The sequence below is a fragment of the Aliiroseovarius sp. F20344 genome, from assembly GCF_023016155.1.
In the GTDB taxonomy this organism is placed as follows: domain Bacteria; phylum Pseudomonadota; class Alphaproteobacteria; order Rhodobacterales; family Rhodobacteraceae; genus Aliiroseovarius.
Genome location: NZ_JALKBG010000008.1, coordinates 858,092 through 912,979, shown reverse-complemented (window position 1 = coordinate 912,979; position 54,888 = coordinate 858,092). Strand labels below are relative to the sequence as shown.

Sequence of the window (54,888 nt, the reverse complement as noted above, 5' to 3'; positions counted from 1 at the left end):
CAGGGCGCGGAACTGGTGGTTCTGGCGCGCGAGGTCTCGTACCCAGAACTTGTTGAAATTCGCGAAGAGTGCCCGGATGTAAAGCTTGAGGCCTTCGTCCACGGTGCCATGTGCATGACCTATTCGGGCCGCTGCCTGTTGTCGAATTTCATGGCGGAACGAGGGGCGAACCAAGGCAACTGCGCGAACTCGTGCCGCTGGAACTATGGTGTGCGCATGCGCTTGAAAGACGGCACCATTGAAGACTTGAACATCACCGAAGAAAACGCAGACCTGTTTGAATTCCTGCTGGAAGAAGGCTGCCGCCCCGGGGAATTCATGCCGATCGAGGAAGACGGACGTGGTTCTTACATCCTGAACTCGCGCGATCTGTGCATCATGCCGAAGCTGGATGAATACCTGAAGATCGGCGTCGACAGCCTGAAGGTCGAAGGGCGCGGAAAGTCAGAATACTACTGCGCCATCGTTGCCCGCGCCTATCGCATGGCCATTGATGACTACTACGAAGACCCCGAAAACTGGGATCCGAAGCCCTATATGCGCGAGCTGGAGGCCGTGGGGAACCGCGGCTACACGCTCGCCTTCCACGAGGGTCGCCTGACCAACTACGCCCATGATTACGAGCACACAGCGTCGCTTGCGCAGTGGGAATATGCGGGCGTGGTGCGTGAGGTGACGGAAGACGCATTCCTGATCGAAGTGAAGAACAAGCTTGAGGCCGGCGAGGTGTTGGAATTCATCTCTCCCATCGCGCGCGAAACCGTTCTGTTGCGTATGTATGACTTTGAAGACGCAGAAACGGGTGATGTGAAAGAGGTTGTCCAAGGCGGCACCAAGACCACCATTCGCGTGCCCTTCGCTCTGTTTGATCACGAAGATCTGGACGAACTGAAAGCCCGCTTCCCCGCCTTCACCGTCATGCGCAAGGAAAAGGCGCTGACCGATGAGCAATGGAAACGCATCCGCTTTGACAAGCTGACACAAGGGCTTGAGGTGTCCGGGAAAGAAAACCCGAAAGCCTATGAAAAGCGCCGGGACGAGCTGGCCGATGCCATCGCGGAAGATGGGCGTGAGACACGCCTGAAAACCAATCGCGTTGGCACCGATGGATGCTGTGGCAAGGGCTGCAATGGTTGTCTGATCTTCTGGCAAGGCGACGAATACGCCCGAGCTCGCGAGGTTCTGTTGAAACGTAAGCAGGGTGAGCAACTCAGCCGCGCCGAGGCGAACGAACTGAAACAAGTTGCCCCGCCAAAGTTGGCCAGTTGAAGCCAACCGGGGCAATCCGCCGCTTGCGGATCGCCCTCTTGGACAAATGAACGAAACAAGTTAAGACCGCCCACTACCGGACTTCATGAAAAGGTCAGCACATGACGAGCTACGAATATCAGGTGATCCCCGCCCCCCGCAAAGGCAAGAAAGCCCGCGGAGTTAAAGGAACTGAGGCACGCTTTGCTCTTGCGATGCAGGAAGTGCTGAACGAAGCCGCCGAGGATGGGTGGGAATACCTGCGCACGGATACGCTGCCCAGTGAAGAACGTTCAGGCCTGACCGGGCGCACCACTGTTTATCAGAACATGCTGGTGTTTCGCCGCGCGATCAAAGACATGTCAGCAGATCAGGAAGCCGATGCTGAGTTTGCAGCGATCGCTGCGCTGGCTGAAGTGGACGAGACTGTTGAGGCCGCGGAAGAGAACTTTGCACCGAGCCTGCCTTCCGCAACCGATGCGAATGAGGCTGCCGACACGGCACCCAGCATTGAACGCCACGATCCGTAAGCCGGTCTTATCCCGATATTTCAAGCGCTAAGGCGTGGATCTCGGCCACGAGGTCAGCGCCTAAAGCTTTGTGAACGGCGCGGTGGCGCGCGATGCGCGACATCTCGGCAAAAAGCGGCGCACGGATGCTGACGCGAAAATGACTTTCGCCTCCTTCTTGATACCCGGCGTGGCCGATATGCTGCTCACTTTCGTCAATAACTTCAAGCTGTTCGGGGGAAAACGCGTCTTGAAGCGCCTGATGAATTCGGCTTTTTCGGTCCATTTCTTCGCACTACCCTCTTCAAACCCGGTGAAAAAGCAGTAAACTCTCGGGTCCGAGTCGAAAAGAGAAGATTACGATGTCCAACGATGATCCCTTTGGTTTTGACATGTCGGTCTCAGCGGCCAAAAAACGCAATCCGCGTGGCAAGCGTGGCATGTCTGGTGCGTTCGAAACCTCGAAACGCGTGTGTGAGCATCCCGGATGCCAGGAAGCGGGCCAATACCGTGCGCCCCGCTCGCCCGATCATTTGGACGAGTTCAAATGGTTCTGCAAAGACCATGTGCGCGAGTATAATCTGAAGTGGAATTTCTTCGACGGTGCGACCGAAGAAGAGATGGACGAGCAGATGGAAAAGGACCGCGTGTGGGAGCGCGAGACCAAACCCATGGGCACCAAGGACGAACAGCGTGCCTGGGCGCGTCTGGGCGTGGATGATCCCCATCAGGTTCTGGGCGCGAACGCCACGCAGAACCCCGGCAAGTCGATCACCGGCACCCGTAAACTGCCCCCCACAGAGCGCCGCGCCATCGATATTCTGGAAGCCAAGGATCACTGGACCAAGGCCGAGATCCGCAAATCCTACAAGAAGCTGATCAAGGTTCTGCACCCGGACATGAACGGTGGCGACCGCAGCCAAGAGGATCAGTTGCAGGAAGTTCGCTGGGCTTGGGATCAGATCAAGGAAAGCCGCAGTTTCAAGTAAAGCTGGCTGTTTTCTATCAGAATTGCAGGGTGCCCTTTTCGGCACCCTGTTTCGTTTTCAGACCAGACACGCAACGTCATTAAGGCCAGCCTTGCCCAGCGTCACCTTTTCCAATCCCTTCCCCTTGCACGACCGCGCATCATGGGGCATCACGGGCGAAACAACGTGCAATAAGCGCGCAATGCGGCGCGTGACAGAAGGATCACCCAAATGGCAGACGGCAATCTGGATATGAACGCGAAACCGACCGAGGACATCTCGGTTCGCGAGGTTTTCGGCATCGACAGCGACATGAAGGTCAAGGGCTTTGCCGACCGCACAAGCCGCGTGCCTGAAATCGACAGCACCTATAAGTTTGATCCGGACACAACGCTGGCAATTCTGGCCGGTTTCTCGCACAACCGCCGCGTGATGATCCAAGGCTATCACGGTACAGGGAAATCGACCCATATCGAACAAGTTGCGGCCCGTCTGAACTGGCCCGCCGTGCGTGTGAACCTAGACAGTCACATCAGCCGGATCGACCTGATTGGTAAGGACGCGATCAAGCTGAAAGACGGCATGCAGGTCACCGAGTTTCAGGAAGGTATCCTGCCTTGGGCTCTGCGCAATCCGACCGCGATTGTGTTCGACGAATACGATGCTGGCCGCGCAGACGTGATGTTCGTTATCCAACGTGTGTTGGAGCATGACGGCAAGCTGACCCTTCTGGACCAAAACGAGGTAATCACCCCCCACCCGTCCTTCCGCCTGTTTGCCACAGCAAACACCGTGGGTCTGGGCGACACGACCGGGCTTTACCACGGCGTACAACAGATCAACCAAGCGCAGATGGACCGCTGGTCGCTGGTCGCCACGCTGAACTATCTGAGCCACGATGCAGAGACCAACATCGTGCTGGCGAAAAACCCGTTTCTGAACACCGAAACCGGCCGCCAGACCGTCAGCCAGATGGTCACCGTTGCGGACCTGACCCGCACGGCCTTTATGAACGGCGATCTGTCGACAGTGATGAGCCCGCGGACCGTGATCAACTGGGCGCAAAACGCATCCATCTTCCGCTCGGTCGGCTATGCGTTCCGTCTGTCCTTCCTGAACAAATGTGACGAGCTAGAGCGCCAGATCGTGGCCGAGTTCTATCAGCGCTGCTTTGATGAGGAACTGCCGGAAAGCGCGGTGAGCATGAGCTTGGGGTGAAGCAAGTCTGTCTCATATCAGGCTACTCTTTGCCCGGCTTAGCCGGGCTGCGCCGACCCGCCCCCATGGGGCGGCGCAATAGCGCCACCCCGCGGGGCATCACAGCCCTCTCCGATCTTTTGCTTCGGGATTGATCATGAAAAAACCCACCGACAACCCTGCTGATCCGTTCAAGAAAGCGCTGGCTGAGGCGACGAAGACGCTTGCCGACGAGCCAGAGCTGTCGGTCAGCTTTACGGTGGATCCCTCGGGCGTCAGCCGCGACGCGATGCGCCTGCCTCAGGTCACGCGGCGCATGACCCGTGACGAGGTGCTGTTGGCGCGGGGCACGGCGGATGCCTATGCTATGAAGCTGCGGTATCACGATGATGCAATGCACGCGAAATACGCCCCTGCGGGCAACATGGCGCGTGACATCTATGAAGCGATGGAAACCGCGCGGTGCGAGGCGCTGGGTGCGCGTGACATGCCGGGCACGGCAGGCAATATCGACGCTAAAATCGGAAGCGAAGCCGACCGGCTGGGCTATGACCAGATCACCGCCGCATCCGACGCCCCCCTGCCCGTTGCGGCCGGGTATTTGATGCGCCATCTGGCGACGGGGCGTGATCTGCCCCCTGCCGCCGACAACGTGATGGGCCTTTGGCGCGACTTCATCGAAGCGCAATGTGGCGAGCATCTGGATGATCTAACCTCGGCCCTGGCAGACCAGCAGGCGTTTTCCCGTTTCGCCCGCCAGATCATCGAAGATCTGGGCTATGGCGATCAACTGGGCGATGACCCCGACGCCGAGGATGACGAGACCGAGGACGAGGCCCAGCCCGAAGACGACGAGGCACAGGACGATCCGAACTCGGAACAATCGCCGGACGAAGACGAGGCCGAAGCCGATCCCGAACGCTCGCAAGACGAGCAGATGGACCCGTCCGAGGCTCAGGTCACCATTGATGACATGGCCGAGGATGAGGTGGGCGAAGAGGCAGAGATGCCCGACGCAGATGCGCCGATCGAGCCACCTGCCCCTCAGCCTGCGTCAGACGCGGACCCGGATTACCTCGTTTATTTGAACGAGCATGATGAAGAGGTCATGGCCGAAGACTTGGCGGAACCTGCTGAGCTGGAGCGCCTGCGTGCTTATCTGGACCAACAGTTGGAGCCCCTGAAAGGTGCCGTCAGCCGTTTGGCCAATAAGTTGCAACGTCGATTGCAGGCCCAGCAGAACCGCTCGTGGCTGTTTGATCTGGAAGAAGGCATTCTGGATGCAGGCCGTCTGGCACGTGTGGTGGCGAACCCCACGACGCCTCTGTCCTTCAAGCAAGAAAAAGACACCGAATTCCGCGACACTGTTGTGACGCTGCTTCTGGACAATTCAGGCTCTATGCGTGGTCGTCCAATCTCGATCGCCGCGATTTGTGCCGATGTGCTCTCGCGCACGCTGGAACGCTGTCAGGTGAAGGTCGAAGTCTTGGGCTTCACTACCCGCGCATGGAAAGGCGGATTGGCCCGCGAAAAATGGCTGTCCGAGGGACGGCCGCAGCAACCCGGCCGCCTGAACGATCTGCGCCACATCATCTATAAGAAAGCCGATGCCCCGATGCGCCGCACGCGGGACAATCTTGGCTTGATGATGAAAGAAGGCCTTCTGAAAGAAAACATCGACGGTGAGGCGCTGGAATGGGCACACCGCCGGATCACAGCGCGGCCCGAGCAGCGCAAAATCCTGATGGTGATTTCCGATGGCGCGCCGGTGGACGATTCAACTTTGTCTGTTAACCCCGCGAATTATCTGGAAAAACACCTGCGCGACGTGATCGATATGGTCGAAAAGCGAAAGCAGGTAGAGCTTCTGGCCATCGGGATCGGCCATGATGTGACCCGCTATTACGACCGCGCTGTGACGATCACCGATGTTGAACAGCTGGCGGGTGCGATGACCGAACAGCTGGCCGCGCTCTTTGACAGCGATCCACGCGCCCGCGCGCGGGTTATGGGGATCAAGAAAGCCATCTGACCCCCTTTTCACCGCGCCCGTTTCACGGCATGTTGCCCGCAACACGCGCCCGCCTTTCGCGGGCGTGTCCTCTTTTTACCACCCGACTTTGGAGATCCTGATGTTCCAGACCTTCACCAACACCGCTGACCCGACCCGTGGCCCCGCCCGTTTGGACCGTCTGCGCAGGGCAATGGGACTGAAGGGGGTGGATGGCTTCATCGTGCCACGCGCTGACGCCCATCAGGGGGAATATGTGGCAGCCTGCGATGCGCGACTGGCTTGGGTGACGGGGTTTACCGGGTCGGCTGGATTCTGCATCGCATTAAAGGACGTCGCCGGGATTTTCGTGGACGGTCGCTATCGCGTACAGGTGCGCGAACAGGCGGATATGGATGCGTTCACCCCGGTTGATTGGCCCGAGGTGCAGCCCGGTGACTGGCTGCGCGATCATCTTGAAGGGCAAAAGGCCCGGATCGGCTTTGATCCGTGGCTTCATACGAAATCCGAGATTGAGAAAATCGAGAAAGCTCTGGAAGGCACCCAGGTTGCTCTGGTGCCCACGGACAATCTGGTCGACCAAATCTGGGAGGACCGCCCTGCCCCACCTAGCGGCAAGGTCATCGAGCAACCGCTTGAATATGCAGGGCAATCCAGTTTGGCAAAGCGTGGAGAGTTGGCGGATGAGCTGTTGGCCAAAGGGCAGAAATCTGCCGTTCTGACTTTATCTGATAGCATAGCTTGGCTTTTGAACATTCGTGGAAACGACATTCCCTGCATCCCGGTTGTGCAGGGGTTTGCGATCTTGAATGACGATGCCTCGGTCCAGTTTTTTGCAACCGAGGGCCGCGCGGTTGAGGTCAAGTTTGATGCCGACATCGATCTCCAGCCCATCGGCGCGTTATCGGCGGCACTGGCCAAACTGGAAGGCCCTGTGCGGGTTGATCGTGCAACGGCACCTTTTGCGATCTGGCAAATCCTGACGGATCGGAAGATCCAAATCGATTGGGCCGATGATCCTGCCATTTTGCCAAAGGCGCAAAAGAACCCCACCGAATTGAAAGGCGCGCGGCAGGCCCATTTGCGCGACGCTGCCGCTGTGGTCGAGTTCCTGGCTTGGTTCAACGCTAGCGACAAGAACGCGCTGACCGAGATTGATCTGGTCACACGGCTTGAGGAAAAACGCCGTGCTTCAAACGCGCTGATGGATATCTCGTTCGAGACCATCGCGGGCGCAGGTCCCAATGGCGCAATCATGCATTACCGCGTGACCAAGGGCACCAACCGGCAGCTTGAAGACGGCAACTTGGTGGTTTTGGACAGCGGTGGCCAGTATCGCGACGGCACAACCGACATCACACGGACTTTGCGCGTGGGGGACGTTGGCGAAGACGAAAAGCGCTGCTTTACCCGTGTTCTGCAGGGCATGATAGCCCTGTCCCGGACATACTTTCCACGCGGACGCACGGGCCGCGATCTTGACCCAATTGCACGCTATCCCCTTTGGGCCGCACATCAGGATTTCAACCATGGAACCGGTCACGGTGTTGGGGCCTATCTGTCCGTGCACGAAGGCCCTGCGCGGTTCAACCACATCTCAGATATCGAGCTTCTGCCCGGCATGATCCTATCAAACGAACCCGGCTATTATCGCAACGGCTCTTTCGGCATTCGCCTTGAGAACCTTGTGGTGGTGCAAGAGGCGGAAACGCCTGCGGGCGGCGATGGTGAACGCGACATGTTGAACTTTGAAACACTCACCTATGTGCCCATCGACACGACTTTGATCGTGACAGATATGCTGTCTGGGGATGAGCGTGATTGGCTGAACGCCTATCACGCCAAGACACTGGAAATGTTGAAAGATCACGTGACTGACGCTGCGTCGCAATGGCTTCAAACAGCCTGTGCGCCTATTTGACACGCGCTTTTCACAGAAGATCTGTTAGTCTGCCGTCAAAATCGCCCCGGGAAGGAAAACCATGTCCGAGAACATCACAATACGCGCCGCAGAAGGCAAATGGACCGTGCGTGCCGGGGGCGCTGTGATCGGTGAAAGCCGCAATGCGCTTGAGCTGCGCGAGGGCAATCTTCCCCCGGTGATCTATTTTCCGCGTGCTGACATCGCGATGGCTTTCTTGGATGACAGCGCGACGGTGACAACCTGCCCTTATAAAGGCGAGGCCAAGCATTTCTCGATCCAGACGAAATCCACTGTGATCGAGGATGCGGCGTGGTCCTATGATGCGCCGATCGAAGACCTTGAGCAGATCAAAGGGTATCTGGCGTTTTATGCTGATAAGGCGACTGTGGCCCGCACCTAAGCGCGGGTCGGATATGCGGTTCTGCCCCCGCAAGTCGGACGCTCAACCCCGGTTGTTGTCGGGGATGAGGTCGGCAACCCGCGCGCCACGCGCACGGCCAGATAGGCAAAGGCTTGCGCCTCAAGCATATCGCCATCCAACCCTGTTTCATCAATATCCTGAACTGGCAGGGAAAGGCGGGCTGAGAGCTCTTGCATCAGTGCTACGTTCTTGCGCCCGCCCCCGGTCACCAAGATCCGTTCTGGGCGACTTGGGCAATGGATCATGGCTTGCGCGACAGCCTCGGCCGCGCACGCGACCAGCGTGCGCACCGCATCTGCGTCCGACAGAGCCACTACAGTGGCGGACAAATTCGGGAACTGATCCCGATCTAAGGATTTGGGCGGCACGCGTTTGAAATAGGGATGCTCCAGAAAGCTCAGTACAAGGCGCTCGTCTGCCTTGCCGCTTAAAGCCAAAGCGCCGCCTTGATCCAATGCTTCCCCGCGTCGGGCCAGCATCAGGTCATTGATCGGGGCATTGGCAGGGCCGGTGTCGAAGGCAAGGCAGGCGTTCGGCGCTTCGGGTGCGGCGATGCCAGGATCAACCCATGTGACATTGCCCACGCCGCCAAGATTTAGGAACGCAAGCGGCCCCTCTGCCCCAATGAAACGCGCGCAAGCGTGGTGGAAAAATGGGGCCAGCGGCGCGCCTTCGCCACCTTCAGCAACATCCTGACTACGAAAATCCCAGACAACCGGCACGTCCAATGCATCGGCAAGCACCTGCCCGTCACCCGTTTGATGGGTGCGGTGGTTTTTGGGATCATGGGCCAGCGTTTGGCCGTGAAATCCCACAAGCGCTGGTGTTTGTTCAGACATCAACTGACGGGCAAGCGCGATATGCGCGGCCTCGCCAACCTGAGCGGCGGCGGCAACTTTGGGTCCGTCTGGCCACTGCCCAAGGGCCGCGCGTAAAATCCCGCGCTGATCATTCGAATAATCAAGATAGCCGTGAGGTCCGAACGAACTGATCTGTTCGCCATCGGTCTGGACAAATGCCGCGTCCACCCCATCCAGTGACGTGCCCGACATCATTCCCAGGGCCCAGATCAGGCCGTTTTCAAGCTCGTGTTTCACACTTGCCCCCAACACGCTCTTTTCCTTTGCGGCCCCCGCGTCTATACGGAAAGCCACAATTCACAGGATGGACTGAAAAACGATGACCTACCACCCGAAATCCGACTTCATGCGTGTGATGATCGAGCGCGGCTTTCTGGCCGATTGCACCGATTATCAATCGCTGGACGAAGCTTTGGTTGCAGGTGTCGTACCCGCCTATATCGGCTTTGACGCCACGGCCAAGTCTTTGCATGTCGGATCGCTGATCCAGATCATGATGCTGCGCTGGTTGCAAAAGACCGGCCATCAGCCAATCACCCTTATGGGCGGCGGCACCACAAAGGTGGGTGACCCGTCCTTTCGTGCGGATGAACGCCCCCTGCTGACGCCTGACCAGATTGACGACAACATCGCGGGCATCAAGAAGGTGTTTGCCAGCTACATTGATTACGACAGCGAAGGTCCGAACAAGGCGCTGATGCTGAACAATGCCGAATGGCTGGACGATCTGAACTACCTCGATTTCCTGCGCGACATCGGGCGTCATTTCTCGGTCAATCGGATGCTGTCATTTGAAAGCGTGAAGTCGCGGCTGGATCGTGAACAGAGCCTGTCTTTCCTTGAGTTCAACTACATGATCCTGCAGGCCTATGATTTCCTTGAGCTGAACCGCCGCTATGGCTGTTTGTTGCAGATGGGTGGCTCGGACCAGTGGGGCAACATCGTAAACGGCATCGACCTGACGCGGCGTGTGCTGGACAGCGAGATCTACGGGCTGACCTCGCCGCTGCTGACCACATCGGATGGCAAGAAGATGGGCAAATCGCTGAATGGGGCGATCTGGCTGAATGCAGATATGCTGTCGCCCTACGAATTCTGGCAATTCTGGCGCAACACCACGGATGCGGATGTTGGGCGTTTCCTGAAGCTCTACACCGAACTGCCGGTCGAGGAATGCGACCGCCTTGGTGCCTTGGAAGGCCAAGCCATCAACGACGCAAAAATCGTCTTGGCGAACGAAGTAACCACGCTGGCACACGGCGCGGACGCTGCTGCCGCGGCCGAAGCCACCGCACGCGAAGTGTTTGAAAAAGGCGGTACCGGGGATGATCTGCCCACCGTCACGCTCAGCGCAGGTGATCTGGGCGATGGCATATCGATCATCCAGCTTTTCGTGAAATCGGGGCTGGTGAAATCGGGCAAGGAAGCCAAACGTTTGATTGCCGAGAACGGCGCCAAGGTAAACGACGCGGCTCTAACCGAGACTGGCATGATGGTTGGCGCGGGCGACCTATCCGAACCGATGAAACTATCGGCCGGGAAAAAGCGTCACGCGCTGGTGGTTTTGGAAGGCTAGGCAGACCTAATATCTTATGAAAAGGCGTCCTGCAGGGCGCCTTTTTTGTTGCTCAAACCGCAAGGTCCGCGATTGCTCAACTCGCACGTCATTGCTACCGTCACGCAACAAACATCTGCGAGGGTCCTATGACGCTGCTCAACCCACAACTTGTCGCCACGTCTGCCCCCCCAGTGATGGAGGCGCGGCGTTGGGTCGAAGGCAAGAGCTTTCCGTCAGATCGCCCGTTGATCAATGTCTCACAGGCAGCCCCGGTAGATCCGCCACCAGACGCAATGCGCGAAGCCATGGCCGAGGTTGTTCTGTCCCGGCCAGAAGCGCATCTGTACGGGCCCGTTTTGGGCTTGCCTGAGCTGCGAGACAAGTTGGCGTTTAACATCAACCGTCATTATGGGGCGCAGGTCTCGGCAAAACACGTGGCCATCACGTCTGGCTGCAATCAGGCCTTTGCGGCAAGCATCGCAACTTTGGCCGCTGCGGGGGATGAAGTGATCGTCCCAACCCCATGGTATTTCAATCATAAAATGTGGCTCGACATGGGTGGGGTTCGCGCGGTTCCGTTGCCCACAGGGGACGATCTTCTGCCCGATCCGGATCACACAAAAGCACTGATCACACCGCGCACACGGGCCATCGTGCTGGTCAGCCCGAACAATCCAACGGGTGTTGAGTATTCCGCAAACTTGATCGCCGCGTTTCGAGACTTGGCGCGCGCACACAATATCGCGCTGATCATCGACGAAACCTATCGCGACTTCCATTCGCAGGACGGCGCGCCACATCAGCTGTTCACGGACCCGGATTGGGATGACACGGTGATCCAGCTTTACAGTTTTTCAAAATCATACCGGCTGACGGGACATCGCGTGGGGGCCGTTGTCGCCTCGCCTGCCCGCCTTGCCGAAGTTGAGAAGTTTCTGGACACGGTCACGATCTGCCCTGCCCAGTTGGGCCAACACGCAGCCCTTTGGGGTCTGCGCAATCTGGATGATTGGTTGGCAGGCGAACGGTTAGAGATTCTGGCGCGTGCGCAAGCCATGCGCGATGGGTTTCAGGCATTGGAAGCCCGCGGCTGGAAACTGAAGGGATGCGGCGCGTATTTCGCTTACGTTCAGCACCCGTTCAGCATGACGTCAGATCAATTGGCCCCTTGGCTGGTCGACGAAGTCTCGGTTCTGGCCTTGCCCGGTACGATGTTCACACCGCATGACGATCCGGCTGGGGCACTGCATATGCGCGTTGCTTTCGCCAACATCGATCGCGCGGGGATCGGTGAGTTCATTGCCCGATTGAAGGCTCTTCAGCCAACCTGACCTGAATTCTCGATGCATCGCGACTTGGCAATTCCGTCAGGCTCACCTACAACCCTTCAGACAACTCTTTGCGCCCCGAAATGGGGGAAGCAACAAAAGGATTTCTAGCATGGCGACTGGCAAGGCTTCTCGTACCTTCGGTTGGATCTTGATGGGTCTTGTGATGGTGGGGCTCGTGGGGTTCGGTTCAACGAATTTCGGCGGCTCTGCGCGGTCAATTGGGACGGTCGGAGACACCGAGATCGACGCGCGCCGCTATTCGCGTGAATTGCAGTCCGAGCTGAATGCGTTTGAAGCACAAACTGGACAGCGTCTGACCATGCAACAAGCCCAAGCCTTCGGCGTGGATCAGCAAGTTCTTTCGCGCGTCCTTGCAGCCGTTGCTTTGGAAGATGAAACCGCACGGCTTGGCATATCGGTTGGTGATGATCAGCTACGCGCGCGCATTGTGGACATCCCCGCCTTTGCGGGCGTAGACGGCAAGTTCAACAAGGAAAGCTATCGCTTTGCGCTTGAACAGTCCGGACTGACCGCAGCAGGCTTTGAACAAACGCTGCGTGCCGAAGTCAGCCGCCAGATTTTGCAGGCCGCCGTGGCAACTGGCATCACTGCAAACGACACCTATGTGGACACGCTTTATGGTTTTGCGCGTGAGGCCCGGAACTTCACTTGGGCTGAACTGCCGGTGTCGCGTTTGGAGGCATCCCTGCCCACCCCGACCGCTGAAGAGCTGACAACCTATTACGACGCGAACCCTGCGGCGTTTACCCTGCCGGAAACCAAGAAGATTACCTATGCTTGGCTGGACCCGCAGTCCTTGGTCAGTGAGATCAAAGTGGACGAGGCGCAGATCAAGGCGCTTTATGACGAGCGGAATGAACAATATAATCAGCCGGAGCGCCGGATGGTGGAACGTCTGGTGCTTGGCACTGAAGACGAAGCGCAAGCCACCGCCGATGCGATTGCCGCTGGCGAAACCAGCTTTGAAGACATGGTTGGCGAGCGCCAGTTGGAGCTTTCCGACATTGATCTTGGGGATGTCAGCAAGGCCGAGCTTGGCGCGGCGGGTGACGCCATCTTTGCGCTGGAAGAACCCGGTATTGTCGGCCCACTTCCAACCGATCTTGGCCCTGCCCTGTTTCGTGTGAACGCCATCCTGTCGGCGCAAAGCACGCCGCTTGAAGATGTGCGTGACAGCCTGAATGCTGAACTGGCCGCAGATGCCGCGCGTCGTCGTGTGGGTGACATGGTTGCTGAACTGGATGACCTTATGGCGGGTGGCGCGACGTTGGAAGAAATCAGCGAAAGCCATAACATGGCGCTGGACAGCATCGATTGGACCTCGGACAGCAGCGACGGGATCGCGGCCTATGAAGCTTTCCGTGACGCGGCCTCGGCAGCCAGCGAAGGTGACTTCCCAGAGATCACTTTGATGTCGGATGGCGGTGTCTTTGCCCTGCGTCTGGATGCGCTGGAGCCTTCGCGCGTACAGGACCAAGATGAGGTTGCAGACGCGGTTCTTGCCGGTTGGCAGGCCGAAAAACGCCTTGAACTGCTGGAAGAACAAGCCCGTGGCATGATCCCCTCGTTGGAAGGTGGAGAAAGCCTTGCATCTTTGGGTCTGACCGAAGTGATCGAAGAGGGACAGGAACGCGACGCCTTCATCGAAGGCACGCCGCCCGCCTTCATGACTGAGCTGTTCGAGATGACCGAGGGCACATGGCAAGTCGTTCCATCGGTGGATGGTGTGCTTTTGGTCCGTCTGGATGCGATTGTTCCTGTTGATCAGGACAGCGAGGAAGCCACCACAATCAAGGCGAATTTTGCGACGCAAACTGCGCAAGAGATCGCGATTGACATCGAGAACGCTTTTTCGCGTGCCGTTCAGACCAAGGCGGGGATCGAACTGAACCGTCCAATGATCAACGCTGTGAACGCTCAGTTCCAGTAATCAGCATTTCTGGGAAGAGATCTTATGGCCCTTACGCCTACGTTTGAAGAGTTCGAAGCCGGTTGGAACGCGGGCAAGAACCAGGTGGTTTACACGCGTCTTGCCGCCGATCTGGACACTCCGGTCAGCCTGATGTTGAAGCTGACGGAAGCTCGTCGTGACAGTTTCATGCTGGAAAGTGTCACCGGAGGCGAAGTGCGCGGTCGCTATTCGATCGTGGGCATGAAGCCGGATCTGATCTGGGACTGCCGGGGCGACGTGAGCCGCATTAACCGCATGGCGCGTTTTGATGCCGAAGCGTTCGAAGACATGCCCGGTGATCCGCTGGATGCCCTGCGCGCTGTCTTGGCTGAAAGTGCGATTGATCTTCCCGATGACCTGCCGCAAGCCTCGGCTGGGCTGTTTGGCTATCTGGGCTATGACATGATCCGTCTGGTCGAACATCTGCCGAATGTGAACCCGGACCCTCTGGGGGTCCCGGATGCGGTGATGATGCGCCCGTCGGTCGTGGCGGTTCTGGATGGAGTGAAAGGCGACGTCACGCTAGTATCGCCCGCTTTTGTCAGCTCTGGCCTTAGCGCCAAAGCGGCCTACGCACAGGCCGCCGAGCGGGTCATGGACGCTCTGCGCGATCTGGACCGTGCGCCCCCGGGCGAAAGCCGTGATTTGGGCGAAGCGCGGGAACTTGGGCCGCTTGTGTCAAACTTTGCCAAGCCCGACTATCTGGCGGCGGTCGAAAAGGCCAAGGAATACATCCGCGCAGGCGACATCTTCCAGGTTGTCCCCAGCCAGCGCTGGACGCAAAGCTTCCCGCTTGCGCCATTTGCGCTCTATCGCAGCTTGCGGCGCACCAACCCGTCGCCCTTCATGTTCTATTTCAATTTCGGTGGTTTTCAGGTTGTCGGCGCCAGCCCCGAAATCCTTGTCCGCGTCTTTGATGGAGAGGTCACGATCCGCCCCATCGCAGGCACCCGCCCGCGCGGCAAAACGCCCGAGGAAGACAAGGCGATGGAGGCCGATCTTCTGGCCGACCAGAAAGAACTGGCAGAACACCTGATGCTTTTGGATCTGGGCCGTAACGACACTGGCAAAGTGTCTAAAATCGGCACCGTACGTCCGACCGAAGAGTTCATCATCGAACGCTATAGCCACGTGATGCATATCGTGTCCAACGTGGTAGGCGAACTCGCTGACGACCAAGACGCGCTGTCTGCCTTTATGGCGGGCATGCCTGCCGGGACGGTCTCGGGCGCGCCGAAAGTGCGCGCGATGGAGATCATTGACGAACTGGAGCCCGAGAAGCGTGGCGTCTATGGCGGCGGTCTGGGCTATTTCAGCGCGGGCGGTGACATGGACATGTGCATCGCGCTGCGAACGGCTGTGGTGAAAGACGAGAAGCTGTATATTCAGGCCGGTGGCGGTGTTGTCTATGACAGCGACGCCGAGGCCGAGTATGAAGAGACGGTGAACAAGTCCAAAGCCATCCGGCGCGCTGCGGAAGATGCGGCGATGTTCACAGGGCGTGGCAACCATTAGGGGTTAGGGGCGTTGCCCCTCGGCCTTCGGCCTCACCCCAGGATATTTTTGCTAAGAAAATGAGGGGCAGCGATGCTTGGCGACATGGTTTTAGGCGTGATCGGAGGCAGCGGGCAACTGGGCTGTGCGATCATTCATGGGCTGGTGGTTGCAAAGGCGCTTCCAGCTGAACAAATCCTTGTATTCAACAGAAGCGGTGATCGGGGGGATCTGCCGGACACGGTGCGACTGGTGGCAGATATCGACCAGATGGTTGCAGCTTGTGACGTCATTATTCTGTCCATCCCACCTGCCAACGCGTCTAAGCTGCGCCTGAATGCAGACAGCAAACCGGTGCTGTCGGTCATGGCCGGGGTGACACTGGAGCAGTTAGTCGAGATCGCAGGTCATGACCGCGTGATACGCGCCATGTCGAGCCCAGCAGCTGCAGGGCGGCTGGCCTATTCTCCTTTCAAGCTTGGCAAGGGCGCACAGGCCGACATGGCCTTGGCTGAAGTATTATTCGGAGCGATCGGCAAAACGGATGTTCTGGCGGATGAGGCTCAGCTGGATGTATTCACTGCGGTCACAGGCCCAGTGCCTGGTTTCGTGGCGCTGTTTGCCGATGCGATGGTCGGGTTTGCCCGAGAGCAGGGCGTAGACGGAACCGTTGCTAAGCGCGCCGTGCGGCAGCTTTTCTTGGCGGCTGGGCAAGAGATGGGGGCCGGCGACGCATCCCCTGCCGATCAGGTGCAGGCCATGATCGACTATGCTGGAACCACCGCAGCAGGACTTGAGGCGATGAAGGCTGCCGGAATCGAGGATGTCGTAGCCGAAGGTCTGGCCGAGGCGGTCGAGAAAGCGCGGCAGATTTCCAAGGGCTTCTAGCCCCCCAACATCCATTTCCCATCCGGCCAGAACGCATGGAACGCAAAGGCGAAGAGGACATCATGCGGGACGTCCCGGCCCTGTGCATCTCGGACACGAATGGTTCCCACATCCCGGCCCTTTGCGATTTGGGCTGTGTCTAGCGCCGAGGCCTGTCCGGCTACCCAACTGATCGTGATGCCAGCCTCTGTGATCTCGCCTTCCTGTGCCAGCCGTTCAACTGGCCATGCGCGCTCGCCAACGCGGACCACGCGAGCCAAAGCGGGCACGCCATGCGGCGGCTGCTCGCCCGTAAAGAAGCCGTAAGGGCGTTCTCGGCTGTCATAGCCCGCATAGGGATTGCGGCCATAGGATCGGTTTGCGCGGGGTTGCTCCATCACAAGCCCGTCCGGGTTTCGACGGACGAACTCCGCCCAGCTTTCCATCCATGCCGGCAGCTGTTTCAGCTGGGTGCCGGTATGCGTGCCAACAATCCCCTGCCCCAAAGCCTGTTGCCACCAGCTTTCGGTCTGGTGGTCATACATCACCATGTCCGAGTTCCGCAGCTTGCCCGTCACCCCGAAACTCAGCTCGGCCCCGCCCACGCGGCGATCAAACACCATGCCAGAGTTGCATAAGGGGCAGAAGGTCACTGCGACAGGCACACCGCCGACCGTGTCATTCACAATTTCATGCCATGTTAGATAGCGCAGCGGATAGGCGCGCGGGGTGGCGCCTGCGATCTCGACCGTTAGAACGGGTTCGCGCGGACCTATGCGGGTCTCGCTGCTGACCTTGCGAAACGCCGGATCGCTGAGCGCGGGGATGCCGTCGCGACCGGGACCGCCTGACAGGATCTCGTTCCAACCGCCAATATCGGATTTTGAGAAATCAGTTTTCGGGAACTCATGCTCCCAAGCATTGGGATTTGCCCGTAGATCTTGCGCCCATAGGCCTAGGGTGATCGCAAGCAAGGTCATCAGAATGCGCATGGGGCCGCTCCTTTTTCTGTCCAGTATAGCCTGACAGAGTTAGAAGCGGCCCCATAGCCCCCCTCACGAGGGTTTGAGCGATTGTGCGCAGGCCTATTCGACCACGCGCATCGAAGTCATAACGTCCGGTTTTCCCAGAACAGAACCGTTCGGGCCTTCACCCAGCTTGATGGCCTGAACCACGTCAAAGCCATTCGTCACCTGACCAACAACGGTGTATTTCCCGTTCAGGAAATCGCCCGGGGCGAACATGATGAAGAACTGGCTGTTGGCCGAGTTTGGGCTTTGCGAACGTGCCATGCCGACGGTGCCAGCCACATAGGGCTCTTCACTGAATTCGGCCGGAAGGTCGGGATAGGACGATCCGCCCTGCCCCGCGCGGCCGCCGTTTCCGTCAGCCTTACCAAACTCAACATCGCCGGTCTGTGCCATGAAACCATCAATGACACGGTGGAACACCACGTTGTCATAGGTGCCTTCTTTGGCCAGCGTCACGATCCGTTCGACATGTTTCGGGGCCAGATCAGGGCGCAAGGTGATCTCGATCACGCCATTGGCTTCGCCAGCGACGGTGATTTCAACTTTCGGCGCATCCCCGACAACGGCTGGTGCCAGCTCGGGCGGGGAAGCGGGCCATAGCGTATAAATCGCATAGCCCACAACCAAGGCCACCCCGGCCAGAAACGCCATAATGAATGTGCGTTTGTCGCGGGGTGTGTAATTGCCGTCAGACATCTGCGGCCACCTTGACCGATACCATCAGATCAGGCTCTGCTGGCGGCTCGCCGCGGGTGATCGCGTCGACATGTTCCATGCCCGAAGTCACGCGGCCGTAGACCGTGTACTGACCGTTCAGGAAGTGGTTGTCTTTGAAGTTGATGAAGAACTGGCTGTTGGCCGAGTTCGGGTTTTGCGAACGCGCCGCACCCAGCGTGCCGCGATCATGGGGCAGCTTCGAGAATTCAGCAGGCAGATCTGGCAGCGACGAGCCACCGGTGCCCGCACGGCGCAGGGTCATCGGGTCTTTGCCGTTGGCCACGTCACCGGTCTGGGCCATGAAGCCGTCGATCACGCGGTGAAAAACAACACCGTCATATTCGCCCGCGCGTGCCAGTTCTTTCATGCGCTCGGCATGTTTGGGGGCCACGTCCGGCAGCAGTTCGATCACAACAGTGCCGTTTTTCAGCTCCATCAGGATGGTGTTTTCAGGATCTTTATATTCGGCCATCGGGGCCTCCTTTGAATTGATCGTGTATTTCGTTGGCGCCAAACTAAGCACCCAACCAGGAAGATGAAAGGGCAGTTCTGTTCATTTTCGCCCGCACCTGTTGACCAGCGCGCGCTTTTGGTGTGCAACACGCCCAACACTTGATGGAGGGACCAATGGCCTGGAAGACACTCGACGAGATGGAGTTGAACGGCAAAACCGTTCTGACCCGCGTAGATATCAATGTGCCTGTGAAGGACGGCGTGGTCACGGATGACACACGTATCCAGCGTATCCTGCCCACAATCCGCGATATTCTGGCCGCTGGTGGCAAGCCTGTGCTGCTGGCCCATTTCGGTCGCCCAAAAGGACAGCGCGTCCCCGAGATGAGCCTGTCTGTCGTCCGCCCTGCCCTTGAAGCCGCACTTGGGCTTCCGGTGAAGTTTGCAGAAGACTGCATTGGCGGCCCAGCCAAACAAGCGGTTGCAGCGCTTCAGGCAGGCGAGGTTCTGTTGCTTGAAAACACCCGCTTCCACGCAGAAGAGACCAAAAATGACGGGGCCTTTGCGGCAGCATTGGCAGCGTTGGGCAATGTCTATTGTAACGATGCCTTTTCAGCTGCGCACCGCGCGCACGGATCGACCGAAGGGATTGCACGCCTGTTGCCGGCCTGCGCGGGGCGCTTGATGCAAGCGGAACTCTCTGCGCTTGAGGCTGCTTTAGGTGAACCCGAACGCCCCGTGGTGGCTGTCGTGGGTGGGGCCAAGGTCTCGACCAAGTTGGAGTTGCTGGGGAACCTTGTTGAAAAGGTCAACCATCTGGTCATTGGCGGCGGCATGGCAAACACGTTCCTTGCCGCCCAAGGCATCAATGTGGGCAAGTCATTGGCCGAACATGATATGACCGATACAGCATCCGAGATTTTGACCAAAGCCCAAGCAGCGGGCTGCAACATCATTCTGCCAACGGACGTTGTAGTGGCACGTGAATTTGCGGCGAATGCGGCGAACGAAACCGTTGCGGCGGATGCCTGCCCTGAAGACGCGATGATCCTTGATGCGGGCCCCGACAGCGTGGTGCGGATTGCAGAAACCTTTGAAATGTCCAAAACCCTGATCTGGAACGGTCCCCTTGGCGCGTTTGAGATCGAGCCCTTTGACACCGCAACCAACGCTGCCGCACTGAAAGCGGCTGAGCTGTCCGAGGCAGGCAATCTGATCTCGGTCGCGGGTGGCGGCGACACCGTGGCCGCCTTGAACAAAGCGGGCGCGGCGGAACGCTTCACCTACATCTCGACTGCGGGTGGTGCGTTCTTGGAATGGATGGAAGGCAAAACTTTGCCAGGCGTTGCGGCCCTAAGCTAAGCCAACCATGATTTAGTCAATACAATCAACGCCCTGCAAGTAAGCTTGCGGGGCGTTTTTCTTTTCGGGTTCCCACTTGACTCTTTTCCGAGTATTTTTGTAAGAATTATTCATCAGCCAGTCGCGCCCGCCGCGATCAGCCGGAGACCTGAGAGGCAGACCAACCTGCCCCACATATCAGGAGCGCGACACATGACTGATTTTCAATACGGCCACAGAGTGGCCCGCACCGACATTCCAAGCCCCATCGCCTTCATTCATGGCCTGAAAGCTCTGGCCATCTGGATCGAAGCCGCAATTGAAGGAGACCGTAAATGACTGCCCCTCTGACCAGCACTGCATTTGACAATGGCCTGCGCACGACCCCGCCAGAACATGACGCATTGCAACTGACCGCCTTTGGTAAAACCGCACGCATCGTGCTGAACGACATGGTTTACACCCTGACCATCACCCGCGCAGGCAAACTGATCCTGACAAAGTAACTCCGCATTTCGCGAAAGCACTGGCGCGTTTCGGCAAGTTCCCCTTGGCCGTCCAATTCCCCGCGTGCCGTTGCCAGGGGGCAAGGCCCATATCCGTTTCATCCAACCTTGCCCCCAAATCCCCCCCTACAGGTTGATCTGGCAATTCCCTGAAAGCTGTTAGCGCCAGCAGAATTGCATGCTGTCGCCCCCTCGCCTATGAACGGTCCCAGATAGTTATTCATTCAATATGTGGGATCGACATGCCGAACCAAGCACAAATGGAAAAGATCAAAGCCGGTCAGGGCTTCATCGCAGCTTTGGACCAATCGGGTGGCTCGACTCCGAAGGCGCTGCGCCTTTATGGCGTAGACGAGGACGCGTATTCAAACGACGCCGAAATGTATGACCTGATCCACGCTATGCGCTCGCGCATCGCACAGGCCCCGGCTTTCACCGGCGACAAGGTCATCGGCGCGATCCTGTTTGAAATGACCATGGACCGCGAAATCGACGGCAAACCCACCGCGACCTATATGTGGGAAGAGCGCGGCGTGGTGCCCTTTCTTAAGGTCGACAAAGGTCTCGCTGACGAAGATAACGGCGTTCAGCTTATGAAGCCGATGCCGGATCTGGATGCCCTATGCGAACGCGCTGTGAAGGCGGGCGTTTTTGGCACCAAGATGCGTTCCGTGATCAATGCGGCCAACGCAGACGGCATCAAAGCCAACGTTGCCCAACAGTTTGAAGTTGGTAAGCAGATCATCGGCCACGGGCTTGTTCCGATCATTGAACCTGAAGTGACGATTTCCATCGCTGATAAGGCCGAGGCCGAAGACATCCTTGTGGGCGAGATCAAAGCCCAGCTGGATGCGCTGTCAGATGATCAGACTGTGATGCTGAAGTTGACCTTGCCGGAAGCGGCAAATCACTATCAGGCGCTGGTGAACCACCCGCGCGTTGCGTCGGTTGTTGCCCTGTCAGGCGGCTATTCGCGCGAAGAAGCCAACGCTCGTTTGACGCAAAACGCAGGCATGATCGCCAGTTTCTCGCGCGCACTGACCGAAGGTCTGTCAGCACAACAAAGCGATGACGCGTTCAACGGCACCATCGCGGACACGATTGACAGCATCTACAAAGCGTCGATTGCGGGCTAAGACCCGTCCAAGCTCTTAAAACAATGGGCGTCTAGCAGTTTCTAGGCGCCCTTTTTACATTTGAAATTTGTTCCACAGCCCAGCACTTTGCCCAATCGGCAAAAACTGATTATACTTAAGCGGGAAACGTTACGATTAAACCTTTCACGATTGAGGCAAGCTATCTCTGCCTGACACTCTTCGTGGCGGCATTGTTATTAACGAAGTACTCGTCGATCCAAACGGGGCGACGAATTACGATACTGATGGCAATGGAAACGCCCGAGGCGGGGATGAGTTTCTTGAGATCGCGAACACGTCGAACACCGCCATTGATATCTCGGGCTTAGAGCTGTGGGATCAGGGGCGCGGAAACTGGTTTACCTTTCCACCCTGCACTGTTTTGGAACCTGTCGCCGTCGTCGTTCGCAATGTGCAAAACGGAGACAGCCTGCCCGCCGTCACAGGGGACAATCTGGCCTTTGATGCGGATTTCGGCTCGAACGTGTTCAACAACAGTCAGGATAACATCGTCATCTATGACCCTACGGCGGACGAGTTTATCCAGTCCTATTACAACGGAGACAACCTGGACGATCCTGTGAACGGAAACGGGTATAACGGGTTCTCGTCAACCGCCACGCGTGTTGGATCCGGCGAAGACATGGGCAATGACACCGATGGCCTTTCGATTCAGCGTACCGCATCCGGGTTTACCGGTTCCGAGACACCCACCCCAGGTACTGCGAATGTGTGTTTCACCAACGGGACGCGAATCCTGACGGAAAGGGGCTTTGTACCCGTCGAACGACTGCGGGCGGGCGATCTTGTGCAGACCTTGGATGCCGGACCTCAGCCCCTGCGCTGGATTTTCGCGCGGCGCGTCAACTCGGCCCAGATGATGCAAGATGCCAAACTGCGCCCGATCAAGGTTGAGCTGCAACGGACTGATTTGGGCGGATCCGAAGCCCCTCTGACCGTGTCACGCCAGCATCGTATCTTGGTTGAAGGTAAAATCGCGCAGCGCATGTTCGGGACGGATCAGGTCCTTCTACCTGCGAAGGATCTTCTTGAAAGCGACGTGGCAACTTTGTGTAGTGCGCATCAATCGGTGATCTATTTCCACCTGCTGTTTGATGCGCATCATATCCTGAATGCCAATGGGATCGCAGTGGAAAGCCTGTTTATTGGGGCACAAAGTACCGCTGTGCTGTCTGATGCAGCGCGCGAAGAGCTGGAAATCCTGTTTCCCACGGATGAACCCGGGTTTGCCCTGCCCCAGATGCGACCCGCGCGCGCCTTTGTAAGCGGGCGAAAAGCGCGCAAACTGGTTGAACGGCATCAAAAGAACGCACGGGCCCTGACCGTCCCCTTTTTCTGATCGAAACGGATGTGTTGGCCCTTACCTTGACCAAGTAAGTTTTTTGCCGAGTGATTCGTTTTTGGGATTCACAAGCCGAATCACCTGTGGCATAGTTCCCTTGCACCGCCCGAAAAGAGGTGGGCAAGAGGCAGTACATACAGGCGGGAAACCTATGGGCGCACCTCGCGCACAATCTGGAATTGGTGGAGTGATCTACTTTGTCGGGGCCGTTGGCCTTGGCCTTTACTTCACGTTTGCCAGTGTGCAGGGCGATTATGGATTGTTCCGGCGCGTACAGATCGAGGCCGAGACGCAAGCGCTTTTGAAAGAGCGTGATGCGCTCTCGGCTCAGATCGCCGAACTGCGCAACAAGACCAAGCGCCTTTCGGATGACTTCCTTGACGTTGACCTGTTGGACGAACAAGCCCGCAATGTGTTGGGTGTTGTGCGCGCAGACGAGGTCGTGCTGCGCTGATCATCGCGCATCTTCCCCTTTGAAATTACGTAAAAAACTCGAGCATTGCATTGAGCGCAACCCTGCTTCGCGCAAGGCTTTGTAAGTTTTTATCGACCCGCAAGGGTGAAGGCTGTATAAGATAGTTTAACACTAAACTATCGCAATCAGCCAGATGACGCCAGGAGGAGGACGCCACATGGCAGCCCGGAAAAGCGCTCCAAAAAAGACTGCTAAATCAAACACATCCAAAGAAGAGCTTCTTGAATACTATCGCGAGATGCTTTTGATCCGTCGATTCGAAGAAAAGTCAGGCCAGCTTTACGGCATGGGCCTGATCGGCGGGTTCTGTCACCTTTACATCGGTCAGGAAGCCGTTGTCGTTGGGCTGGAAGCCGCAGCAAAAGAAGGTGATAAACGTCTGACCTCTTACCGCGACCACGGCCACATGCTGGCCTGCGGGATGGACCCCAAAGGTGTCATGGCCGAACTGACGGGCCGCGAAGGTGGTTACTCCCGCGGTAAAGGCGGCTCCATGCACATGTTCTCGAAAGAGAAACACTTCTATGGCGGCCACGGCATCGTTGGTGCGCAGGTGCCGATCGGCACAGGTCTGGCCTTCGCAGACAAGTATTTGGACAATGGTGGTGTGACCTTCGCTTACTTCGGCGACGGTGCGGCCAACCAGGGTCAGGTTTATGAAAGCTTCAACATGGCATCGCTATGGGAGCTTCCGGTCATCTATGTGATCGAAAACAACCAATACGCCATGGGCACTTCGCTGCAGCGAGCAAGCTCGACCCCTGACATCTACACCCGCGGCGAAGCCTTCGGCATCCCCGGTGAGGCTGTGGACGGCATGGACGTGATGGCCGTGAAAGAAGCCGGCGAACGTGCAACTGAACACTGCCGTTCGGGCAAAGGCCCCTACATTCTTGAAATGAAAACATACCGTTATCGCGGTCACTCGATGTCAGATCCGGCTAAGTACCGGACCCGCGAAGAGGTTCAGAAAGTGCGCGAAGAACGCGATGCAATTGAGCATGTGCGCGAGCTTCTGCTGCAAGGCAAGCACACTTCTGAAGATGACCTGAAGGCCATCGACAAAGAAATCAAAGCGGTTGTGAATGACGCAGCCGAGTTCTCGAAAACCAGCCCCGAGCCTGCGCTTGAAGAGCTGTGGACCGACATTTACGCCTGAGATTAGGACAGAGGAGAACACGATATGGCTACTGAAGTATTGATGCCCGCCCTGTCCCCCACGATGGAAGAGGGAACACTGGCGAAATGGCTTGTAAAAGAAGGGGATGAGGTCCAATCGGGCGACATCCTTGCCGAGATTGAGACCGACAAGGCGACGATGGAATTTGAAGCCGTTGATGAAGGCACGATCGGCAAAATCCTGATCGCGGAAGGCACCGAGGGCGTGAAAGTGAACACGCCGATCGCGGTTATGATTGAAGACGGTGAAAGCGCGGATGATATCGCTGCGGCCTCTGCCCCTGCAGCGACCCCGGCGCCTGAAGCTGCGGCCCCTGTTGCAGAAGCCCCGGCTGCCGCACCCGTCGCAGCCCAGCCAATCACGCCTGTTGTTGCAGCGGACCCAGAAGTGCCGGAAGGCACAGAGATGCGATCGACCACCGTACGCGAAGCCTTGCGCGACGCGATGGCGGAAGAAATGCGGTCCGACGACACTGTCTTTCTGATGGGGGAAGAAGTTGCAGAATACCAAGGCGCTTATAAGGTCAGCCAAGGTCTGTTGGATGAATTCGGCGCCAAACGCGTCATCGACACCCCAATCACCGAGCACGGCTTTGCCGGTCTTGCCACGGGGGCGGCCTTTGGCGGTCTGAAACCGATTGTCGAGTTCATGACCTTCAACTTCGCCATGCAGGCGATTGACCACATCATCAACACGGCCGCCAAAACCCGCTATATGTCGGGTGGTCAGATGTCCTGCCCGATCGTCTTCCGTGGCCCGAATGGCGCAGCCGCCCGCGTGGGCGCGCAGCACAGCCAGGATTACGCCGCATGGTATGCGCAAATTCCCGGCCTGTATGTGGCAATGCCCTATTCAGCCGCCGACGCAAAAGGCCTGTTGAAAACCGCTATCCGTGAAGAGAACCCCGTTGTCTTCTTGGAAAATGAGCTTCTCTACGGTCAAAGCTTCGACGTACCGGTTATGGACGATTATGCCATCCCGTTCGGCAAAGCGCGCATCTGGCGTGAAGGCTCTGATGTGACCATCGTCAGCTTCGGAATTGGCATGAAATATGCGTTGGAAGCCGCGGATGAGCTGGCCAAAGAAGGCATTTCCGCAGAGGTCATCGATCTGCGCACCCTGCGCCCGATTGACTATGACACCGTGGTCAACTCGGTCATGAAAACCAATCGCTGCATCACCGTCGAAGAAGGCTGGCCCGTAGCGTCAATCGGCAACCACATCACCGCTCAGATCATGGAACGTGCATTCGACTATCTGGATGCGCCTGTGATCAACCTGACGGGCAAAGATGTCCCGATGCCCTATGCGGCCAACCTTGAAAAGCTGGCGCTTGTGACCACCGCCGAGGTGATCCAAGCCGCTAAAGCCGTGACCTATCGTTAAGGAAACCGAGAAATGGCAATCGAAATTCTCATGCCCGCCCTGTCCCCCACGATGGAAGAAGGCACGCTGGCCAAATGGCTGGTCAAAGAAGGTGACGAGGTCGCGTCTGGCGATCTTCTGGCCGAGATCGAAACCGACAAAGCCACGATGGAATTTGAAGCCGTTGATGAAGGCATCATCGGCAAGATCCTTGTGGCCGAAGGCAGCGAAGCGGTGAAGGTAAATACCGCCATCGCTGTTCTGCTGGAAGAAGGTGAAAGCGCGGGCGACATCGCCGCAAACGCCCCCGCAGAACCAGCTGCGGCCGCTGCCGAGGCCGCCCCTGCGGCGGTAGAGGCTGCGGCCCCTGTGACTGCTGCCCCCGCAGCCCCTGCCCCACAAGCTGCTGATGGCGCACGTATTTTCGCATCGCCCCTCGCCCGTCGTATTGCGGCAGACAAGGGTCTGGACCTGACACAGATCACGGGATCGGGCCCGAAAGGCCGGATTGTGAAAGCGGATGTGGAAAACGCGACCGCTGCTCCGAAAGCGGCCCCAGCGGCGGCTTCCACTGCGGCACCTGCTGCTGCACCCACCGGCCCGTCGGCCGATATGGTTGCAGCCATGTATCAGGACCGCGAATACGAGGAAATCAAGCTCGACGGGATGCGCAAAACCATTGCGGCGCGTCTTGGCGAAGCTAAGCAAACCATCCCGCATTTCTATCTGCGCCGCGACATCAAGCTGGACGCCCTTTTGGCTTTCCGCAGCCAGTTGAACAAGCAGCTGGAAGCCCGTGGCATGAAACTGTCGGTCAATGACTTCATCATCAAGGCCGTCGCGCTTGCGCTGCAACAAGTGCCCGAAGCCAATGCTGTTTGGGCAGGCGACCGGGTGTTGCAGATGAAAGCCTCGGACGTGGCAGTTGCTGTAGCGATTGAAGGCGGGCTGTTCACGCCTGTCCTGCAGGATGCCGATCAGAAATCATTGTCCAGCCTGTCGACCCAGATGAAAGATCTGGCAAGCCGCGCGCGTGATCGCAAGCTTGCGCCGCATGAATACCAAGGCGGGAGCTTTGCAATCTCGAACCTGGGCATGTTCGGCATCGACAATTTCGATGCCATCGTGAACCCGCCCCACGCAGGCATTCTGGCAGTCGGCACTGGCGTTAAGAAGCCAGTGGTGGGGGAAAATGGTGAACTGACAGTCGCAACAGTGATGAGCGTCACCATGTCGGTTGATCACCGCGTGATTGATGGTGCGGTTGGTGCAAACTTGCTGAACGCGATTGTCGACAATCTGGAAAACCCGATGGCGATGCTGGCGTAACGTCACATTCTAAAATCACAATCTATTGACATGGCTCAAGGCGGGACCCCTCGCCTTGAGCCATTTGCTTTTCCGAACCATCAATTTCGGAGATAATCAATGGACTTCAAAGCACTGCTGGACGACACATCGGCAAACACAAAATCCTTTGCTGCCGTTCATCCCGACGGGGCCAATGGCTTTCGCGCCATGCACAAGGCTGCTTTGGTCGATGGGGCGCTGTCTGTGAAGGATAAAGAACTGCAATGCATCGCCATTGGCATCGCCAAACAGTGTAATGACTGCATCGGTTTTCACGTGCGTGCCGCCATTAAAGCCGGGGTCACACGCGACGAGATCGCCGAGACCGTATCGGTTGCAATCCTGATGGGCGGCGGACCCGGCTATATGTATGGCGCCCGTGCGCTTGAGGCATTTGACCAGCTGACAGGCTAAATCTGATCACCAGAATTACAAAAGGGCGGCGCGTGAAGCGTCGCCCTTTTTGTGTTCCGACCGTCTTTGCGGTCTTTTATCTGCCTCGGTCTGCCGTGATGAAGTGACCCGTGGTTCAGGTCTTCACAACAGTTAACCGGCCACTGCTACAAGAAACACTGCAGAAAATGCCACGACGGTGGCAAGCCAGATCTGTTTCATTTCGGGGTCTCCCAGGTTTTCACATGGTTGCTATAGATGAAACCTGACGGGCAATACATTGATTTAAAGCAAGTTTGCGAAAAACCGCCGATGGCTATCATGCCACCGGCTTGAACACGGTCTTTTGGGTAGGTGTTTATTGGATAAGCGTCTGATCCATGCTCATTGCAGGGCGATCACATCCCGCCTCGCCGACAATACGGGCAGGCACGCCTGCCACGGTCTTGTTGCGCGGGACTTCCTCAAGCACCACGGAACCTGCTGCAATGCGCGAGCATTCCCCAACCTTGATATTGCCCAGAACCTTCGCGCCAGCGCCAATCAGAACACCGTCACCAATCTTGGGATGACGATCTTCGTCTTCTTTGCCGGTACCGCCCAAGGTGACCGAATGCAACATCGAGACATTGTCGCCCACAACAGCCGTTTCGCCGATCACTATGGAATGAGCGTGGTCGATCATAATGCCCCGGCCAATACGTGCTCCGGGATGAATATCGATGCCGTAAACCTCAGAGCAGCGCATCTGGATGAAGTAGGACAGATCCTTGCGACCCTCTTTCCACAGGTAATGCGCCAGACGATAAGCCTGCATCGCTTGGAAGCCTTTGAAGTAGAGCACGGGCTGCAACATGCGATGGCAGGCCGGATCGCGATCCAGCACAGCTGTGATGTCAGCACGCGCGGCTTCTGCCAGTTCAGAGCAGCCAGCATAGGCTTCGTCAGCAATCTCTCGCAAAAGCACCATGCTCATCTCATTCGAGCTGAGCTTAGCGGCAAAGCGATAGGACAACGCCTTCTCAAGCGTCCTGTGGTGAAGCACACAGGCCCCAATCAAACCACCCAGCAGAGGCTCTTCTGCCACGGCTTGTTTGGCTTCGCTGGTGATCCGGTCCCAGACGGGATCGATTTTGGTCACAATCGCATGTTTCTCGGCCATGTCTGCTCCTCGCGTTGAACGAATACTTTACACCAGATAGGGTTTGAATTCCAAACGCAAACCCCTGATGGAAAAGATTGCAAAGATGAATGAATCCCAGATCGCACAGTTTAAGGCGCTCTTGTTGGCCAAGCTGGAAGAGCTGGATCAGGATGATGCGCTTGGGCAGGACGGGCAGAAGATTGTGGAGCTTGATCAACAAGCCGTTGGGCGGCTATCCCGGATGGATGCGTTGCAAAATCAAGCGATGGCAAAAGCCACCGGCGCGCGCAGATCAGCCCAGCGCCAGAGGGTTCTGATGGCGCTTGAGCGGATAAACGAAGACGAGTTCGGCTATTGCGAAGATTGCGGCGAAGACATCGCGTTGGGGCGGTTGGAACTTGACCCCACCGCCCCGAAATGCGTCAGCTGTGCCTCTGGCTGAACCGTGTGTGTCGCGCCTTGAGCGCGGCATAGACCGTCAGCAAACAATCCAGAAAATCAGGATCATCGTGTAAGGGCTCTGTTTTGCGCGGAAGTGACATCGCCACCGACCCAAGGCTTCCATTGCCCCAACGCGGATGCAGCCGGCCCAGCGCAAGGCGGTAACGATCCGCGGCGTCGGCACGATGCAGCATGGCAAGCATCGCGCCGGGCCGTTTGTGCGGCCCAAGCGCCAAAAGCGCACAGGCCGCGGCAATCGCGTCACCGGGCAGAACTGGCCGCATTTACAGATCAACCTCCAATCGCGCATCCGGGCCTGCCCCGAATTTCTCGGAAAGCTGGGCGACTTCGACAGTGTAGGCACCTGTCACCAAATCCGCAGTCCGAAGCGTGGAATCATAGCTCCAATTGGCCGAGGTCACGACCAGCTCGCGCTTAACGGTTCCCCCGTCGATGATCCGAACACGATAGCGTTCGTCCACCTCGCCCAATGGCACATCGACATCTCCCCAAGGATCTCCGTCAATCCGCGTGCGCCTGATCCAGCTGAGCTGGTGATCCCCTGCTTGATAGCGCGCTTCAAGATGAACAGGCGCATAGGGTCGCAAGCCGATGCCTTTGAAGGCCATAACCTCGTGCAGGTAGGAATTATCCGTATAGGGTTTGCGTGCAGGACCGATCCGATAGTGGCGGTTCAGACCACGGGCTGATGACGCCAAGGGGATCTGGTCTTGAGTGCCATCCAGCACCACAAGATAGCTTCCTGCGGGCCAAAGGCCTGGCATTGTGGCATCCGTACCCAACTGACCACGCAAGCGTACACTCAGATCATAGGTTTGTTCGCCAACCAGATCAGCCGAGGCAAACTGCAGGATTTCCCAATTGTCAGGGCTGCCATCCCCAATGGCCACCACATTTGCGCCGTTCAGCATGTCATCCACCGAGACCGAGGATAGCGTGGCTGCAGATGCAAGTTTCACACGCAACGCGGGCCCATGATCCAGAATGCCAGACGGCGAAGGGAGCAAATCTGTTTCGGTCACCCCAACGACAGAGCGCGACAACACACGATCAATGCGTCGATAGCCATTGTCATTGGCCGACCGGAAGATCGCCACATTCCCCGGCCAAGGATCAGCCGTAATCGCAACATGCGGAGCATGCGGCACCTCGTCCCCTGTTAGCAGCGGGAGATCCAAGAACAGAGGGAAAACCGGCGCTGGCGGGATATAGGGCTTCACAGCGGGCGCAGGCTCGACACTGTCTGAGGGCAGAAACAATCCAGGCTCGACACGTACCGCACGGATGTTCTGCACACCGGCATGTTCCACATGGTCGACGCGGAAATGCTCGGTCCCTGCTTCGGTTTCCAACTTCAGGACATCGCCCGCCCCTTTGGACAGTTCCGAAGGCGGCAAGGCAAAGGTGGCGGAGTCTCGCGCCACGCGTGCCTCGGACAACCAACGCTCGGTAATCACCCTCGCTTCTGTGCGTGTTAACACCAAGGGGATTTCCGAAGTTGAAACCGAATAGCTCGTTTCATCCGGGAAAATCGCCTCTACGGCCCGAATGTCATAGTCGCTTCCACTTTCGACGTAGTTCAAGCGCACGCGACCTGCGATTTCCGCTTCGGGCGCGCGGACGCGTTCAAGGGTGGTCTCGCGGTCTGGCGACAACGCCATCTTTTCAGGATCAAGGGTCTGATCAGGTCGCCCAGTCCGAGAGGCGAAGATCAAGACGCCTTCCCGTTCCGCCACCTCAAACCCATAGGCCAGCATCAAAGGCTGTAAGGCTGCGCGCGCACCGCTTATCTGATCAACGGTATATCCCCGCACCAAACCATGCAGTTTGGACACGTCGTACCGCGTCACACCTGAGCGTTCGCAGATCTCGCTGACCACAGACGCAAGTGACCGCGACGAGGCCCGCCCGTTCAGCCAATGCCCGCGGTCATAGTTTGCACCATCGCTCCACAGCCCCTTGCGGTTCGGGAACTGTGGGAAGGGACGCGTATCCCACGCCCAGACATGCGCACGCGACATGTCCAGCATCTTGACGCCCGTTGCCGAATGGGTCGGGTTGTTGGAATTATCTTTCCAATACCCATAAAGCGCGCGCAGGTATTGTGCTTGCATCAGATCATCACGCCGCCCGTTCGAATAGCGCGGCTTGGCACTTTCCGAGCTTTTGGGATCAAGAAACTTGTTGGGTTGGTTCGTGCCCTTATCAATCGCCGCACAGCCCATTTCCGTGAACCAGAAGGGCTTGGAACCTGGCAGCCAGTCGGTTGGGGTCACATTACGAACGCCCCCGACCCGGTTGTGGTGCGAGCTTTCCCACCATCCGCGCAGATCCTTGTAGCGATAGATCCAGTCCTCGCCATGTGCTCCATCGGTAATTGGTGTGCGTATCTGAAGCTCTCTTGCATCCGGGTTTTTATAGTACCAGTCGTACCCTTCACCACCTTCGATGTTGGATTGCAGATAGCCAAGATCATAGATGCTTTCGAAATGAGCATCCGCATGGTCAAACCCATCGCGCCAGTCTGACAGGGGCATGTAGTTGTCTATGCCGATGAAATCGACTTCGTCATGGCTCCAAATCGGATCGAGGTGAAAGAACACATCCCCGGACCCATCTTCCGGGTGATAGCCGAAATACTCGGACCAATCCGCAGCATAGGAAATCTTGGTGCTTGCGCCCAGAATTCCCCTCACGTCGTCAACCAACTGCATCAGCTGATCCACCACAGGGAAGCTATTTCCCGGCCCGCGGATCTGCGTCAGGCTGCGCAGCTCCGATCCGATCAAGAACGCATCCACCCCGCCAGCAGATTTGCACAGATGTGCATAGTGCAGGATGAACCTTCGATACGAGAACTCGTTCGGGCCTGTGTAATTCACACCCTGAGAAGTCACATTGAAATCGCTGGGCTGCGCGTTCCCAAAGAACGCGGCAACCTGCGACACGGCACCGGCAGTGCCATCTGGCGACCCCGGATGGTGCGGAGCAAGCGTGGTCGTGATCCGTCCACGCCATGGCAATTCAGGCTGCCCGATCTGCGCCGACCAAGGGTCAAAAAGGCTGTTGCCTTCCATCTGCTCCATGAGGATGAACGGATAGAAGGTGGCCTTGCGATTGTTGAGCGATGCAAATTCTATTGCCTCTTTCACCGACTGATCCGAAGGAGTGCCGCCATACACCGGACGGTTGTCATCATCGCGCGGCACCAGCCCCGCTTGTGAACGTGCCACACCACTGACGGTCCACGGCATGGGTTTACCATCCATTTGCTTCTGCTCGACACGAGGGCGGATCTGGCACGATCCACAGCGCAGATCATCGCCAAACCACGACACTACAAGCGCCGTATTCGTACAGTTGGGCATTTCCTCGCGCATCTGACGATAGGATGTCACGAAATCCGTGTGTCCCGATGGGTTGTTCTGGTTAGAGCCGCCACTGACACCCGGCCCACCATCATAATGCACGGCAGACGTCGCCATCGCGTATTCTCCCGTTCCGGGGATCAGCGCCACAGCTTGGGTGCCGCGTGCGACTTCCTTGTTTTGGAACGGCTGCTCCGGACGAAATACCTCGAAACTGAACTGAGGCACACGGTTGCCGAAAGGCGTGAGGTCCAAATCTTCGATCACCACATAGGCGATCCCGCGATAGGCCGGGGCTTTCCCCGATCCCTTCACCGCTTCGATCTTGGGGTCCGGCAATTGGGATTCCGTTCCCTTATAGATGCGGATGTTCAGATCCTTCTTCGCGATCTGGTTTCCATCTGCCCAGATCCGACCTACTCGCGTGATTTGCCCCTCGCACAAGGCAACCGCAACACTGATCGAATAGCTGTAGGTCGTGATTTCGGGTTCTGGGGGCTTTGGAGGACCTTTGCCCCCGTCATCCCCACCGGTCGTCGTGACATTTTCCTTGAAACGTGTAGACCAAATCACCTGCCCGCCCAGACGTGCGGCCCCATACACCATGGGAACAGCGGTACCTTCGGAAGCACCGCTTAGGCGTATCCGGTCCACGCGGCCTGTTTCAATGGGCTCGGACCCCTGCCCCAAAATACGATTGTCAATGGCCTGACCAATCGTGGCACCAATGGCTTTGCCAATCACCACGGAAGACAAACCAAGGATCCCGCCCCCGATTGAGGCTCCAGCCGCAGCACCCACAGCAGAAAGAAGTATCGTCGCCATCAGCTTGTCCTTTCAGGAAGTTCAAAACACGCCACAATCCGGCGTTCCCATGGGGTGGAAAGTGAGCTCTCCACCACGCCATGGCCGCTATAGGCGTGGATAAAGGATGGGGCTGGGCCCGCGCTGGCCAGAAACCCCAGATGTTTTGCAACCGCATCGGAGCGCATCCGAAACAACAGGATGTCACCCGGCTGTTTGGCCTCCAACGGTTTGGCAATCAGATGCGCTTTCGCGGCCTGCCAAAGCGCTTCCTGTCCGTCCGTTTCGGACCAATCAGACGTGTATGGGGGTACGCTGACCGGCTCTTGCCCCAGAACGGCCCGCCACACGCCACGCACCAGGCCAAGGCAATCGCACCCGGCCCCTTTCTGAGAGGCTTGATGCACATAGGGCGTTCCAAGCCACCCCTGCAGCTCTTGCAGTATTAATGCTTGTTTCCGCACCATATCAGGCCCCAGAAATCGGGTTGAATGGGTTGTTTTCATCGTCTCCAAAGATGAAGCCTTGGACATCTAACGTTTCGCGTCCATCGCCACCGTCATTACGCCCCGATGGAATTGGATAGGACATCAGCCAGTCCTCGCCAGGAATGTCAGGGAAACCACGAAAGTTCCGGAAATTATTGAACTTCACGCGGCATGTGCGGGCCAGCTTGTCACAACCCGCCTCAAGGCGGACGCGATCGCCGGGTTGCATGACGGCCCGCAAAGCTTCCCAAAGCTCGATAGTCCGTGTGCCATCTTTGCCCTTGCTGTCATTTTTGATGATCCCGCACAGCCCTTCAGCCTCGCCGGTCAAAACTTCAAACCGACCACGGACAAACCAATTCCTTGGGTAAAGCGACATGCCGTCGAACCGAAACACGGTTTCTTCATCATTACTGACAAGATCCAGCTCGACTGAATATCCGTTCTGGCCCAGATTAAACCGGCATTTCTCATCCCCCAGCACCGCAGAACAGGGTGATTGAAATGCGCGCCCCTGCGGCTGGTTCAGGGCTTCGCTCAGCCCGTTCAGCTCTGCCCGGAAGCCACCAGCTTCTCGTGCCAGCTCGCCCACTGTGCCGCGAAACCGGAGGTAGCGTTGCGTGACATCTTTCCAATTCACAAGCCACGCTTCAACTTCGGCTCCGTCATAGCGCCCCGCGCGAATGTCTTTTTCGCTGATGGCATCTGTGGACAGAACACCCAAAGCTTCGGTGTTATCGACCGAAAGCCCCGTGGTCTGACTTAACGCCTGAGCGGTCATGCCAGTGTCGGCCTTGTAGGTCACACCTTCCATCTGGATATCCAGATCGTGATCCGTAAAGCCATAGACTGCACCATCGCGCCGCGTGACCTTCCACAACCGCGCAATGCTGGTCACACCTTCGCTGAGATGAGCCTGAAACTCTGTTGAAACCGCCATCAGACACGCACCTCGACCACCGGCACATTCGGTGCCTCACCCGCCTGGAACGACGCCACCGACGTATGAACGCGGTCCGTGTCGAACCGCACGGGCACATCAAACTCATACCCGGCGGTGATCTCGGCCCCATCTTCCGGCGCTGTCGCAAAGCTGATCAACCCGGTGGTGAGATCGACGCTAAACTGTGTCGCCTCAATCTGAGGGTCCCCTTTCAGGCCCAGCTTCACCGTCCCTTCGACCGGCTTTTGGATTGGCCGCTCGTAGGTGTTGGTGCCTGACCGGTAGGTCTTGAGCAGCTGGAAGTCGGTGGTTGTCCCGTCGCCCCACCCGATGATCTGATCAGTGTACGCAGGCTCAGCCGATGGCAGGCCGCTTTTGAAGTCCGACCAGTCTTTCCAGCGAAACGCATGTAACTGCCCGCGGCGCGCTTCAAAGAACGCAATCAGCGTTTCAACGTCATCCAAAGACCGCATCCCGATCCCCGCATCATAACGCCGACGCGAATGCTCCCACGGGCTGTTGCGTTCTTCGAACCCGTTGGCCAGCGTGACCACTTCGGTGCGCCGTTCAGGACCGCCAACCGAGCCGAAACTCAGATTGGCTGGGAAACGAATTTCATGAAAAGACATGTGGAACCCTCCTAAGATCAGGAAATCTGGTGATCAGCGGTGCCGCTGGCCGCGCGCCAAAGCGCGCTGGACATTGGCCGCAATCTGGCTTTGAGACCGACGGAAGCTTTCGACATCCGGGGTCGAGATATTCATGGTGACATTCACGGGCTGACCGCCGCCCTGCGTGCGCACGCCAAGCCGGCCATCGGCCCCGCGGCTCAGTGGCATAATGGCTTCCGGTCCGGCTTCACCCATCAGGCCCATGCCGCCTCGCATCGGAAAGGCAGTCGCTTGCGACACCACGCCCCCCTTGGCAAACGGCATGACGCGCCCATGGGCAAATGCGCCGCCATCGGCAAAGGGCAGGAACGCGTTTGTAATCGCGCCAACACCCTGACCCAGAAGATCGCCAAAATGGTTGGTGACTGGGTTTACGGCGGCATTGAACGCCGCATCGGTCATTGACCGTGCGACCTCTTTCAATGCATCTGACAGTTTCATCCCATCAAAGGCCAAGCCCTCGAACGCACGGCGCAAACCAGACGAGATACCCGAGGACAAAGTGCTGACATCTGCATTCAGATCCGAAATCGTCGAATGCATGCCCTTCAATTCGAAGATAAAGCCAGTGGTCATTTGCTGCGCGCCACCAAGTGCCGCTTCCAAGGCGTCAATTTGGTCTTCGAAACTGTCGATACTGTCCAATTCAGCCATCACATGCCCTTTCCTTTGGGGCCACGCGGTTCATCAGGGAACGCACGGGCAAGCTCATCAAGCCGGGATCGCAGGCAGGTGGCAGGTTGCCCCTCTAGCCCGGCCATCACAGCCAATTCGATCGGGGTCAGCGCCCAGAAATCATCCGGGCGCAGTCCCAGTTTACCAAGACCAAGGCGCATCAACCCCGGCCAGTCGAACCCGGCAGCCTCAGCCACGCACGTCATCCCCGGGTGTCAGGGCGAAGGCGCGGGTCAAAAGCTGACCCGCGGCTTTTGCGGCTTCGACGGGTCCGCCTTGGATTTCAGCGGCAATCAAATCCTGCGCCGTGCCAGCCCAGCCCCCGCCGCGCAGTCCGGCGACAATCAAGGCCAGAACATCACGGCTTGAGAATCCTCCGCTTTCAAACCGTTCGACCAGCGATACGATCGAGGCCTCTCCCAGCTGCTCTTCCAGCTCGGCCAATGCCCCAAGCGTCAACTTCAACACATGAGATGTGCCGTCGATCACAAGGGCGACCTCGCCCGTCCAGGGATTGGCCATGATCAAAGCGCCGTGAAGGTCAGTTCGCCAGCCGATGCCATCGACAGCTCATATGTCGCCTCGCCGTTATGCGACCCCGCATATTCAATCGAGGTGATCATGAACGCGCCTTCGACCACGCCGAAATCGGGCACAATCACTTGGAAGCTCGGCACTTCATTGTCGAAAAAGATCTGGCGAGCCCGCTCGTCGGTCGAGGCGTCTTTGAACACACCCGAGCCCGAGATCGACGCCGATTTCACGCCTGCACCGCCCAGAAGTTCACGCCAACCGCCTGTGCTTTCCAGGCTGGTCACATCCACGCTTTCCGCGTTGAAGCTCAGGCGCGTGGCCCGAAGGCCTGCAATGGTCTCGAACACACCGGTGTCGGTCATATCGAGCTTGATCAGAAGGTCTTTGCCGTTTTGCGCAGCCATAGGATCACTCCGTTTTGAAAGGTTTAATTGTCTTCGACACGTGCGCGGAAGATCAGGTCGATGCGGCGGACATCCGCGTCTTCAACCCGCCGCGCCCGCGCACGATGGAAATTCAGGTAAACAAGGGAACCGCGCGCCAGAACCAAGCTGGCATCCACCAACGAGTCGCTGACAGCGGCGGCCACCTCTTTGGCGGCCTGGAACCCGGCTGCATCCGTGACCACGCTGACCGTGACCTCGTGCAACGCGCCATGACCGGTCTTATCCGACCGCTCGCGCACATCTTCGGGACCAAGGCTGACATAGGTGCCCGTGATGATCCCTGCCGGGACGGCATCATAGATCGCACCAGACACCAACGTAGACAGGGTCACATCCGCAGTAAGGCGCTGATAGATGGCCTGTTGAAGCGAAGCTGAAACGCCATAGCTCATGCCGACACCTCCTCTTGCGCAAAACAGGTCAGGTATTGCGCGCCTGCATCCGCCTCGGTCACTGCAAGGATACGGAAGATCCGCGATCCATCGCGAAACCGCTGATCGGGCTTCGGACGGGACGGCGCACCGTCAGGGGCAGCGCGCACTGTGATGCGAAAGGCAATGGACGACACGGTAGCAAAACCCGCCGCACGTTCGCGCCCAGAGCCGGGTTTCACCTGGGCCCAAACTTGCCCCAAGGTTTGCCAGCTTGTTGTGAAACCACCCGCACCATCCGCAGTGCGCACAGGTTCTTCCAACAGAAGCTTTCGGTTTAAGACAGGGCGCTTCATGCCGCCCCTCCACCACCAAACAGGCGCACGGTGCGATAGCGTTGCAGCAGGGCCGAGATCGCCGAGGACAATTCCCCTTGCCCCATTGCACCCCCGGCATCCGCCCGGTTCTCATAATAACTGGCCGCCAGCAACATCACCGCTTGCCCCAGATCTGCGGGCAGATCGGACCATGCCGCCCCAAACCCGGCCTCAAATCCGATAACCGCTTGTCCTCCAACAGGGATCGCCGACAAGCAAAGACCGGTCGACACAAGGCGCGGTCGGTGCATGTCTTGCTCCAGCGCGTAACGGGCCGGATCAATGGTTTCAGTGCCGCCGAGCCGATCATGGATCTCAAGGCTCAGGATCTGGCTGACCGGACCAACCGGCAAGGCTTGCGACGCAAGATCGCGCCATGCGGTCAAGGTCCAGGTAAACGCGCGCGACAGAAGGATCTTTCCAGTGCGGGCCTCGATCGCGGCCATTGCGGCCCGAAGGTAGGTTTCCAGCACCTGATCTTGCACCCCGTCATCGGCAAACCCGGTACCCAGCCGCAGGTGGTCCTTGAATTGGGCGACCGGAATGGCCGTGCCCGGCACTGTGGTCTGCTCGACTAACATCATGGATCATCTCCGAAATTCGGGCCCCTCACGTCATGTGGGAAAGGGTGGGCGCGCGCCGTCCGCATTGCTCGGACGGAGGGGGAGCAGCTAGACAACACGGGATTGGCCGGCGCGCGCCCTGCCCCGCGACACCCTTTTGGATGCCACGGGATCAGGTTCATCTCTTACGAGACTGAGAACTTCAGAAGTTTGATCGCAGCAAAGTCGCTGACATCACCGCCTACGCGCTTGGTGGCATAGAACAGCACATGCGGCTTGGCCGAGAACGGGTCACGCAGGATGCGCGTGTCAGGGCGTTCGGCAATGGTGTAACCCGCAGCAAAATCACCAAACGCAATCGAGTGGCTGTCAGCACCGATGTCGGGCATGTCCTCGACGATCAGAACGGGATAGCCGATCAGACGGGCGGGTTCGCCAGCGACAGTGGCATCCGACCACAGGAAGCGGCCATCCGCGTCTTTCAACTTGCGCACAGCACCGACGGTTTTCGAGTTCATCACGAAGACTGCATTGGTACGATAATCAGCACCCAGCGCATAGATCAGGTCGAAGATCGCATCTGCCGGGTTGGTGGCGTTGAAGTCACCTGCCTCGCCAGTGGCGACGTAACCAAGATTGCCCCAAGTCCAGCTGGAGTTGTCGACAGCGGTGTGGTTCAGAATGCCCACAGGCTTCTCGACACCGTCACCGTTGATGAACGCACCGCTTTCTGCGCGCGAGAACTTGTCAGCGATACGACCCGCCAGCCAGTTTTCGATGTCAAACGCGCTGTCATCCAGCAGACGCTGCGAGACTTTCGGCAGAGCCGACAGCTCGTGCAGCGGGATCGAAATACGGTCGATCTGCGGGGTGCCGGTTTCGGTCGACGAACCCGTTTCCGACGCCCAGCCGGTAACCAGATCGCCTTGATCGATCAGAACGTCATAGGCAGTGCCTTCCACGTTGACCACATTGGCCACCGAACGCAGTGACGCCGCGCTGTTCAGAACACCTTTGATGGTGTCAGCGGTGATCGGGTCCACAAGGTAGCCGCCATCAGCCGCCACGGCCGACGACATGGCTTTGCCCTCCAGATCAATGCCACGCAGTGCGTCATCATCACCCGAACGAACGTAAGCTTCAAAAGCCTTCTGATGGGGTGCTTCCAAATCGGCAGCAGCGGCAAGGTGCGGGCGGCCCGCAATGGTGTTAGATTTGCGATCCAGCATGGTCAGTCGCTCTTCCTGTTGTTGAAGTTTGGTCGAAATGTCGTCGTGAAAATCGTTGATATCACTCACAAAACCAACCAACGCGGTCTTCACCTCGGCAGCCGGATTAGGGCCTGTAGCCAAGCCAGCGGGCGCAGCCGACTGGCCCTGAGCCTTTGTCTCTTTCTTGCTCATAATTGGGTCCTTTTCAGGGGTTCAGATCGCTGGCTCAGGCTTTGCGGGCCAGCATCAGGCGTGCATCCTCAATGGTCGCAGCCAGTTCACGCAGAGTGGTATCCTGAGCAACAGACGTGTTGTCCTTTGCCCCCACCCGCGCCGTTGGAAGCATTGGGAACGTGACAAGCGACACCTCCCACAGCTCCAATTCAGTCAAAAGCCGTTGGCCTTGTTGTGTCATTGTGGATTTCTTGGTGCGATATCCAATGGAGAGCCCATCAATCGCGCCAGCCTCGATCAGTGCAGCCGCTTCACGACCCTTTTCGACGTCGCCCAGAATGCGGCCTTTAACGTAAAGACCCTTTGCGTCTTCTCGCACCTCATCCCACACCCCAATCGGTTGGGCTGGGTCGTGTTGCCACAGCATCTTAACGCCACGGCCCTTGGCTTTGAGGTCTTCCAATGACTTTGAATAGGCACCACGGGCCACAACATCGCCGCCATTGTCGACTTGTTCGAAGAAACTGGCATAGCCGTCAATTTGAATGCCTTCAGCGGTCTGAACTGTTTCGCCCAGTTTGACAAACTTGTGCTCCAGTCCGAAATCGGTGTGATAATCACCCATAATATCGCCCTTTCTCATTAATCCTGTGCCAGTGGTGGCAGCCCCAGAAGGCTGCGCTTTTCCGCATCAGTCAGGAAGCTGGCCTCGGCCACGCGGGCCCATTGCTGATCGCGTTCCGCAGCCAAAGCGGGCACTTGATCCAAATCCGGCTTCAACTTCACCGCTTCCCCCGTGAACCCCGCCAACCAATGGCCAACACTGGCCGCGACACGTGACACAAGCGGCACCACAGTCAGGCGATAAAACGCCCGGCTTGCCTCTTGGTAGTTGGCGTAGGTGGCGTCGCCTGGAATGCCGATCAGCATTGGCGGCACCCCAAAGGCCTGCGCGATTTCACGCGCCGCGGCTTCTTTGGTTTTCTGGAATTCCATGTCCGAGGGGCTGAAGCCCATCGGCTTCCAATCCAGCCCGCCTTCAAGCAACATCGGTCGCCCCGCGTTGCGCGCCCCAACATGGTGGCTTTCCATCTCGCTGAGCAGGCGATCATACTGGTCCGCGCTCAGTTGCGCTTGCCCATCCGCACCTTTATAAACAATGGCCCCCGAAGGCCGTGCTGCATTGTCCAAAAGCGCTTTGGACCAGCGACTTGCAGCGTTGTGGACATCAATCGCTGTCGCGGCGGCCTGCAACGGGGACAGGCCATAATGGTCGTCCTGCGGGTGGAAGGCTTTCACGTGACAAATCGGGGAAGCACTCTCGCCCACATTGAAGCGGTGTTTGCGCGCACCTACCGTGTAATCATAGGCGACCGGCCAACCATCCGCGCCGGGCACCAGCGCCATCCGGTCCGAACGCAGCACGTGAAGCTCGCTCACCGCGCCGTCTTCGCCGGCAACTGCTTCAAGATAGCCGTTCCCAGTCAACAGCAGCTGACCAAAGAAGGCCTCGAACAACTCTGCCCGGCCCTGCGCGGCATTCGGACGTGCCAGAAGGTCCAAAAGCGGATGATTGTCATAGCGTTGCAGGTCATCTTGCAAAACCAAAGGCAGCGCGCTGGCAGCTTCTGCGATCAGTTTGACCGATCGAAAGCCGACCGGGTTGGCCGAAAAACCGCTGCGGGTCAGGCTAACCGTGTCACGCGGGCTCCAGGCCACGCGGCCCGAATTGCCATACGCGATGACAGGCCCTGTGGCTGATGCCTTTGCTTCGCCGGGCATCTCTGCCTTCGCGTCAACTGGGCCTCGCTTGAGAAAATCAAATACCATGCGCCTTGGCTCCTTGGTTTCGGTTCTCCGGCTGGCACCGGGCAAACCTGTCCTGTCCGGGTGCGCGTGGTTGCACATCCCGAGCGGTCAATCTCGTCATCAGGTGATCAGGTCAGGGCCCGGTTGCCGGGTGGGCTATTGGGCCCCGCCTTTCGATGTTTTGCACTTTGCCATTGAGGGTTAAAAAACTCTTTAACCAAGCGTGCGCACTTGCGGGCGGCGGTAGGATGCAACGGGTTCGATGATCAGCTCATGCAGGGCCCAAACCAGCGCATCCACGCGGTCAGGACTGCCTTTGCCTTCAAAGCCTTTGTTGGTCATTCGGCACATCTGATCCTCCAGCTGTGCCATCCCCCCTGCATGGGATACCCGCCCCTGCTCGTACAGGGCCGCCACAGGTTCCGCGCGCGCGTGTTTTCCACGCGTTGCACGCACCGCCTTGTAAGGCACGGTTGCGTCGATCTGACGAATGACGCTTTCCACAAGGTCGCCACCTTGGTTGACCTCGGCCACCAAACGGTCCGCTCGGTGACGTTCCATGGCCGCCAACGCGGCTTCGGCCCATTCCGACGGGCTGGCGGCTGAGACACTGGCATCCTCCAGCACCACAGCCTTCCATTCGCCCGGTGGTCCCTTGGCGAAGATACCGGCCACAACGATCCCGCATTCATCAGAGCCTTTGTGCCCCGTTACAGGCGGGTCGACCGCAACCACAATCCGATCGAGGACTGGCGTCTCTGACCCCAAGCGGTGCTTGTCCAGCATCGCCATGGTCCAAAGCGCCCCTTCCGTGTCCTCCAAAAGCACACCGTCCAGTTCTTGCCGCCCAAGCCGCGTGTCGGCATAGCGCGTGCGCACTTCGTCCAGAAAGCTTTTCGCCAGATAGGCACGGTTGGCTTCTGTCGGCGCGTGGGTTGTCACGGTCGAGGGGTTCTTCAATATCTGCTTCAACACCCCCACATTGCGCGGCGTTGTGGTCACGCATTGGCGTGGATGGGTACCAAGGCGCAAACCGAATTGCAGCATGTCCCATGTTTCTTCGGCCTTTTTCCACTTGGCCAACTCATCCACCCAAGCCGCATCGAACTGCGGGCCTCGCAAGCTTTCTGGTTCATAGGCGGAAAAGACCTGTGCAATAGCCCCATTGGGCCAGACCAAACGCCTGCGGCCTGCCTCCCATGTGGGACGACGGTCAGGCGGTGAACAGGCAAGGATGCCGCTTTCGCCAAACACCATCACCTCGCGCACCTGATCAATGGTTTCGCCCACCAGGGCCACCCGACGCGAGCGGCCGGGGTCCAATGGCCCCGCCCCTTCGACCTCGGACCGTACCCATTCGGACCCGGCGCGGGTTTTCCCCGCGCCACGCCCGCCCATGATCACCCATGTGCGCCAATCGCCCTCGGGCGGCAATTGGTGACCCAAGGCCCAAAACTCAAACAGATAAGGAAGCGCCATAAGCGCCCCGTCACTCAGATCATTCAGGAAGCTCTCGCGCTCGTCTTGCGTCGCGCAGGCAAGCCAATCGGCGCCCGATTTCATCTCGGGCCTGAGCAAGGTTGAGCTCAGATGCTCGTCCCCCGCCAAAGCCGGTTTTACCACTTTGTTCAAGACGTTTCCTTTCCTCAAATACCGTTTGCATGGCGCGGCGCACTTCCGTCATGGCTTTCGCCAATTCAGGTGTGGTTTCGCACCCATCCGTTTCTGCCGCCGACAACTGGCGATCCAACTCTTTCAAAACACGTAGAAAAAACGAGTCCGCAATCTTCAGGTAATCTTCCGAAGCCGCGTCCTTCCCCAAGGGCGTGATAATTGTCATGTTTTTTGTTGTTGCCTCTCATGCTCTTGTCCGCACGAGCGACATGAAAAAACGGCCCCGGGCAGATGCCCAAGGCCGTTAGTTTCACGTCTTCTAGCGTATGTCAGAGACTACATTGGACCGTGCGATCGGTCAAAACGCAACGCACGGGAAGCGCGCGCCGCTGTAATGTTCTGGCAACCTATTGCTTGGCGCGCTCTGCTTCGATCTTGCGCCACTCGGCCACGTTGGCGTTGTGCTGGGCAAGCGTTTCCGCAAAGGCGTGACCACCAGTACCGTCTGCCACAAAGAACAGATACGGCGTGCTGTCCGGGTTCAAAGCCGCTTCGATTGCAGCACGGCCTGGGTTGGCAATTGGGGTCGGTGGCAACGCATCAATCACATAGGTGTTGTAAGGCGTTTCCTTACGCAATTCGCTTTGGCGCAAACCACGACCAAGGCTGCCTTGCCCTTTGGTGATGCCATAGATCACCGTCGGGTCCGTTTGCAGACGCATGCTTTTGTTCAAGCGGTTTACAAAGACACTGGCAACCTGACGACGTTCTTCCGCCAAGCCCGTTTCTTTTTCCACGATCGACGCCATGACCAATGCTTCATCCGCATTTGCATAAGGCAAATCAGCGGCCCGCGCATTCCAAGCCTCAGCGAGGATCTCAACCTGAGCTTCCTGCATCATTGCAATTAGCGCAGCCCGATCTGAATCCAACTTCACCTCATAGCTGTCCGGCGCAAGGCTGCCTTCCGCAGGGATGCTTGGCACTTCACCCGATAGGAAATCGGCGCGGGTCAGACTGTCCACAACCTGCCAGCTGGTCACGCCTTCGGCCAACGCAATACGGAAGCGCGTGTCACTCTCTGCACGTTTTTCGACATAAGTTTCAGGGGCTTCGCCCTCAAGCTCTGCAGGTTTGAACTCTGCAGTAATCTTATATTCCTGCGTGGCCGGGTCCAGCTCGCGCACTTGCACGACAGCCGCCAAAACGCCCACACGATACAAGATTTCCGTTCCGCAGGTCGACGCTCCGCCACGTGTGACAATGTCCACAATCTGGTCCATGGACGCGCCTTCCTGAACCAGGAAAGATCCCGCCTTCAAAGCGCTGGCTTTGTCAGAATACTCGACGCCAATTCGGAAAATCGACGCGTTCGAGATCGCCCCTTGCGCCTCAAGGTTTTCAGCAACTCGTGCAAACGAGCTGCCACGCTCGACCCGCAAGCAGATGGTTTCCGACAGCGGGCCTTCAGCTGTGTACTGTTGTTTGCCCCAAGCGATCACGCCGACAACGACGATCAGGCCGACGATGAACAGACTCAGCGCGTTCGAGGCGATATTGCGCCACATCAGTCAGAAACCTTCCCCATAACGAGGCTGGCATTGGTGCCGCCGAAGCCAAAGCTGTTGGACAGCACGACGTTGATCTCGCGCTTCTCGGCCTTGTTGGCGGCCAGCGTCAGGCGCGGCGCGATGGCTGGGTTGTCCAGGTTGATGGTGGGCGGCGCGATCTGGTCGCGAATGGCCAGGATACAGAAAATGGCTTCCACTGCGCCCGCAGCACCCAAAAGGTGCCCGATCGAGGATTTGGTCGACGACATCGTGGCTGTGTCAGCCGCATCGCCCAACAGACGTTCAACCGCGCCCAGTTCGACGGTGTCGGCCATAGTCGATGTGCCATGCGCGTTGATATAATCAATGGCAGCAGGCTCCAGCCCGGCTTTTCCAAGCGCGGCCTGCATCGCACGGAAACCACCGTCGCCATCCTCTGAGGGGGCCGTGATGTGATAGGCATCGCCCGACAGACCATAACCCAGCACTTCGGCATAAATTTTCGCACCACGGGCTTTGGCGTGTTCATATTCTTCAAGCACCACAATACCTGCGCCCTCGCCCATCACGAACCCATCGCGATCTTCGTCATAGGGGCGGCTTGCGGCCTGCGGATCATCTTCACGCTTCGTGGACAGGGCCTTACAAGCGTTGAAACCTGCAATACCCAGCTCGCAAATGGCTGCTTCAGCGCCCCCTGCAATCATCACATCCGCGTCGCCGGTTTGGATCAAACGGCTGGCGTCCCCAATGGCATGTGCGCCAGTGGAACAGGCCGTCACGACCGAGTGGTTTGGGCCCTTGAAGCCAAATTTGATCGATACTTGTCCGGAAATCAGGTTGATCAGCGAGCCGGGAATAAAGAACGGCGACACGCGGCGCGGTCCACGTTCGTTCAGCAGGATCGAGGTGTCAGCAATGGTCGACAACCCGCCAATACCCGATCCAATCATCACGCCAGTGCGCAACTGGCCTTCTTCGTCTTCGGGCAGCCAATCGGCGTCTTTCACAGCCATTTCGGCAGCAGCAAGACCATAAAGGATGAAATCATCGACTTTGCGGCGCTCTTTTGGCTCCATCCAGTCGTCTGGGTTGAATGTACCATCCGACCCATCGCCCAAAGGCACTTCGCAGGCATATTTTGTGGTCACGCGTGAAGCGTCAAACTTTGTGATCGGGCCAGCACCCGATTGCCCATCCAGAATGCGTTTCCATGTTTCCTCAACACCGCATGCCAGCGGAGAAATCATGCCCAATCCTGTTACAACCACTCGACGCATTTTTGCTGCCCTTTCTCAGGTCGTTCGTCATTCCACGCTTGATAGCGCGGGGCGGGGTTTGGGGGCAAGAGGCATCGCGCATTTGCTCCTCTATCGGCAGATCAAACCCGTCCTGCACTTACAGGCGCTTGGATTCACCAACTTCTTGCTTCCCCAAAAGAAAACGGCGCCTGAAAAGGCGCCGTTCCCTTGATTTCTATCCCGAGCTTAAGCAGCTTCGGTGATGAATTTCACGGCGTCGCCGAAAGTCTGAATGGTTTCAGCAGCGTCATCCGGAATTTCAATTCCAAACTCTTCTTCGAAAGCCATAACCAGCTCTACGGTGTCCAGGCTGTCGGCGCCCAGGTCGTCGATGAACGAGGCGGTCTCGGTGACCTTGTCCTCTTCAACACCCAAGTGCTCAACTACGATTTTTTTCACGCGATCTGCGACGTCGCTCATGATAAATCCTCACGTTAGTTCAGGGCATGGCCCTTTTCGTTTGACCCGATCAGGGCCGTTAAGTTTCCAGCGCGTAACGCCGAGACCCCCAACCCAATTCAGGCTGTCGGGGTAAACCTGCGCCGCCTATAGCACATCGCATAAGATAGGCAAACGCTTTCGCGGTGCAAGGGCACAGTCATTTTTTCGCCGACTGCGCCCCTCGCCATTACAGCATCGCCATTCCGCCATTCACATGAAGGGTGGCCCCGGTGGTGTATCCCGCTTCTTTTGAAGCCAAATACAGAACCGCCGCAGCGATTTCGTCTGGGGATCCCATACGACCCGCAGGGATTTGCGACAGCGTTCCAGATTTCTGATCATCTGTCAGTTTGTCCGTCATCGCAGTGCCAATGAAACCGGGCGCAATGCAGTTTGCAGTGATGCCACGACTGGCGACTTCATAGGCAATGGATTTGGTCAGACCAACCATACCGGCCTTAGACGCCGCATAGTTCACCTGCCCCGGGTTGCCGGTTGATCCAACAATCGAGCCGATATTGATGATCCGGCCCCAACGGGCCTTCATCATCGGGCGCATCACACCACGGCACAAACGCATGGTTGAGGTCAGATTGACATTGATGACATCGTTCCAATCATCATCCGACAAACGCATGAAAAGCTGGTCGCGCGTGATCCCAGCATTGTTTACCAGAATATCAACCGACCCCATCGCCTCGACCGCCTGTTTCGGCAGCGCATCAACAGCGTCCGCATCTGACAGGTTACATGGCAGCACGTGAGCACGATCGCCCAGTTCTGCGGCCAAGGCCTCTAGCGGTTCAACCCGTGTGCCCGACAGCGCAACGGTGGCTCCAGCGCTGTGCAATGCTTTCGCAATTGCGCCACCAATGCCGCCTGACGCGCCAGTTACGAGTGCATTTTTACCTGTAAGATCAAACATTTGCTCTCCTGTATCCTACTGCGCTTTGCGCATCGGTTCGGTCAACAGACCATATTCTTCGATTTCTTCCCGCGTCATGACATGGATGTCATCTGCAGGGGCTGCAGTAATGGTAAACCAATAAAACGCATCATCACCAAGCATCTTCTCAATATAGGCCCGGTTGGCCTCGTGCTCGGGGGCATCCCTTGGATAATCAACCGCTTCTTTCACGCCATCAGACCAGGAATGCACTCCGATCTCAGCCCCTTCAGTGGCAACGCGGTTTACACCGGCAAGAAACAGATCAACCCCGCCTGAATAGATCTTGCTTGTGGCCAGAAGCTCTGTATTCAAACCGAGTTCCCGGACGCGATAAGCCAGCGGAATCATCGTATCATCATCCAGCGATCCCGGCACCTCAACCTCACGAAGGGTTTTGATGTTTGGATGGGCTTCAATGATATTTTCGAACTGATCCAAAGTCTTAGAATTGATTTCGCCATTCATGATCAGCACATAACCTTTAACCTGAAACTTGGTTGTTTCAACTTGGTTCAAAGCAATGACGGTCGCGATCTCACCAAGAGGTGTGGTGAAGGCAAGCCCCACCGCCAAGACGGTAAAGCCTGCAATTCCATAGAAGAACGTCTTCATGCGGAACACGTGGCGTTAACCAGCTTCAACCGCTGCTTTAACGTCGTCCGGCGTCCCAATTGCACGTGTCGCAACCGACTTGTCGATCCGTTTAATCATGCCAGACAGGGCTTTACCTGCGCCGATCTCCCAAATCTCGGTCACGCCATGCTCGGCCATCCAAGCGACGCTTTCGCGCCAACGAACCGACCCAGTGACCTGCTCGACCAACAAAGATCGGATAACAGCGGGGTCCGAAATTTCAGCCGCACGTACGTTAGCAACAAGCGGCACAGCGGGTTGGTTCATTTCAACGTGGGCCAAAGCTTCGGCCATGACTTCGGCTGCCGGTTCCATCAAAGCGCAATGAAACGGAGCACTTACGGGCAACAGAACGGCACGACGCGCGCCTTTGCCTTTGGCGATCTCAACGGCACGCTCAACAGCTTCTTTGTGGCCAGACACCACAACCTGAGCCGGATCATTGTCATTTGCCGCTTGGCAGATTTGGTCATGCGCGGCTTCCGAAGCGACTTCAGCAGCCGTTTCGAAATCCAGCCCTAAAAGAGCCGCCATCGCGCCAACACCAACCGGCACGGCTTCCTGCATGGCTTTTCCGCGGGTCCGTAGAAGACGCGCCGTGTCAGCGACCGACAAAGCCCCAGCAGCCGCCAAGGCCGAGTATTCACCCAGCGAATGCCCTGCAACAAAAGATGCAGCTTCAATCGTGATGCCTTCAGCCTCGAGCGCACGCATGGCAGCCAATGAGGTCGCCATCAATGCGGGTTGAGCATTTTGTGTAAGGGTCAGCTCGTCTTGTTCGCCTTCCCAAATCAACGTGGAAAGCTTTTCACCCAGCGCGTCATCGACTTCGTCGAACACAGCTTTTGCGGTGGGATAAGCATCTGCGAGGGCTTTCCCCATCCCGATGCTTTGGGCTCCCTGTCCGGGAAATACGAATGCGCGGCTCATGCCCCCTCCTCTTTATGCCATTGGCGTTAGGGAATGGGATACCCCGCGGCGGGGCGCTGTGCAAACGGTTTGGGAGTAATACTCTGCTTATCAGGCGGCCTGAAAGGCCAGGCCCGGTCCAGCAGCGGAATATCTGGCCACTTTCCGGCTTTCAAAGCTTGGCAGCGGAAGGCCACCACGATCATTCTTCAGATCGCGCAGCAGGCGTTCACGGATGGGACGCAACAGGGCTTCGGGACCTTTCAGGATCTCGATCGCGGTCATGTTGTCTTCACCATCATCCAGACGCAGATACAAAGTCGCCATCGAAGCAGCTGCATTTGCACTGTCATCCGAAGACAGCAAAAGGCCTTTCACATCTTCAAAAGGAACGGCGGCTTCGGTTTCAAAGGCATTCTTTTCCGATACGCGCCCGCGTCGAATGGTGCGGTTGTACAGATCAACTTGCGTTACTGAGGCGCCGTTGGCCTTGCCAAACATATAAAGCAGACCACCCAGCCCGATGAAAAGGCAGGTCAGCCCAAGCTTCATAATCAAAAGAACCCCGTCGCCCATTCCAGACGCGCTTGGGATTACCCAAAGACCAAGTGACGAAATAACAAGAGCAATCCCAAGGATCCGGCTAAAGGCCCGTGCGATCGATTCCCCCGATTGTCCGTTCACCTGATCGTGCAAAGAATATCCCCACTGAGCGGGGCTCAACAAAACAGGTTGCGCCGAATTTGATGTTTCCGCGCCAGACTTAGGAAGAGGTGATACCATCGTCATGGGACAAACTTTCTTGTTTTTATGGGCAGCTCGGACAAAGGCAGCTCGTCCGGACCAGTTATTCTCGCCCCAGTTTGAGGCTGTTAACTATTGATCCTCCTCAAGTGTGACGGAAATTGGGCGCGAGATGGGTGAATGCAGGGCCATAGTTTGCACACACTGGTACAAATCCACCTTTCAGAAACTTGCTTTTGACCCCGTAAGCGCCTTGCGCAGCACGTCTAAGCGTGTATAAGGCACCGTCCTTTCCGTAAGTGAATGAACCGCGTAGCCTCTCGTGGATGGGTCGCGGAAAGGTTTTGACCCATTCTTTGAAGCGCGCTTGAAAATAGAACTGGAGTTCACATGCCCCTTTACGAGCATGTCTTCATCTCGCGTCAGGATCTGTCCAACGCGCAGGCTGAGAACCTCATCGAACATTTTGGCACCGTACTGGGTGACAACGGCGGTAAAGTCGTTGACAGCGAGTACTGGGGCGTCAAGACGATGGCTTACAAGATCAACAAGAACCGCAAAGGCCACTATGCCTTCCTGAAGACCGACGCCCCGTCGACGGCTGTTCAGGAAATGGAACGCCTGATGCGCCTGCATGACGACGTTATGCGCGTTCTGACCATCAAGGTCGACGATCACGCCGAAGGCCCGTCTGTTCAAATGCAAAAACGTGACGAACGCGGCGACCGCCGTGGCCGTGACCGTTAATCGGAGGTCTAACTCATGGCAGCTAAACCGTTTTTCCGTCGCCGCAAGGTATGCCCCTTCTCGGGCGACAATGCACCGAAGATCGATTACAAAGACACCCGTCTTCTGCAGCGCTACATCTCTGAGCGTGGCAAAATCGTTCCTTCGCGTATCACCGCCGTTTCGGCAAAGAAGCAGCGTGAACTGGCCCGTGCTATCAAGCGCGCCCGTTTCCTTGCTCTGCTTCCCTACGCCGTTAAGTAAGGGGACCTGATCAATGCAAGTTATCCTTCTGGAACGTGTGGCCAAGCTGGGCCAAATGGGCGACGTCGTCGACGTAAAGCCCGGTTACGCACGCAACTTCCTGCTGCCCCAGGGCAAAGCCCTGTCGGCTTCGGACGCGAACATCGCGTCGTTTGAAGCTCAGAAAGCTCAGTTGGAAGCCCGCAACCTAGAAACCAAGAAAGAAGCAGACGCACTGGCTGAAAAGCTGGGCGGCGAGCAGTTCATCGTGATTCGCTCGGCTTCAGACGCTGGTGCTCTCTACGGCTCGGTCACTCCGCGTGACGCCGCTGATGTGGCAACCGAAGCTGGTTTCTCGGTCGACAAGAAGCAGATCATTCTGACTACTCCGATCAAAGACCTGGGTCTGCACACCGTCACTGTACGTCTGCACCCGGAAGTCGAAACCGAGATTGCCCTGAACGTGGCACGCTCGGAAGAAGAAGCCGAATTGCAGGCTTCGGGCAAATCGATCCAAGAACTGGCTGCTGAAGCAGAAGCTGAAGCCGAGTTCGAGATCGCTGAGCTGTTCGACGACATCGGCGCAGCCGCATCGGAAGACGACGAACTGGCCCCGGCAGCTGAAGAAGCACCGGCCGCCGAAGAGGCTTCGGAAGAAGAGTAATCTTCGATCTGAGAAAATTCGAAAGGCCGCTCCGATTGGGGCGGCCTTTTTTGTTGAAGCATCCGACAGGCATTGCATCTCGCACTGTGCCAAACCGCTTTCCGAACAATTTGAACTGACCAACAGAACTACGGTACCCTACCCTCACTCATTTTGTGGAAGGATCACATGGCATGATTTCTTACGTCACCGTCGGGGTCGATGACATTGACCGCGCAAAACGTTTTTACTCTTCGTTCCTGATCCCCCTTGGCTATGAAATTGAAGAAAGTGATGAGGGGCTCGGTTTTACGCTGCCCGATCAATCCCCGTTGTCCACTACGCTTTACGTGCGCCACACCTTCGATGGTCGCCCGGCCACGGCTGGAAACGGCACAATGATTGCATTCAAAGCACGCAGTCAGAAACAGGTGCGCGCGCTTCATGCAGCTGCACTTGCTGCGGGCGGCTCAGATGAAGGTCAACCGGGCTTTCGCGATCTCTACGGCCCTTACTTCTATGTGGGGTACCTCCGCGATCCTCAGGGCAACAAGATTGCGTTGCTCTCCAACGATCGAAGCGAACCGGGACGCGACGATTGAGCCTTAAGTAAGCACGCCCCCGCCGATGCTGACAAAGCCCCTACCCGGCGTCACCTTGCCCGCCTATGCTCGCGCACATGACACAGATTTCACGACGCCACGCCATCCTGACCTTCACCGCACTCGCAGTAAGTGCCTGTTCGGGACGGGATCGGTCCGAGCCGCCCAGCCCCATCAAATCCAGTGATGCGTTCAACCCACCGCTGTACCCCAACGAAACGCCAGAGCTGCGCGCGTTGATTAACAAATGGGCCGACCATTACCAGATCCCACGCGAACTTGTGCATCGGCAAGCCGTGAGGGAAAGCACACACCGCCCATGGGCGCGAAACGGGCCTTATTGGGGACTTCTGCAGATCCTACCCCAAACCGCCCGCACAATGGGTCATCGCGGCCCAGCGAATGAGCTTTTGGATCCCGACGTGAACCTGAAGTACGCGGGGAAGTACCTGAAAGGGGCTTACCTTGTGTCAGGTGGCAACATCGACGGTGCGATGAAGTGGTATGCCCGCGGGTATTACTACGAGGCTAAGCGCTTGGGTCTCTTGGTCGAGACTGGATTACGACCTGGCTGATGGCCTGAATCCCACGTCCTGAACTCGCAACAAAAAAGGCCGCTCAAATCGGAGCGGCCTTCTTAGTGTCTGTCGGTAAGACTTATTCGTCTTCCAGAGCCTCAACGGCTTTCTGCAGATCGTCTTTCGAGACTTCTTTTTCAGAAACCTTGGCCAGCTCAAACACGTAGTCTACAACCTTGTCTTCGAAGATCGGCGCCTGCAGCTGCTGACGCATCTGCGGGTTTTGCTGAACGAATTCAAAGAACTGACGTTCCTGACCCGGGTATTGACGGGCTTGGTTCATCACGGCCTGAGTCATCTCGGCGTCGGTGACTTCGATCTCGGCTTTCTGGCCCAGTTCGGCGAGCAACAGACCAAGGCGCACGCGGCGACCGGCAAGTTTCTTGTGTTCGTCAGTGGCTTCGATTTCCGGGTGGTCGTGACCTTCCACGTCCGGGTTTTCTTCATGCCACAGCTGATGTGCGATCTGACCAGCTTCTGCGTCCAACAGCGACGGCGGCAGGTCGAAATCAACCAGCTTGTCCAGCTCGTCCAGCAGGCCACGCTTCATAACGGCGCGGGCCGCACCAGCGAATTCTGCTTCCAGACGTTCACCGATCTGAGCTTTCAGACCAGCAAGATCTTCGGCACCGAATTTGGTGGCCAACTCGTCGTTAACTTCTGCAGCGACGGGCTCTTTCACCTCTTTGATGGTGCATTCGAACACGGCGTCTTTGCCAGCCAGGTTCTCAGCGCCGTATTCAGCAGGGAAAGTCACTTTGACTTCTTTTTCTTCGCCGGCTTTTACGCCAACCAGCTGCTCTTCAAAGCCCGGAATGAACGAACCCGAACCCAGCGTCAGCGGGTAATCTTCAGCAGCGCCACCGTCAAAGGCTTCGCCGTCAACTTTACCAAGGAAGTCGATCACAACCTGGTCACCGTCTTTCGACTTGGTGCCTTTTTTGCGGTCTTTGAAGTCCTGAGCGGTCTCGGCCAGGTTGGCCAGCGCTTCGTCAACTTCGCCTTCACCGGCTTTCACAACCAGCTTCTCAAGCTTGATGCCTTTCAGGTCGACCTCGGGGATCTCGGGAAGGGCTTCATACGACATTTCAATCTCAACGTCGTCGCCTTCTTTCCAGTCCTCGTTGGTCATCTTCACGTCAGGCTGCATGGCCGGACGGTCACCCGATTCTTCGAAATGTTTGTTCATGGCGCCATCAACAGCTTCCTGCATGGCTTCGCCCATCAGGCGCTGACCAAACTGCTTTTTCAGCAGAGCCATCGGAACCTTACCCTTGCGGAAACCTTTCATTTCCACTTCGGGCTGGGCTTCGACCAGCTTTTCGTTGACCTTGGCGTCCAGATCAGCGGCCGGAACCACGATCTTGTAGCCGCGTTTCAGACCTTCGTTCAGGGTCTCGGTGACCTGCATCGTCTCGTCCTTCTTTCAATTTTGGTGCGGGTGGAGGGACTTGAACCCCCACGCCTTGCGGCGCCAGAACCTAAATCTGGTGCGTCTACCAATTTCGCCACACCCGCTAAAACCGTGGACGGCCCGCGTTTTTGGGACGGGGCCGTCCAAATTCGCGCCCTTCTAGCACCAGTGCGCACGGGATGCGAGAGGAAAAACGCAAGGTCAGCACAGCAAATCCAGCATTTCTGTCCCGGTTGGCAAAGTCATGCCGTCAAAGTCGCGCTTATCGGGGTTCAGACCCCGAGTTTTCGCATGATTGCGGGCAATAGTTCGGGCAAATCTTCCGCGATCAATCCCGGCCCAAACTCAAGCGCCGCTTCCACATGCAGCCAGGCGGCGGTTTCTGCCGCCTGCTTAGGGCCGAATCCCCGCGCAAGCAGCCCAGTAATAAAGCCCGCCAGTACATCGCCTGATCCGGCAGTGGCGAGCCACGGTGCGGAGCGTTCGTAGGCGGCGGAGTTGACCGAGCACGCGCCATCCGGGGCTGCGATCACCGTGTCCGGCCCTTTGAACAGCACCACACAGCCTGCCCGCGCTGCGGCTTCTCGGGTTGCGTCCACTTTAGAGTACGCCGGGCCTTTGGTTGATGGAGCATCCAGCTTCTCGGCAATGTCGGGAAACAGCCGCGCGAACTCGCCCGCATGAGGGGTAAGCACGCAGCTCTCATGCAGCATGTCGAACAGCACGGACGGATCGTCCTTGAACGCCGTCAAAGCATCCGCATCCAGCACTGTCGCGCGTTTTGCGGCCAAACCCACCGGCACCAGATCCCGCGCACGCTCTACGCCCAAT

61 protein-coding genes and 1 tRNA gene (2 of these 62 only partly in view) are annotated in these 54,888 nt (G+C 57.6%); 29 read left to right on the top strand and 33 right to left on the bottom strand.

Going from position 1 to position 54,888, the window contains the following annotated elements; genetic code table 11:
- Positions 1–1,269: the 3' portion of a U32 family peptidase C-terminal domain-containing protein gene (locus MWU55_RS13490; protein ID WP_246936811.1), read on the top strand. The gene continues 399 nt to the left of window position 1, outside the view; 1,269 of the gene's 1,668 nt are visible here — the last part of the coding sequence; its start codon lies off the left edge, out of view; the stop codon is at positions 1,267–1,269.
- A gap of 101 nt (positions 1,270–1,370) precedes the next feature.
- On the top strand, positions 1,371–1,778 hold the full coding sequence (locus MWU55_RS13485) for a DUF4177 domain-containing protein (protein ID WP_246936808.1): 408 nt from the start codon (positions 1,371–1,373) through the stop codon (positions 1,776–1,778).
- Between the two features lie 7 nt (positions 1,779–1,785).
- Here MWU55_RS13485 and MWU55_RS13480 read toward each other — a convergent pair whose 3' ends face one another.
- A complete protein-coding gene (locus MWU55_RS13480) occupies positions 1,786–2,043 on the bottom strand; it encodes a BolA family protein (protein ID WP_246936805.1) in 258 nt (85 codons plus the stop codon).
- 76 nt (positions 2,044–2,119) lie between these two features.
- Here MWU55_RS13480 and MWU55_RS13475 point away from each other — a divergent pair, with 76 nt between their 5' ends.
- The 5 genes from MWU55_RS13475 (at position 2,120) to MWU55_RS13455 (ending at position 8,257) form a co-directional block, all read left to right on the top strand.
- Entirely contained in the window at positions 2,120–2,746 is a 627-nt protein-coding gene (locus MWU55_RS13475; protein WP_246936803.1) for a DnaJ domain-containing protein, read from the top strand.
- 210 nt (positions 2,747–2,956) lie between these two features.
- On the top strand, positions 2,957–3,943 hold the full coding sequence (gene cobS, locus MWU55_RS13470; protein ID WP_246936800.1) for a cobaltochelatase subunit CobS: 987 nt from the start codon (positions 2,957–2,959) through the stop codon (positions 3,941–3,943).
- 136 nt (positions 3,944–4,079) lie between these two features.
- Entirely contained in the window at positions 4,080–5,954 is a 1,875-nt protein-coding gene (gene cobT, locus MWU55_RS13465) for a cobaltochelatase subunit CobT (RefSeq protein ID WP_246936798.1), read from the top strand.
- 100 nt (positions 5,955–6,054) lie between these two features.
- On the top strand, positions 6,055–7,854 hold the full coding sequence (locus MWU55_RS13460) for an aminopeptidase P family protein (protein ID WP_246936796.1): 1,800 nt from the start codon (positions 6,055–6,057) through the stop codon (positions 7,852–7,854).
- 61 nt (positions 7,855–7,915) lie between these two features.
- Entirely contained in the window at positions 7,916–8,257 is a 342-nt protein-coding gene (locus MWU55_RS13455) for a DUF427 domain-containing protein (RefSeq protein ID WP_246936794.1), read from the top strand.
- Here the strand turns inward: MWU55_RS13455 and MWU55_RS13450 are convergent.
- Positions 8,254–9,333: an anhydro-N-acetylmuramic acid kinase gene (locus tag MWU55_RS13450; RefSeq protein ID WP_246937919.1), complete on the bottom strand. Its 1,080-nt coding sequence runs from the start codon at positions 9,331–9,333 to the stop codon at positions 8,254–8,256. The genes MWU55_RS13455 and MWU55_RS13450 overlap by 4 nt on opposite strands.
- A 124-nt stretch (positions 9,334–9,457) precedes the next feature.
- Between MWU55_RS13450 and tyrS the strand changes: the two genes are divergently transcribed.
- From tyrS to MWU55_RS13425, 5 genes are all read left to right on the top strand, one after another.
- A complete protein-coding gene (gene tyrS / locus MWU55_RS13445; protein WP_246936792.1) occupies positions 9,458–10,714 on the top strand; it encodes a tyrosine--tRNA ligase in 1,257 nt (418 codons plus the stop codon).
- A 128-nt stretch (positions 10,715–10,842) separates the two neighbouring features.
- Entirely contained in the window at positions 10,843–12,027 is a 1,185-nt protein-coding gene (locus MWU55_RS13440; protein ID WP_246936790.1) for an aminotransferase, read from the top strand.
- A 109-nt stretch (positions 12,028–12,136) separates the two neighbouring features.
- On the top strand, positions 12,137–13,978 hold the full coding sequence (locus MWU55_RS13435) for a peptidyl-prolyl cis-trans isomerase (RefSeq protein ID WP_246936788.1): 1,842 nt from the start codon (positions 12,137–12,139) through the stop codon (positions 13,976–13,978).
- Positions 13,979–14,002: 24 nt separating this feature from the next.
- Positions 14,003–15,514: an anthranilate synthase component I gene (gene trpE / locus MWU55_RS13430; RefSeq protein ID WP_246936786.1), complete on the top strand. Its 1,512-nt coding sequence runs from the start codon at positions 14,003–14,005 to the stop codon at positions 15,512–15,514.
- Between the two features lie 72 nt (positions 15,515–15,586).
- Positions 15,587–16,381, top strand: coding sequence for a pyrroline-5-carboxylate reductase dimerization domain-containing protein (locus MWU55_RS13425; RefSeq protein WP_246936784.1), 795 nt, complete (start codon positions 15,587–15,589; stop codon positions 16,379–16,381).
- On the opposite strand, the gene MWU55_RS13420 is transcribed toward MWU55_RS13425, so the two are convergent.
- The 3 genes from MWU55_RS13420 to MWU55_RS13410 all read right to left on the bottom strand — a co-directional run bounded on the left by MWU55_RS13420 (position 16,378) and on the right by MWU55_RS13410 (position 18,580).
- Positions 16,378–17,352: a DUF3179 domain-containing protein gene (locus tag MWU55_RS13420; protein ID WP_246936782.1), complete on the bottom strand. Its 975-nt coding sequence runs from the start codon at positions 17,350–17,352 to the stop codon at positions 16,378–16,380. The genes MWU55_RS13425 and MWU55_RS13420 overlap by 4 nt on opposite strands.
- 93 nt (positions 17,353–17,445) lie before the next feature.
- The gene (locus tag MWU55_RS13415; RefSeq protein ID WP_246936780.1) at positions 17,446–18,087 is read right to left on the bottom strand and encodes a peptidylprolyl isomerase; all 642 of its coding nucleotides are present in this window, start codon (positions 18,085–18,087) and stop codon (positions 17,446–17,448) included.
- Positions 18,080–18,580, bottom strand: coding sequence for a peptidylprolyl isomerase (locus MWU55_RS13410; RefSeq protein ID WP_246936778.1), 501 nt, complete (start codon positions 18,578–18,580; stop codon positions 18,080–18,082). The genes MWU55_RS13415 and MWU55_RS13410 overlap by 8 nt, the downstream gene beginning before the upstream one ends.
- Positions 18,581–18,735: 155 nt before the next feature.
- On the opposite strand from MWU55_RS13410, the gene MWU55_RS13405 reads away from it, so the two are divergent.
- The 10 genes from MWU55_RS13405 (at position 18,736) to MWU55_RS13365 (ending at position 27,691) form a co-directional block, all read left to right on the top strand.
- Complete coding sequence (locus MWU55_RS13405) at positions 18,736–19,923, top strand: phosphoglycerate kinase (protein ID WP_246936776.1); 1,188 nt, start codon at positions 18,736–18,738, stop codon at positions 19,921–19,923.
- A 192-nt stretch (positions 19,924–20,115) separates the two neighbouring features.
- Positions 20,116–20,241: a hypothetical protein gene (locus MWU55_RS16570; RefSeq protein ID WP_281501865.1), complete on the top strand. Its 126-nt coding sequence runs from the start codon at positions 20,116–20,118 to the stop codon at positions 20,239–20,241.
- A complete protein-coding gene (hemP, locus tag MWU55_RS13400) occupies positions 20,238–20,408 on the top strand; it encodes a hemin uptake protein HemP (RefSeq protein WP_246936774.1) in 171 nt (56 codons plus the stop codon). The genes MWU55_RS16570 and hemP overlap by 4 nt, the downstream gene beginning before the upstream one ends.
- Positions 20,409–20,668: 260 nt before the next feature.
- Complete coding sequence (locus MWU55_RS13395) at positions 20,669–21,544, top strand: fructose bisphosphate aldolase (RefSeq protein ID WP_246936773.1); 876 nt, start codon at positions 20,669–20,671, stop codon at positions 21,542–21,544.
- A gap of 166 nt (positions 21,545–21,710) precedes the next feature.
- A complete protein-coding gene (locus tag MWU55_RS13390; protein WP_281501907.1) occupies positions 21,711–22,904 on the top strand; it encodes a Hint domain-containing protein in 1,194 nt (397 codons plus the stop codon).
- A gap of 154 nt (positions 22,905–23,058) precedes the next feature.
- Positions 23,059–23,361 carry a septum formation initiator family protein gene (locus MWU55_RS13385; RefSeq protein WP_246936771.1) on the top strand — a complete coding sequence of 101 codons (303 nt, stop codon included), beginning with the start codon at positions 23,059–23,061 and terminating at the stop codon, positions 23,359–23,361.
- A gap of 178 nt (positions 23,362–23,539) precedes the next feature.
- Positions 23,540–24,541: a pyruvate dehydrogenase (acetyl-transferring) E1 component subunit alpha gene (pdhA, locus tag MWU55_RS13380; RefSeq protein ID WP_246936769.1), complete on the top strand. Its 1,002-nt coding sequence runs from the start codon at positions 23,540–23,542 to the stop codon at positions 24,539–24,541.
- 24 nt (positions 24,542–24,565) lie between these two features.
- Positions 24,566–25,948 (top strand): pyruvate dehydrogenase complex E1 component subunit beta, encoded by a 1,383-nt coding sequence (locus tag MWU55_RS13375; protein WP_246936767.1) that lies wholly within the window; start codon positions 24,566–24,568, stop codon positions 25,946–25,948.
- Positions 25,949–25,960: 12 nt separating this feature from the next.
- Positions 25,961–27,256 (top strand): pyruvate dehydrogenase complex dihydrolipoamide acetyltransferase, encoded by a 1,296-nt coding sequence (locus MWU55_RS13370; protein WP_246936765.1) that lies wholly within the window; start codon positions 25,961–25,963, stop codon positions 27,254–27,256.
- Positions 27,257–27,355: 99 nt separating this feature from the next.
- A complete protein-coding gene (locus MWU55_RS13365) occupies positions 27,356–27,691 on the top strand; it encodes a carboxymuconolactone decarboxylase family protein (protein WP_246936763.1) in 336 nt (111 codons plus the stop codon).
- A gap of 337 nt (positions 27,692–28,028) precedes the next feature.
- Here MWU55_RS13365 and cysE read toward each other — a convergent pair whose 3' ends face one another.
- The gene (gene cysE / locus MWU55_RS13360; protein ID WP_246936761.1) at positions 28,029–28,832 is read right to left on the bottom strand and encodes a serine O-acetyltransferase; all 804 of its coding nucleotides are present in this window, start codon (positions 28,830–28,832) and stop codon (positions 28,029–28,031) included.
- A 67-nt stretch (positions 28,833–28,899) separates the two neighbouring features.
- Here cysE and MWU55_RS13355 point away from each other — a divergent pair, with 67 nt between their 5' ends.
- Positions 28,900–29,256, top strand: coding sequence for a TraR/DksA C4-type zinc finger protein (locus tag MWU55_RS13355; protein ID WP_246936759.1), 357 nt, complete (start codon positions 28,900–28,902; stop codon positions 29,254–29,256).
- On the opposite strand, the gene MWU55_RS13350 is transcribed toward MWU55_RS13355, so the two are convergent.
- From MWU55_RS13350 to fabF, 19 genes are all read right to left on the bottom strand, one after another.
- A complete protein-coding gene (locus MWU55_RS13350) occupies positions 29,237–29,539 on the bottom strand; it encodes a hypothetical protein (protein ID WP_246936757.1) in 303 nt (100 codons plus the stop codon). The two genes, MWU55_RS13355 and MWU55_RS13350, sit on opposite strands and share 20 nt — an antisense overlap.
- Entirely contained in the window at positions 29,540–33,469 is a 3,930-nt protein-coding gene (locus MWU55_RS13345; RefSeq protein ID WP_246936755.1) for a glycoside hydrolase/phage tail family protein, read from the bottom strand.
- Positions 33,469–33,915, bottom strand: coding sequence for an NlpC/P60 family protein (locus MWU55_RS13340; protein ID WP_246936753.1), 447 nt, complete (start codon positions 33,913–33,915; stop codon positions 33,469–33,471). The genes MWU55_RS13345 and MWU55_RS13340 overlap by 1 nt, the downstream gene beginning before the upstream one ends.
- Before the next feature lies 1 nt (position 33,916).
- Positions 33,917–34,876, bottom strand: a complete 960-nt coding sequence (locus MWU55_RS13335; protein WP_246936752.1) for a DUF2163 domain-containing protein — start codon at positions 34,874–34,876, stop codon at positions 33,917–33,919.
- Positions 34,876–35,508, bottom strand: a complete 633-nt coding sequence (locus MWU55_RS13330) for a DUF2460 domain-containing protein (RefSeq protein ID WP_246936750.1) — start codon at positions 35,506–35,508, stop codon at positions 34,876–34,878. Before MWU55_RS13330 ends, MWU55_RS13335 begins: the two co-directional genes overlap by 1 nt.
- 33 nt (positions 35,509–35,541) lie before the next feature.
- Positions 35,542–36,204 (bottom strand): phage tail tape measure protein, encoded by a 663-nt coding sequence (locus MWU55_RS13325; RefSeq protein ID WP_246936748.1) that lies wholly within the window; start codon positions 36,202–36,204, stop codon positions 35,542–35,544.
- Positions 36,204–36,431, bottom strand: a complete 228-nt coding sequence (locus tag MWU55_RS13320) for a rcc01693 family protein (protein ID WP_246936746.1) — start codon at positions 36,429–36,431, stop codon at positions 36,204–36,206. The genes MWU55_RS13325 and MWU55_RS13320 overlap by 1 nt, the downstream gene beginning before the upstream one ends.
- Positions 36,415–36,747, bottom strand: coding sequence for a gene transfer agent family protein (locus MWU55_RS13315; protein WP_246936744.1), 333 nt, complete (start codon positions 36,745–36,747; stop codon positions 36,415–36,417). Before MWU55_RS13315 ends, MWU55_RS13320 begins: the two co-directional genes overlap by 17 nt.
- A gap of 2 nt (positions 36,748–36,749) precedes the next feature.
- A complete protein-coding gene (locus tag MWU55_RS13310) occupies positions 36,750–37,163 on the bottom strand; it encodes a phage major tail protein, TP901-1 family (protein WP_246936742.1) in 414 nt (137 codons plus the stop codon).
- A 23-nt stretch (positions 37,164–37,186) separates the two neighbouring features.
- Positions 37,187–37,597 (bottom strand): DUF3168 domain-containing protein, encoded by a 411-nt coding sequence (locus tag MWU55_RS13305; RefSeq protein WP_246936739.1) that lies wholly within the window; start codon positions 37,595–37,597, stop codon positions 37,187–37,189.
- The gene (locus MWU55_RS13300) at positions 37,594–37,932 is read right to left on the bottom strand and encodes a phage head closure protein (RefSeq protein ID WP_246936737.1); all 339 of its coding nucleotides are present in this window, start codon (positions 37,930–37,932) and stop codon (positions 37,594–37,596) included. The genes MWU55_RS13305 and MWU55_RS13300 overlap by 4 nt, the downstream gene beginning before the upstream one ends.
- Complete coding sequence (locus tag MWU55_RS13295) at positions 37,929–38,537, bottom strand: hypothetical protein (RefSeq protein ID WP_246936736.1); 609 nt, start codon at positions 38,535–38,537, stop codon at positions 37,929–37,931. Before MWU55_RS13295 ends, MWU55_RS13300 begins: the two co-directional genes overlap by 4 nt.
- 164 nt (positions 38,538–38,701) lie before the next feature.
- Positions 38,702–39,919 (bottom strand): phage major capsid protein, encoded by a 1,218-nt coding sequence (locus MWU55_RS13290; RefSeq protein WP_246936734.1) that lies wholly within the window; start codon positions 39,917–39,919, stop codon positions 38,702–38,704.
- Positions 39,920–39,953: 34 nt separating this feature from the next.
- Positions 39,954–40,526, bottom strand: a complete 573-nt coding sequence (locus MWU55_RS13285) for an HK97 family phage prohead protease (protein WP_246936732.1) — start codon at positions 40,524–40,526, stop codon at positions 39,954–39,956.
- A gap of 17 nt (positions 40,527–40,543) precedes the next feature.
- The gene (locus MWU55_RS13280; RefSeq protein ID WP_246936730.1) at positions 40,544–41,731 is read right to left on the bottom strand and encodes a phage portal protein; all 1,188 of its coding nucleotides are present in this window, start codon (positions 41,729–41,731) and stop codon (positions 40,544–40,546) included.
- 192 nt (positions 41,732–41,923) lie between these two features.
- Positions 41,924–43,273 carry a terminase family protein gene (locus MWU55_RS13275; RefSeq protein ID WP_246936728.1) on the bottom strand — a complete coding sequence of 450 codons (1,350 nt, stop codon included), beginning with the start codon at positions 43,271–43,273 and terminating at the stop codon, positions 41,924–41,926.
- Positions 43,209–43,550 carry a hypothetical protein gene (locus tag MWU55_RS13270; RefSeq protein ID WP_246936726.1) on the bottom strand — a complete coding sequence of 114 codons (342 nt, stop codon included), beginning with the start codon at positions 43,548–43,550 and terminating at the stop codon, positions 43,209–43,211. The genes MWU55_RS13275 and MWU55_RS13270 overlap by 65 nt, the downstream gene beginning before the upstream one ends.
- A 181-nt stretch (positions 43,551–43,731) precedes the next feature.
- Positions 43,732–44,892 carry an endolytic transglycosylase MltG gene (gene mltG, locus MWU55_RS13265; protein ID WP_246936724.1) on the bottom strand — a complete coding sequence of 387 codons (1,161 nt, stop codon included), beginning with the start codon at positions 44,890–44,892 and terminating at the stop codon, positions 43,732–43,734.
- A complete protein-coding gene (fabF, locus tag MWU55_RS13260) occupies positions 44,892–46,154 on the bottom strand; it encodes a beta-ketoacyl-ACP synthase II (RefSeq protein WP_246936722.1) in 1,263 nt (420 codons plus the stop codon). The genes mltG and fabF overlap by 1 nt, the downstream gene beginning before the upstream one ends.
- Between fabF and MWU55_RS13255 the strand changes: the two genes are divergently transcribed.
- Complete coding sequence (locus MWU55_RS13255; protein WP_246937961.1) at positions 46,123–46,347, top strand: hypothetical protein; 225 nt, start codon at positions 46,123–46,125, stop codon at positions 46,345–46,347. The genes fabF and MWU55_RS13255 overlap by 32 nt on opposite strands.
- A 14-nt stretch (positions 46,348–46,361) precedes the next feature.
- On the opposite strand, the gene MWU55_RS13250 is transcribed toward MWU55_RS13255, so the two are convergent.
- The 5 genes from MWU55_RS13250 to MWU55_RS13230 form a co-directional block, all read right to left on the bottom strand.
- A complete protein-coding gene (locus tag MWU55_RS13250; RefSeq protein WP_108856591.1) occupies positions 46,362–46,595 on the bottom strand; it encodes an acyl carrier protein in 234 nt (77 codons plus the stop codon).
- A gap of 208 nt (positions 46,596–46,803) precedes the next feature.
- Positions 46,804–47,541 carry a 3-oxoacyl-[acyl-carrier-protein] reductase gene (gene fabG / locus MWU55_RS13245; protein ID WP_246936720.1) on the bottom strand — a complete coding sequence of 246 codons (738 nt, stop codon included), beginning with the start codon at positions 47,539–47,541 and terminating at the stop codon, positions 46,804–46,806.
- A 15-nt stretch (positions 47,542–47,556) separates the two neighbouring features.
- Entirely contained in the window at positions 47,557–48,177 is a 621-nt protein-coding gene (locus MWU55_RS13240; protein WP_246936718.1) for an alpha/beta hydrolase, read from the bottom strand.
- Positions 48,178–48,192: 15 nt separating this feature from the next.
- Positions 48,193–49,128 carry an ACP S-malonyltransferase gene (fabD, locus tag MWU55_RS13235; protein WP_246936716.1) on the bottom strand — a complete coding sequence of 312 codons (936 nt, stop codon included), beginning with the start codon at positions 49,126–49,128 and terminating at the stop codon, positions 48,193–48,195.
- 90 nt (positions 49,129–49,218) lie between these two features.
- Positions 49,219–49,896 (bottom strand): hypothetical protein, encoded by a 678-nt coding sequence (locus tag MWU55_RS13230; RefSeq protein WP_246936714.1) that lies wholly within the window; start codon positions 49,894–49,896, stop codon positions 49,219–49,221.
- Positions 49,897–50,241: 345 nt separating this feature from the next.
- Here MWU55_RS13230 and rpsF point away from each other — a divergent pair, with 345 nt between their 5' ends.
- From rpsF to MWU55_RS13205, 5 genes are all read left to right on the top strand, one after another.
- Complete coding sequence (rpsF, locus tag MWU55_RS13225) at positions 50,242–50,598, top strand: 30S ribosomal protein S6 (RefSeq protein WP_133486495.1); 357 nt, start codon at positions 50,242–50,244, stop codon at positions 50,596–50,598.
- A gap of 15 nt (positions 50,599–50,613) precedes the next feature.
- Complete coding sequence (rpsR, locus tag MWU55_RS13220) at positions 50,614–50,841, top strand: 30S ribosomal protein S18 (RefSeq protein ID WP_005982441.1); 228 nt, start codon at positions 50,614–50,616, stop codon at positions 50,839–50,841.
- Positions 50,842–50,854: 13 nt separating this feature from the next.
- Positions 50,855–51,484 (top strand): 50S ribosomal protein L9, encoded by a 630-nt coding sequence (rplI, locus tag MWU55_RS13215; RefSeq protein WP_246936712.1) that lies wholly within the window; start codon positions 50,855–50,857, stop codon positions 51,482–51,484.
- 173 nt (positions 51,485–51,657) lie between these two features.
- Complete coding sequence (locus tag MWU55_RS13210; protein ID WP_246936710.1) at positions 51,658–52,065, top strand: VOC family protein; 408 nt, start codon at positions 51,658–51,660, stop codon at positions 52,063–52,065.
- 77 nt (positions 52,066–52,142) lie between these two features.
- Positions 52,143–52,640, top strand: coding sequence for a lytic transglycosylase domain-containing protein (locus tag MWU55_RS13205; protein WP_246936708.1), 498 nt, complete (start codon positions 52,143–52,145; stop codon positions 52,638–52,640).
- Between the two features lie 82 nt (positions 52,641–52,722).
- On the opposite strand, the gene tig is transcribed toward MWU55_RS13205, so the two are convergent.
- The 3 genes from tig to MWU55_RS13190 all read right to left on the bottom strand — a co-directional run.
- A complete protein-coding gene (gene tig / locus MWU55_RS13200; RefSeq protein ID WP_246936706.1) occupies positions 52,723–54,054 on the bottom strand; it encodes a trigger factor in 1,332 nt (443 codons plus the stop codon).
- Between the two features lie 22 nt (positions 54,055–54,076).
- Positions 54,077–54,161 (bottom strand) — tRNA-Leu (locus tag MWU55_RS13195).
- A gap of 168 nt (positions 54,162–54,329) precedes the next feature.
- On the bottom strand, positions 54,330–54,888 hold the 3' end of the coding sequence (locus tag MWU55_RS13190; RefSeq protein WP_246936704.1) for an NAD(P)H-hydrate dehydratase. Its footprint extends 1,043 nt past the window's final position; 559 of the gene's 1,602 nt are visible here — the last part of the coding sequence; the start codon falls outside the window, past its right edge — the gene reads right to left on this strand; its stop codon occupies positions 54,330–54,332.

Excerpts from the sequence above, each read along its gene's own strand:
- MWU55_RS13385 (WP_246936771.1), top strand. The coding sequence starts at position 23,059 with ATGGGCGCACCTCGCGCACAATCTGGAATTGGTGGAGTGATCTACTTT.
- MWU55_RS13355 (WP_246936759.1), top strand. The coding sequence starts at position 28,900 with ATGGAAAAGATTGCAAAGATGAATGAATCCCAGATCGCACAGTTTAAG.
- trpE (WP_246936786.1), top strand. The coding sequence starts at position 14,003 with ATGGCCCTTACGCCTACGTTTGAAGAGTTCGAAGCCGGTTGGAACGCG.
- MWU55_RS13410 (WP_246936778.1), bottom strand. The coding sequence starts at position 18,580 with ATGGCCGAATATAAAGATCCTGAAAACACCATCCTGATGGAGCTGAAA.
- MWU55_RS13455 (WP_246936794.1), top strand. The coding sequence starts at position 7,916 with ATGTCCGAGAACATCACAATACGCGCCGCAGAAGGCAAATGGACCGTG.
- MWU55_RS13480 (WP_246936805.1), bottom strand. The coding sequence starts at position 2,043 with ATGGACCGAAAAAGCCGAATTCATCAGGCGCTTCAAGACGCGTTTTCC.
- cobS (WP_246936800.1), top strand. The coding sequence starts at position 2,957 with ATGGCAGACGGCAATCTGGATATGAACGCGAAACCGACCGAGGACATC.
- cysE (WP_246936761.1), bottom strand. The coding sequence starts at position 28,832 with ATGGCCGAGAAACATGCGATTGTGACCAAAATCGATCCCGTCTGGGAC.
- MWU55_RS13300 (WP_246936737.1), bottom strand. The coding sequence starts at position 37,932 with ATGAAGCGCCCTGTCTTAAACCGAAAGCTTCTGTTGGAAGAACCTGTG.
- MWU55_RS13420 (WP_246936782.1), bottom strand. The coding sequence starts at position 17,352 with ATGCGCATTCTGATGACCTTGCTTGCGATCACCCTAGGCCTATGGGCG.
- cobT (WP_246936798.1), top strand. The coding sequence starts at position 4,080 with ATGAAAAAACCCACCGACAACCCTGCTGATCCGTTCAAGAAAGCGCTG.
- MWU55_RS13290 (WP_246936734.1), bottom strand. The coding sequence starts at position 39,919 with ATGAGCAAGAAAGAGACAAAGGCTCAGGGCCAGTCGGCTGCGCCCGCT.
- MWU55_RS13460 (WP_246936796.1), top strand. The coding sequence starts at position 6,055 with ATGTTCCAGACCTTCACCAACACCGCTGACCCGACCCGTGGCCCCGCC.
- fabF (WP_246936722.1), bottom strand. The coding sequence starts at position 46,154 with ATGCGTCGAGTGGTTGTAACAGGATTGGGCATGATTTCTCCGCTGGCA.
- MWU55_RS13305 (WP_246936739.1), bottom strand. The coding sequence starts at position 37,597 with ATGAGCTATGGCGTTTCAGCTTCGCTTCAACAGGCCATCTATCAGCGC.
- MWU55_RS13365 (WP_246936763.1), top strand. The coding sequence starts at position 27,356 with ATGGACTTCAAAGCACTGCTGGACGACACATCGGCAAACACAAAATCC.
- MWU55_RS13270 (WP_246936726.1), bottom strand. The coding sequence starts at position 43,550 with ATGACAATTATCACGCCCTTGGGGAAGGACGCGGCTTCGGAAGATTAC.
- MWU55_RS13280 (WP_246936730.1), bottom strand. The coding sequence starts at position 41,731 with ATGGTATTTGATTTTCTCAAGCGAGGCCCAGTTGACGCGAAGGCAGAG.
- tig (WP_246936706.1), bottom strand. The coding sequence starts at position 54,054 with ATGCAGGTCACCGAGACCCTGAACGAAGGTCTGAAACGCGGCTACAAG.
- MWU55_RS13435 (WP_246936788.1), top strand. The coding sequence starts at position 12,137 with ATGGCGACTGGCAAGGCTTCTCGTACCTTCGGTTGGATCTTGATGGGT.
- pdhA (WP_246936769.1), top strand. The coding sequence starts at position 23,540 with ATGGCAGCCCGGAAAAGCGCTCCAAAAAAGACTGCTAAATCAAACACA.
- mltG (WP_246936724.1), bottom strand. The coding sequence starts at position 44,892 with ATGTGGCGCAATATCGCCTCGAACGCGCTGAGTCTGTTCATCGTCGGC.
- MWU55_RS13285 (WP_246936732.1), bottom strand. The coding sequence starts at position 40,526 with ATGGGTGATTATCACACCGATTTCGGACTGGAGCACAAGTTTGTCAAA.
- MWU55_RS13230 (WP_246936714.1), bottom strand. The coding sequence starts at position 49,896 with ATGACGATGGTATCACCTCTTCCTAAGTCTGGCGCGGAAACATCAAAT.
- MWU55_RS13250 (WP_108856591.1), bottom strand. The coding sequence starts at position 46,595 with ATGAGCGACGTCGCAGATCGCGTGAAAAAAATCGTAGTTGAGCACTTG.
- MWU55_RS13415 (WP_246936780.1), bottom strand. The coding sequence starts at position 18,087 with ATGTCTGACGGCAATTACACACCCCGCGACAAACGCACATTCATTATG.
- MWU55_RS13340 (WP_246936753.1), bottom strand. The coding sequence starts at position 33,915 with ATGGTGCGGAAACAAGCATTAATACTGCAAGAGCTGCAGGGGTGGCTT.
- MWU55_RS13320 (WP_246936746.1), bottom strand. The coding sequence starts at position 36,431 with ATGACGTGCGTGGCTGAGGCTGCCGGGTTCGACTGGCCGGGGTTGATG.
- rpsF (WP_133486495.1), top strand. The coding sequence starts at position 50,242 with ATGCCCCTTTACGAGCATGTCTTCATCTCGCGTCAGGATCTGTCCAAC.
- fabD (WP_246936716.1), bottom strand. The coding sequence starts at position 49,128 with ATGAGCCGCGCATTCGTATTTCCCGGACAGGGAGCCCAAAGCATCGGG.
- rpsR (WP_005982441.1), top strand. The coding sequence starts at position 50,614 with ATGGCAGCTAAACCGTTTTTCCGTCGCCGCAAGGTATGCCCCTTCTCG.
- MWU55_RS13205 (WP_246936708.1), top strand. The coding sequence starts at position 52,143 with ATGACACAGATTTCACGACGCCACGCCATCCTGACCTTCACCGCACTC.
- MWU55_RS13330 (WP_246936750.1), bottom strand. The coding sequence starts at position 35,508 with ATGTCTTTTCATGAAATTCGTTTCCCAGCCAATCTGAGTTTCGGCTCG.
- MWU55_RS13370 (WP_246936765.1), top strand. The coding sequence starts at position 25,961 with ATGGCAATCGAAATTCTCATGCCCGCCCTGTCCCCCACGATGGAAGAA.
- MWU55_RS13485 (WP_246936808.1), top strand. The coding sequence starts at position 1,371 with ATGACGAGCTACGAATATCAGGTGATCCCCGCCCCCCGCAAAGGCAAG.
- MWU55_RS13345 (WP_246936755.1), bottom strand. The coding sequence starts at position 33,469 with ATGGCGACGATACTTCTTTCTGCTGTGGGTGCTGCGGCTGGAGCCTCA.
- MWU55_RS13405 (WP_246936776.1), top strand. The coding sequence starts at position 18,736 with ATGGCCTGGAAGACACTCGACGAGATGGAGTTGAACGGCAAAACCGTT.
- MWU55_RS13295 (WP_246936736.1), bottom strand. The coding sequence starts at position 38,537 with ATGATGTTAGTCGAGCAGACCACAGTGCCGGGCACGGCCATTCCGGTC.
- MWU55_RS13395 (WP_246936773.1), top strand. The coding sequence starts at position 20,669 with ATGGAAAAGATCAAAGCCGGTCAGGGCTTCATCGCAGCTTTGGACCAA.
- MWU55_RS13375 (WP_246936767.1), top strand. The coding sequence starts at position 24,566 with ATGGCTACTGAAGTATTGATGCCCGCCCTGTCCCCCACGATGGAAGAG.
- MWU55_RS13315 (WP_246936744.1), bottom strand. The coding sequence starts at position 36,747 with ATGGCCAATCCCTGGACGGGCGAGGTCGCCCTTGTGATCGACGGCACA.
- MWU55_RS13275 (WP_246936728.1), bottom strand. The coding sequence starts at position 43,273 with ATGAAATCGGGCGCCGATTGGCTTGCCTGCGCGACGCAAGACGAGCGC.
- MWU55_RS13440 (WP_246936790.1), top strand. The coding sequence starts at position 10,843 with ATGACGCTGCTCAACCCACAACTTGTCGCCACGTCTGCCCCCCCAGTG.
- rplI (WP_246936712.1), top strand. The coding sequence starts at position 50,855 with ATGCAAGTTATCCTTCTGGAACGTGTGGCCAAGCTGGGCCAAATGGGC.
- tyrS (WP_246936792.1), top strand. The coding sequence starts at position 9,458 with ATGACCTACCACCCGAAATCCGACTTCATGCGTGTGATGATCGAGCGC.
- MWU55_RS13425 (WP_246936784.1), top strand. The coding sequence starts at position 15,587 with ATGCTTGGCGACATGGTTTTAGGCGTGATCGGAGGCAGCGGGCAACTG.
- MWU55_RS13210 (WP_246936710.1), top strand. The coding sequence starts at position 51,658 with ATGATTTCTTACGTCACCGTCGGGGTCGATGACATTGACCGCGCAAAA.
- MWU55_RS13475 (WP_246936803.1), top strand. The coding sequence starts at position 2,120 with ATGTCCAACGATGATCCCTTTGGTTTTGACATGTCGGTCTCAGCGGCC.
- MWU55_RS13325 (WP_246936748.1), bottom strand. The coding sequence starts at position 36,204 with ATGGCTGAATTGGACAGTATCGACAGTTTCGAAGACCAAATTGACGCC.
- MWU55_RS13310 (WP_246936742.1), bottom strand. The coding sequence starts at position 37,163 with ATGGCTGCGCAAAACGGCAAAGACCTTCTGATCAAGCTCGATATGACC.
- fabG (WP_246936720.1), bottom strand. The coding sequence starts at position 47,541 with ATGTTTGATCTTACAGGTAAAAATGCACTCGTAACTGGCGCGTCAGGC.
- MWU55_RS13255 (WP_246937961.1), top strand. The coding sequence starts at position 46,123 with ATGCCCAATCCTGTTACAACCACTCGACGCATTTTTGCTGCCCTTTCT.
- MWU55_RS13240 (WP_246936718.1), bottom strand. The coding sequence starts at position 48,177 with ATGAAGACGTTCTTCTATGGAATTGCAGGCTTTACCGTCTTGGCGGTG.
- hemP (WP_246936774.1), top strand. The coding sequence starts at position 20,238 with ATGACTGCCCCTCTGACCAGCACTGCATTTGACAATGGCCTGCGCACG.
- MWU55_RS13350 (WP_246936757.1), bottom strand. The coding sequence starts at position 29,539 with ATGCGGCCAGTTCTGCCCGGTGACGCGATTGCCGCGGCCTGTGCGCTT.
- MWU55_RS13450 (WP_246937919.1), bottom strand. The coding sequence starts at position 9,333 with ATGATGTCGGGCACGTCACTGGATGGGGTGGACGCGGCATTTGTCCAG.
- MWU55_RS16570 (WP_281501865.1), top strand. The coding sequence starts at position 20,116 with ATGACTGATTTTCAATACGGCCACAGAGTGGCCCGCACCGACATTCCA.
- MWU55_RS13335 (WP_246936752.1), bottom strand. The coding sequence starts at position 34,876 with ATGGCGGTTTCAACAGAGTTTCAGGCTCATCTCAGCGAAGGTGTGACC.